The organism is Kineococcus esterisolvens (assembly GCF_050871405.1).
In the GTDB taxonomy this organism is placed as follows: Bacteria; Actinomycetota; Actinomycetes; order Actinomycetales; family Kineococcaceae; genus Kineococcus.
Map to the genome: position 1 here is coordinate 1 of NZ_JBJLRI010000013.1, position 56,552 is coordinate 56,552.

61 protein-coding genes and 1 pseudogene (1 of these 62 running past the window's edge) are annotated in these 56,552 nt (G+C 76.8%); 32 read left to right on the top strand and 30 right to left on the bottom strand.

Annotated elements, in window-relative coordinates; all coding sequences use genetic code 11:
- Positions 1-143: 143 nt before the first annotated feature.
- The 4 genes from ACRYR8_RS06565 to ACRYR8_RS06580 form a co-directional block, all read right to left on the bottom strand.
- A complete protein-coding gene (locus ACRYR8_RS06565; RefSeq protein WP_432483373.1) occupies positions 144-1,808 on the bottom strand; it encodes an MDR family MFS transporter in 1,665 nt (554 codons plus the stop codon).
- A 33-nt stretch (positions 1,809-1,841) separates the two neighbouring features.
- Positions 1,842-2,429 (bottom strand): TetR/AcrR family transcriptional regulator, encoded by a 588-nt coding sequence (locus ACRYR8_RS06570; RefSeq protein WP_432483375.1) that lies wholly within the window; start codon positions 2,427-2,429, stop codon positions 1,842-1,844.
- Between the two features lie 142 nt (positions 2,430-2,571).
- Positions 2,572-3,336, bottom strand: a complete 765-nt coding sequence (locus tag ACRYR8_RS06575) for an oxidoreductase (protein WP_432483510.1) — start codon at positions 3,334-3,336, stop codon at positions 2,572-2,574.
- Between the two features lie 96 nt (positions 3,337-3,432).
- A complete protein-coding gene (locus ACRYR8_RS06580) occupies positions 3,433-4,287 on the bottom strand; it encodes a MerR family transcriptional regulator (RefSeq protein ID WP_432483377.1) in 855 nt (284 codons plus the stop codon).
- Positions 4,288-4,365: 78 nt separating this feature from the next.
- Between ACRYR8_RS06580 and ACRYR8_RS06585 the strand changes: the two genes are divergently transcribed.
- The 9 genes from ACRYR8_RS06585 to ACRYR8_RS06625 all read left to right on the top strand — a co-directional run bounded on the left by ACRYR8_RS06585 (position 4,366) and on the right by ACRYR8_RS06625 (position 9,647).
- Positions 4,366-4,731: a nuclear transport factor 2-like protein gene (locus ACRYR8_RS06585; RefSeq protein ID WP_432483379.1), complete on the top strand. Its 366-nt coding sequence runs from the start codon at positions 4,366-4,368 to the stop codon at positions 4,729-4,731.
- 83 nt (positions 4,732-4,814) lie between these two features.
- Entirely contained in the window at positions 4,815-5,027 is a 213-nt protein-coding gene (locus ACRYR8_RS06590) for a hypothetical protein (RefSeq protein ID WP_432483381.1), read from the top strand.
- The gene (locus ACRYR8_RS06595; RefSeq protein WP_432483383.1) at positions 5,027-5,281 is read left to right on the top strand and encodes an alpha/beta fold hydrolase family protein; all 255 of its coding nucleotides are present in this window, start codon (positions 5,027-5,029) and stop codon (positions 5,279-5,281) included. The genes ACRYR8_RS06590 and ACRYR8_RS06595 overlap by 1 nt, the downstream gene beginning before the upstream one ends.
- A 70-nt stretch (positions 5,282-5,351) precedes the next feature.
- Entirely contained in the window at positions 5,352-6,284 is a 933-nt protein-coding gene (locus ACRYR8_RS06600) for an aldo/keto reductase (RefSeq protein WP_432483385.1), read from the top strand.
- Between the two features lie 117 nt (positions 6,285-6,401).
- Positions 6,402-7,271 carry a phosphatase PAP2 family protein gene (locus tag ACRYR8_RS06605; protein ID WP_432483387.1) on the top strand — a complete coding sequence of 290 codons (870 nt, stop codon included), beginning with the start codon at positions 6,402-6,404 and terminating at the stop codon, positions 7,269-7,271.
- Positions 7,272-7,278: 7 nt separating this feature from the next.
- Positions 7,279-7,905, top strand: coding sequence for a proteasome activator (locus ACRYR8_RS06610; RefSeq protein WP_432483389.1), 627 nt, complete (start codon positions 7,279-7,281; stop codon positions 7,903-7,905).
- A gap of 94 nt (positions 7,906-7,999) precedes the next feature.
- A complete protein-coding gene (locus ACRYR8_RS06615) occupies positions 8,000-8,326 on the top strand; it encodes a hypothetical protein (protein WP_432483391.1) in 327 nt (108 codons plus the stop codon).
- Positions 8,327-8,439: 113 nt separating this feature from the next.
- Entirely contained in the window at positions 8,440-9,414 is a 975-nt protein-coding gene (locus tag ACRYR8_RS06620) for a hypothetical protein (protein ID WP_432483393.1), read from the top strand.
- An 80-nt stretch (positions 9,415-9,494) separates the two neighbouring features.
- The gene (locus ACRYR8_RS06625) at positions 9,495-9,647 is read left to right on the top strand and encodes a hypothetical protein (protein ID WP_432483395.1); all 153 of its coding nucleotides are present in this window, start codon (positions 9,495-9,497) and stop codon (positions 9,645-9,647) included.
- Here the strand turns inward: ACRYR8_RS06625 and ACRYR8_RS06630 are convergent.
- The 5 genes from ACRYR8_RS06630 to serS all read right to left on the bottom strand — a co-directional run bounded on the left by ACRYR8_RS06630 (position 9,628) and on the right by serS (position 15,301).
- Positions 9,628-10,494 (bottom strand): HAD family hydrolase, encoded by an 867-nt coding sequence (locus ACRYR8_RS06630; RefSeq protein ID WP_432483397.1) that lies wholly within the window; start codon positions 10,492-10,494, stop codon positions 9,628-9,630. The two genes, ACRYR8_RS06625 and ACRYR8_RS06630, sit on opposite strands and share 20 nt — an antisense overlap.
- Entirely contained in the window at positions 10,491-11,816 is a 1,326-nt protein-coding gene (locus tag ACRYR8_RS06635) for a multidrug effflux MFS transporter (RefSeq protein WP_432483399.1), read from the bottom strand. The genes ACRYR8_RS06630 and ACRYR8_RS06635 overlap by 4 nt, the downstream gene beginning before the upstream one ends.
- Positions 11,817-12,121: 305 nt before the next feature.
- Positions 12,122-13,054, bottom strand: coding sequence for an oxygenase MpaB family protein (locus tag ACRYR8_RS06640; protein WP_432483401.1), 933 nt, complete (start codon positions 13,052-13,054; stop codon positions 12,122-12,124).
- 13 nt (positions 13,055-13,067) lie between these two features.
- A complete protein-coding gene (locus ACRYR8_RS06645) occupies positions 13,068-13,901 on the bottom strand; it encodes an HAD family hydrolase (RefSeq protein ID WP_432483403.1) in 834 nt (277 codons plus the stop codon).
- A gap of 128 nt (positions 13,902-14,029) precedes the next feature.
- On the bottom strand, positions 14,030-15,301 hold the full coding sequence (gene serS, locus ACRYR8_RS06650; RefSeq protein WP_432483405.1) for a serine--tRNA ligase: 1,272 nt from the start codon (positions 15,299-15,301) through the stop codon (positions 14,030-14,032).
- Between the two features lie 64 nt (positions 15,302-15,365).
- On the opposite strand from serS, the gene ACRYR8_RS06655 reads away from it, so the two are divergent.
- Entirely contained in the window at positions 15,366-16,457 is a 1,092-nt protein-coding gene (locus tag ACRYR8_RS06655; RefSeq protein ID WP_432483407.1) for a diacylglycerol/lipid kinase family protein, read from the top strand.
- A 389-nt stretch (positions 16,458-16,846) separates the two neighbouring features.
- A complete protein-coding gene (locus ACRYR8_RS06660; RefSeq protein ID WP_432483409.1) occupies positions 16,847-17,119 on the top strand; it encodes a hypothetical protein in 273 nt (90 codons plus the stop codon).
- Positions 17,120-17,141: 22 nt separating this feature from the next.
- On the opposite strand, the gene pheA is transcribed toward ACRYR8_RS06660, so the two are convergent.
- The 3 genes from pheA to ACRYR8_RS06675 form a co-directional block, all read right to left on the bottom strand.
- A complete protein-coding gene (pheA, locus tag ACRYR8_RS06665; RefSeq protein ID WP_432483411.1) occupies positions 17,142-18,077 on the bottom strand; it encodes a prephenate dehydratase in 936 nt (311 codons plus the stop codon).
- Between the two features lie 119 nt (positions 18,078-18,196).
- Positions 18,197-18,502 (bottom strand): WhiB family transcriptional regulator, encoded by a 306-nt coding sequence (locus tag ACRYR8_RS06670; RefSeq protein ID WP_432483413.1) that lies wholly within the window; start codon positions 18,500-18,502, stop codon positions 18,197-18,199.
- A gap of 84 nt (positions 18,503-18,586) precedes the next feature.
- On the bottom strand, positions 18,587-19,903 hold the full coding sequence (locus ACRYR8_RS06675) for a glycosyltransferase 87 family protein (protein ID WP_432483415.1): 1,317 nt from the start codon (positions 19,901-19,903) through the stop codon (positions 18,587-18,589).
- A 71-nt stretch (positions 19,904-19,974) separates the two neighbouring features.
- Between ACRYR8_RS06675 and ACRYR8_RS06680 the strand changes: the two genes are divergently transcribed.
- The 6 genes from ACRYR8_RS06680 to ACRYR8_RS06705 all read left to right on the top strand — a co-directional run bounded on the left by ACRYR8_RS06680 (position 19,975) and on the right by ACRYR8_RS06705 (position 26,527).
- The gene (locus ACRYR8_RS06680) at positions 19,975-22,239 is read left to right on the top strand and encodes a hypothetical protein (protein WP_432483417.1); all 2,265 of its coding nucleotides are present in this window, start codon (positions 19,975-19,977) and stop codon (positions 22,237-22,239) included.
- 157 nt (positions 22,240-22,396) lie between these two features.
- Positions 22,397-23,308 (top strand): metal ABC transporter solute-binding protein, Zn/Mn family, encoded by a 912-nt coding sequence (locus tag ACRYR8_RS06685; RefSeq protein WP_432483419.1) that lies wholly within the window; start codon positions 22,397-22,399, stop codon positions 23,306-23,308.
- A complete protein-coding gene (locus ACRYR8_RS06690; RefSeq protein WP_432483421.1) occupies positions 23,305-24,135 on the top strand; it encodes a metal ABC transporter ATP-binding protein in 831 nt (276 codons plus the stop codon). Before ACRYR8_RS06685 ends, ACRYR8_RS06690 begins: the two co-directional genes overlap by 4 nt.
- Positions 24,132-25,019, top strand: a complete 888-nt coding sequence (locus ACRYR8_RS06695) for a metal ABC transporter permease (RefSeq protein ID WP_432483423.1) — start codon at positions 24,132-24,134, stop codon at positions 25,017-25,019. The genes ACRYR8_RS06690 and ACRYR8_RS06695 overlap by 4 nt, the downstream gene beginning before the upstream one ends.
- Positions 25,020-25,081: 62 nt before the next feature.
- Positions 25,082-25,714 carry an FMN-dependent NADH-azoreductase gene (locus ACRYR8_RS06700; RefSeq protein ID WP_432483425.1) on the top strand — a complete coding sequence of 211 codons (633 nt, stop codon included), beginning with the start codon at positions 25,082-25,084 and terminating at the stop codon, positions 25,712-25,714.
- 153 nt (positions 25,715-25,867) lie between these two features.
- Positions 25,868-26,527: a hypothetical protein gene (locus tag ACRYR8_RS06705; RefSeq protein WP_432483427.1), complete on the top strand. Its 660-nt coding sequence runs from the start codon at positions 25,868-25,870 to the stop codon at positions 26,525-26,527.
- A 69-nt stretch (positions 26,528-26,596) separates the two neighbouring features.
- On the opposite strand, the gene rpmG is transcribed toward ACRYR8_RS06705, so the two are convergent.
- Positions 26,597-26,764 (bottom strand): 50S ribosomal protein L33, encoded by a 168-nt coding sequence (rpmG, locus tag ACRYR8_RS06710; RefSeq protein WP_432483429.1) that lies wholly within the window; start codon positions 26,762-26,764, stop codon positions 26,597-26,599.
- 98 nt (positions 26,765-26,862) lie between these two features.
- On the bottom strand, positions 26,863-27,657 hold the full coding sequence (locus ACRYR8_RS06715; RefSeq protein ID WP_432483431.1) for a hypothetical protein: 795 nt from the start codon (positions 27,655-27,657) through the stop codon (positions 26,863-26,865).
- A gap of 115 nt (positions 27,658-27,772) precedes the next feature.
- Here ACRYR8_RS06715 and ACRYR8_RS06720 point away from each other — a divergent pair, with 115 nt between their 5' ends.
- Positions 27,773-28,351, top strand: a complete 579-nt coding sequence (locus ACRYR8_RS06720; protein WP_432483433.1) for a GNAT family N-acetyltransferase — start codon at positions 27,773-27,775, stop codon at positions 28,349-28,351.
- 26 nt (positions 28,352-28,377) lie between these two features.
- Here ACRYR8_RS06720 and ACRYR8_RS06725 read toward each other — a convergent pair whose 3' ends face one another.
- On the bottom strand, positions 28,378-28,956 hold the full coding sequence (locus ACRYR8_RS06725; RefSeq protein ID WP_432483435.1) for a helix-turn-helix domain-containing protein: 579 nt from the start codon (positions 28,954-28,956) through the stop codon (positions 28,378-28,380).
- A 122-nt stretch (positions 28,957-29,078) separates the two neighbouring features.
- Between ACRYR8_RS06725 and ACRYR8_RS06730 the strand changes: the two genes are divergently transcribed.
- Both ACRYR8_RS06730 and ACRYR8_RS06735 read left to right on the top strand, forming a co-directional pair.
- On the top strand, positions 29,079-30,347 hold the full coding sequence (locus ACRYR8_RS06730; RefSeq protein WP_432483437.1) for a glycoside hydrolase family 15: 1,269 nt from the start codon (positions 29,079-29,081) through the stop codon (positions 30,345-30,347).
- A 245-nt stretch (positions 30,348-30,592) separates the two neighbouring features.
- Entirely contained in the window at positions 30,593-30,796 is a 204-nt protein-coding gene (locus ACRYR8_RS06735; protein ID WP_242127978.1) for a cold-shock protein, read from the top strand.
- Between the two features lie 86 nt (positions 30,797-30,882).
- Here the strand turns inward: ACRYR8_RS06735 and ACRYR8_RS06740 are convergent, their stop codons facing one another.
- From ACRYR8_RS06740 to ACRYR8_RS06775, 8 genes are all read right to left on the bottom strand, one after another.
- A complete protein-coding gene (locus ACRYR8_RS06740) occupies positions 30,883-31,629 on the bottom strand; it encodes an ABC transporter permease (RefSeq protein WP_432483439.1) in 747 nt (248 codons plus the stop codon).
- A complete protein-coding gene (locus ACRYR8_RS06745; RefSeq protein WP_432483441.1) occupies positions 31,626-33,218 on the bottom strand; it encodes a hypothetical protein in 1,593 nt (530 codons plus the stop codon). The genes ACRYR8_RS06740 and ACRYR8_RS06745 overlap by 4 nt, the downstream gene beginning before the upstream one ends.
- Positions 33,218-34,012, bottom strand: coding sequence for an ABC transporter ATP-binding protein (locus ACRYR8_RS06750; protein ID WP_432483443.1), 795 nt, complete (start codon positions 34,010-34,012; stop codon positions 33,218-33,220). Before ACRYR8_RS06750 ends, ACRYR8_RS06745 begins: the two co-directional genes overlap by 1 nt.
- A gap of 94 nt (positions 34,013-34,106) precedes the next feature.
- Positions 34,107-34,415 (bottom strand): transcriptional regulator, encoded by a 309-nt coding sequence (locus tag ACRYR8_RS06755; protein ID WP_432483445.1) that lies wholly within the window; start codon positions 34,413-34,415, stop codon positions 34,107-34,109.
- Positions 34,412-34,879 carry a hypothetical protein gene (locus tag ACRYR8_RS06760; protein ID WP_432483447.1) on the bottom strand — a complete coding sequence of 156 codons (468 nt, stop codon included), beginning with the start codon at positions 34,877-34,879 and terminating at the stop codon, positions 34,412-34,414. Before ACRYR8_RS06760 ends, ACRYR8_RS06755 begins: the two co-directional genes overlap by 4 nt.
- 89 nt (positions 34,880-34,968) lie before the next feature.
- Complete coding sequence (locus ACRYR8_RS06765) at positions 34,969-35,592, bottom strand: GNAT family N-acetyltransferase (RefSeq protein ID WP_432483449.1); 624 nt, start codon at positions 35,590-35,592, stop codon at positions 34,969-34,971.
- Positions 35,580-37,130, bottom strand: a complete 1,551-nt coding sequence (locus ACRYR8_RS06770) for a CYTH and CHAD domain-containing protein (RefSeq protein ID WP_432483512.1) — start codon at positions 37,128-37,130, stop codon at positions 35,580-35,582. The genes ACRYR8_RS06765 and ACRYR8_RS06770 overlap by 13 nt, the downstream gene beginning before the upstream one ends.
- An 87-nt stretch (positions 37,131-37,217) precedes the next feature.
- Positions 37,218-37,859 carry a class I SAM-dependent methyltransferase gene (locus tag ACRYR8_RS06775; RefSeq protein WP_432483451.1) on the bottom strand — a complete coding sequence of 214 codons (642 nt, stop codon included), beginning with the start codon at positions 37,857-37,859 and terminating at the stop codon, positions 37,218-37,220.
- Positions 37,860-37,987: 128 nt separating this feature from the next.
- On the opposite strand from ACRYR8_RS06775, the gene ACRYR8_RS06780 reads away from it, so the two are divergent.
- On the top strand, positions 37,988-38,821 hold the full coding sequence (locus tag ACRYR8_RS06780) for an alpha/beta fold hydrolase (RefSeq protein WP_432483453.1): 834 nt from the start codon (positions 37,988-37,990) through the stop codon (positions 38,819-38,821).
- Positions 38,822-38,826: 5 nt separating this feature from the next.
- Here ACRYR8_RS06780 and ACRYR8_RS06785 read toward each other — a convergent pair whose 3' ends face one another.
- The 4 genes and pseudogenes from ACRYR8_RS06785 to ACRYR8_RS06800 all read right to left on the bottom strand — a co-directional run bounded on the left by ACRYR8_RS06785 (position 38,827) and on the right by ACRYR8_RS06800 (position 42,987).
- On the bottom strand, positions 38,827-39,024 hold the full coding sequence (locus ACRYR8_RS06785; RefSeq protein WP_432483455.1) for a hypothetical protein: 198 nt from the start codon (positions 39,022-39,024) through the stop codon (positions 38,827-38,829).
- Positions 39,025-39,381: 357 nt separating this feature from the next.
- A pseudogene (locus tag ACRYR8_RS06790) lies at positions 39,382-41,012 on the bottom strand (phospholipase D family protein).
- A 56-nt stretch (positions 41,013-41,068) separates the two neighbouring features.
- A complete protein-coding gene (locus ACRYR8_RS06795; protein ID WP_432483457.1) occupies positions 41,069-42,652 on the bottom strand; it encodes an amidase in 1,584 nt (527 codons plus the stop codon).
- A complete protein-coding gene (locus ACRYR8_RS06800) occupies positions 42,649-42,987 on the bottom strand; it encodes a hypothetical protein (protein WP_432483459.1) in 339 nt (112 codons plus the stop codon). Before ACRYR8_RS06800 ends, ACRYR8_RS06795 begins: the two co-directional genes overlap by 4 nt.
- Positions 42,988-43,074: 87 nt before the next feature.
- Here ACRYR8_RS06800 and ACRYR8_RS06805 point away from each other — a divergent pair, with 87 nt between their 5' ends.
- On the top strand, positions 43,075-43,623 hold the full coding sequence (locus ACRYR8_RS06805) for a GNAT family N-acetyltransferase (RefSeq protein WP_432483461.1): 549 nt from the start codon (positions 43,075-43,077) through the stop codon (positions 43,621-43,623).
- 123 nt (positions 43,624-43,746) lie between these two features.
- Positions 43,747-44,583 (top strand): DNA polymerase beta superfamily protein, encoded by an 837-nt coding sequence (locus ACRYR8_RS06810; protein ID WP_432483463.1) that lies wholly within the window; start codon positions 43,747-43,749, stop codon positions 44,581-44,583.
- Between the two features lie 63 nt (positions 44,584-44,646).
- Here ACRYR8_RS06810 and ACRYR8_RS06815 read toward each other — a convergent pair whose 3' ends face one another.
- On the bottom strand, positions 44,647-45,288 hold the full coding sequence (locus ACRYR8_RS06815; RefSeq protein WP_432483465.1) for a hypothetical protein: 642 nt from the start codon (positions 45,286-45,288) through the stop codon (positions 44,647-44,649).
- Between the two features lie 190 nt (positions 45,289-45,478).
- The gene (locus ACRYR8_RS06820; RefSeq protein ID WP_432483467.1) at positions 45,479-46,897 is read right to left on the bottom strand and encodes an MFS transporter; all 1,419 of its coding nucleotides are present in this window, start codon (positions 46,895-46,897) and stop codon (positions 45,479-45,481) included.
- Between the two features lie 99 nt (positions 46,898-46,996).
- Here ACRYR8_RS06820 and ACRYR8_RS06825 point away from each other — a divergent pair, with 99 nt between their 5' ends.
- The 4 genes from ACRYR8_RS06825 to ACRYR8_RS06840 all read left to right on the top strand — a co-directional run bounded on the left by ACRYR8_RS06825 (position 46,997) and on the right by ACRYR8_RS06840 (position 49,482).
- Positions 46,997-47,572: a helix-turn-helix domain-containing protein gene (locus tag ACRYR8_RS06825; RefSeq protein WP_432483469.1), complete on the top strand. Its 576-nt coding sequence runs from the start codon at positions 46,997-46,999 to the stop codon at positions 47,570-47,572.
- Positions 47,573-47,852: 280 nt separating this feature from the next.
- A complete protein-coding gene (locus tag ACRYR8_RS06830; protein ID WP_432483470.1) occupies positions 47,853-48,293 on the top strand; it encodes a DUF6157 family protein in 441 nt (146 codons plus the stop codon).
- Between the two features lie 80 nt (positions 48,294-48,373).
- Positions 48,374-48,817 (top strand): grhN, encoded by a 444-nt coding sequence (locus ACRYR8_RS06835; protein WP_432483472.1) that lies wholly within the window; start codon positions 48,374-48,376, stop codon positions 48,815-48,817.
- Positions 48,818-49,296: 479 nt separating this feature from the next.
- Positions 49,297-49,482: a hypothetical protein gene (locus tag ACRYR8_RS06840; RefSeq protein WP_432483474.1), complete on the top strand. Its 186-nt coding sequence runs from the start codon at positions 49,297-49,299 to the stop codon at positions 49,480-49,482.
- Positions 49,483-49,636: 154 nt separating this feature from the next.
- Here the strand turns inward: ACRYR8_RS06840 and ACRYR8_RS06845 are convergent, their stop codons facing one another.
- A complete protein-coding gene (locus ACRYR8_RS06845; protein WP_432483476.1) occupies positions 49,637-50,665 on the bottom strand; it encodes a serine hydrolase domain-containing protein in 1,029 nt (342 codons plus the stop codon).
- 442 nt (positions 50,666-51,107) lie between these two features.
- Here ACRYR8_RS06845 and srmL point away from each other — a divergent pair, with 442 nt between their 5' ends.
- The 5 genes from srmL to ACRYR8_RS06870 form a co-directional block, all read left to right on the top strand.
- Positions 51,108-52,301 carry a PheS-related mystery ligase SrmL gene (gene srmL / locus ACRYR8_RS06850; RefSeq protein ID WP_432483478.1) on the top strand — a complete coding sequence of 398 codons (1,194 nt, stop codon included), beginning with the start codon at positions 51,108-51,110 and terminating at the stop codon, positions 52,299-52,301.
- Complete coding sequence (locus tag ACRYR8_RS06855) at positions 52,294-54,012, top strand: DEAD/DEAH box helicase (protein ID WP_432483480.1); 1,719 nt, start codon at positions 52,294-52,296, stop codon at positions 54,010-54,012. The genes srmL and ACRYR8_RS06855 overlap by 8 nt, the downstream gene beginning before the upstream one ends.
- Positions 54,013-54,280: 268 nt before the next feature.
- Positions 54,281-55,102, top strand: coding sequence for a hypothetical protein (locus ACRYR8_RS06860; protein WP_432483482.1), 822 nt, complete (start codon positions 54,281-54,283; stop codon positions 55,100-55,102).
- Between the two features lie 274 nt (positions 55,103-55,376).
- A complete protein-coding gene (locus ACRYR8_RS06865) occupies positions 55,377-56,066 on the top strand; it encodes a class I SAM-dependent methyltransferase (RefSeq protein ID WP_432483484.1) in 690 nt (229 codons plus the stop codon).
- A gap of 302 nt (positions 56,067-56,368) precedes the next feature.
- On the top strand, positions 56,369-56,552 hold the beginning of the coding sequence (locus ACRYR8_RS06870; protein ID WP_432483486.1) for a maleylpyruvate isomerase family mycothiol-dependent enzyme. The gene runs 476 nt beyond the window's last position; only the first 184 of its 660 coding nucleotides appear in the window; its start codon is at positions 56,369-56,371; the stop codon falls past the right edge of the window.

The window sequence follows — 56,552 nt, forward strand, 5'->3', positions numbered from 1 at the left end:
GGGCCGCGGCCCGCGCCCCCGCCGCCGCCCCCCCCCCCCCCCCCCCCCCCCCCCCCCCCCCCCCCCCCCCCCCCCCCCCCCCCCCCCCCCCCCCCCCCCCCCCCCCCCGCCGCGCCGCGGGGTGCCTGAGCGGCACCCCGCCCTCAGGGCCGGGACCCGGGGGTCACCTCGCCGTCGGCGTGCGCGGAACCCTGCGCGGGCACCTGCGCGGTGGCCGGGGCGCCCGCCGGGGCGGTCGAGGCCGCGGCGGCCTGCTCACCGAGGAGCTCGGCCTCGCCCTCGGCGACGGGGGTGGTGGAGGCCAGCGGGACCTCCGGGAGGAACAGCGCGATGACCGTGCCCAGCAGGAACATCGGCACGAGCCACAGGAAGATCGGCGTCAGCGAGGTGGCGTAGGCGTCCACCACGCCGTCGGCGACGGCGGGCGGCAGCGAGCGCACCAGTTCCGGGGTGAGCGAGGAGGTGCCGTGCGCGCCGGCGCCGGCACCGGCGGGGATCGTCTCGCCGAGGCGCTCGGTGAGCCGGCTGGTGAAGATCGTGCCGAGGACGGCGACGCCCACGGTGACGCCCAGCTCGCGGAACAGGTTGTTCGAGGAGGTGGCGGTGCCGATCTCGCGGGGGTGCACGGCGTTCTGCACGGCCAGCACGATGATCTGCATGAACAGGCCCAGGCCGGCGCCGAGGACGGCGACGTGCACGCACAGCAGCCACAGCGGGGTGGACAGGTCCATGGTGGACATGCCGAACATGCCCGCGGCGGCGATCAGGGTGCCGGCGACCGGCAGGGCCTTGTAGCGGCCGGTCCTCGAGACCACGACGCCGGAGCCGATGCTGGTGACCAGCAGCGCGGCCACCATGGGCAGCAGCAGCAGGCCGGACTCGGTGGCGTCCACGCCGTAGGCCATCTGCAGGTACGTGGGCAGGTAGGCCAGCGCGCCCATCATCCCGGCGCCGACGACGAGGCCGAGCAGCGTGGTGACGACGAACGTGCGGTTGCGGAACAGGCGCATGGGGATGACCGGCTCGGGGGCGCGCAGCTCGACGAGCACGAACGTCACGGCCAGCACGACGGTGGCGGCGCTCAGGCCGAGGATCGTCGCCGAGCCCCAGGCGTGCTCGGTGCCGCCCCAGCTCGCGACCAGCACCAGGCCGGTGAGGGCCAGCGCCAGGGTGACCATGCCGGCGTAGTCGATGCGGGCGGTGTTCCTCCGCTTGGGCAGGTGGATGGTCAGCGCGGCCACGGCGAGCGCGGCCACGCCCAGCGGCAGGTTGATCCAGAACACCCAGCGCCAGTCGACGGAGTCGGTGAGCCAGCCACCCACCAGCGGGCCGGCGACGGCGGAGACGCCGAAGACGGCACCCATGGGGGCCATGAACTTCGCGCGGTCCTTGGCGGGCACGACGTCGGCGATGATCGTCTGCGACATGATCATCAGGCCGGCGCCGCCGAGGCCCTGCAGGCCGCGGAACAGGACGAACTCGACCATGCCCTGCGCGAACCCGCACAGCGCGGAGCCCAGCAGGAACAGGGCGATGGCCAGCAGGAACAGGTTCTTGCGGCCGACGAGGTCGCCGAGCTTGCCGTAGACCGGCATGGCGACGGTCAGCGCGAGCGTGTAGGCGGTGATCGTCCAGCTCATGTGCTCCAGGCCGTCGAGCTCGCCGACGATCGTGGGCAGCGCGGTGCCGACGATCGTCTGGTCGAGGGAGGCCAGCAGCATGACGAGCATGAGGGAGGCGAAGATCCACCCGACGTGGGGGGCGCGTTCGCCCCCCTGCCGGGCGGGCGGCGCGGCGGCGGTGGGCACGGGTTGCTCCTGGGGTTCCGGTGGGGCTCTGGGTCAGCTGGTGATGCCGCGCAGGGCGGCGAAGGCGGCGCGCACGGTGGCGACCGGGTCGGCGACCGGGTCGTCCATCCAGCACTGCGCGGAGAGGCGCGACAGGGTCGTGACGCAGGCGGCCAGCACGCGGGCGCGCACGTCGTCGCCGTCGGGTTCGCGCCGGCGCACGGCCTCGACCAGCTCCTCCTCGGCGGCGGCGATGCGCCCCAGGACGACCGGCAGCAGGACGGGGTTGTCGTGCACGACGCCGAACAGGCGGCGGCTGTCCTCGCGGTGGGCGACGGAGCGCTCGGTCTGGGTGACGAGCACCTCTTCCAGGGCGTCCAGGGCCGGTCCGGAGCCGGTGCGGAACGCCGCCAGCAGGTCCGGTTCCCAGCCGGGCGCGAAGTGCAGCAGCGCCTCGTCCTTGGACGGGAAGTAGTTGAAGAACGTGCGGCGCGAGATGCCCGAGCGGGCGGCGACGTCGTCGACGGTCACCTCGGCCCAGGGGCGCTCGCAGGCCAGGTCGAGCGCGGCGCGGGCGACGGCGGCCGTGGTCTCGGCGCGGCGGCGCTCGCGCAGCGGTGCGAGGGGGGGCGAGGTGGGCACCCCCCGAATTTGCACTGAGTGCAGAGTGCGCGTCAAGTGCATTTCAGGCACGGCGCGCAAGGCCGCGGCGGGACCACCCGTCCGCAGCAGTGCGGCACCTCCCGACCGCCGCGCGGGTGCCGCCCCGGCCGGGGTCAGCGCGTCAGACGGTGGGCACGGTCCCGCCGTCGACGGTGATCTCCGCCCCGGTGATCGACGCGGCGGCGTCGGAGACCAGGAAGCCGACCACCTCGGCGATCTCGCGCACCGGCGCGAGACGCCCCTGGGGGACGCCCCCGAGGGACTCCATGAGCAGGCCCATGCCCTCCTGCTCGCTCAGGCCGCGAGCAGCGGCGATGCGGCGGGCGAGCCCGTCCGCGCCCGGACCCGCGATGCCGCCCGGGGAGACGGTGTTGACACGCACACCGGCCGGAGCGAGCTCGTTGGCCAGGCCCTTGCTGTAGGCGCGCAGCGCCGCCTTGGCGGCGGCGTAGGCGAGGGTGCCGTCCCACAACGGCATCCTGGCCTGGATGGAACCCACGTGGACGACGGCACCGGCGCCGCTGCTCCTCAGCAGCGGCGAGAGGGCGCGGTCGACGCGCACCGCGCCCAGCAGGTTCCACGCCAGCTCGTGCTGCCAGTGCTCCTCGGTCAGGGCCGAGTGCCCACCTCCGGGTGAGCTGGACCCGCCCGCGACGTGGACGAGGACGTCGACGCCCCCCGACCCGCGCACGGCCGCGGCGACCTCGTCACCGGCCCGGGGCTGCACCACGTCCGCGGTGACGACCTGGTGGGCGCGGCTGGCGGCCGGTGCGGTGCGCCCCACGGCGATCACGTGCGCACCCGCCGCGAGCAGCCGGTCCACCACCGCCTCGCCCAGACCCCTGGTCCCGCCGACGACCACGGCGCGGCGCCCGGTCAGCGACAGCGCCGGCGGGTGGGCGGGTGCGGAGTCCTGGAGAGCCGCACGAACCTCTGCCTCGTTCTTCACGCCCCCACGCTCGGCCCTCCCCCGGCGGGAGGGTCAAGCGCTTCCGGCGCCTCCTCCGGGCGCCGCCGCGCCGGCCGTCACCGGGAAGACCGGCCAGCCGATCTCGGTGCGCCAGGCGGCCGCGTCCGGCGTGTCGCGCGGACCGACCAGGTAGTTCTCGCGCACCGGACCCGACACGGCCAGGGTGTGCCGCACCACCCAGTCGCCGAGCCGGCCGTAGGTGACGTCGATGTCGTCGTGCTCACCGGCGTGGGTCGTCACCGCCAGTTCCACGGCCGGCAGCACCACCGGCTGCACCCGTCCCACGCGCGGCACCGGCGACGCCTCGGGCACCGGCCGGTGCACCAGCACGCCCCCGCGCCCGTCCTCGAAGAGGGAGTTCTCGTACACCCCACCGGGTGCGCCGCCGCCCGCGGGGAGCACCGCGTCCAGCTCGGCCATCGCGCCGGCGTACCAGGGCAGCACCTGCTCCAGCGCCACCTCGCCCCGGACGGCGGCGACCCGGGTGGCCGGCACCCGGCGCAGCTGCACGTCCAGCCCGGCCGGCTGCGGGTGCAGCAGCCGGTGCAGCGAGACCACCGCGGCACGGGTGCGTTCCAGCTGGGCCTCCAGGCGCTGCAGGTGCTCCGCGACCAGGGCCGCGCGGGCGGCCGGGTCGGGCGAGGCCACGATGCGCTGCACGTCGGCCAGCGGGACGTCCAGCTCGCGCAGCCGGTGGATCACCTGGGCGGTGGGGATCTGCTCCGCGCCGTAGTAGCGGTACCCGCTGTCGGGGTCCACCCGCGCGGGTTCGAGCAGGCCCGCCTCGTGGTAGCGGCGCAGCGTGCGCACGCTCAGGTGCGTCAGCCGGGAGAACTCGCCGATCGGGAGCGCTCGAGCACGGGGCACCCGTGCACTGTGCCCCCTCCCCCGGGGAGAGGGTCAAGCTCTTGAGCCCGCCGCCGGGGCAGGGGCCAACCTGCGGACGTGAGCACTCCCGACACCGACCCCACCAGCGTCCGGATCGACCACCTGCCGGCCACGGTCCGCGCCTTCCTCGCCGCGCACGACGCCCGCGAGGCCGGCGCCGCCCTGCGCACCCTCGCACCCGGCGCCGTGGTCGTCGACGACGGACGCACCCACCGCGGTCCGGAGCAGGTCCTGCAGTTCCTGCGCGACGCCGGGACGCGGTTCACGTACACCTCCGAGCTCGTCGGCGCCCAGCGCGTCGACGACGCGCACTGGGTGACGAGCCACCACCTGGTGGGCGACTTCCCGGGCGGCACCGCGGACCTGCGGTACCGCTTCGCGCTGGAGGACGACCTCATCACGGAACTGGTGATCGCCCCCTGACCACGCGCCGGCCGATCGGGCGGCCGCGCCCCGCGCGACAGGACCGGGCGGTCGCACCGCCCGCGACAGGAGAGGGACCAGCCATGACCACCAGCACCACCACCACGACTCCCCTCGACGCCGCGAAGCCCACGGTCGTGCTCGCCGGCCACTCCTACGTCGGCACCGTGATGAGCGAGGCCGCCGACGGCGACCCCCGCGTGAAGGCGCTGGTGTACGTCGCCAGCTTCCTGCTCGAGGCGGGCGAGAGCACCGGCGAACCCGCCGCGAAGTTCCCGAGGACGTCGCCGACCTGATGGCCGTCACCCAGCGGCCCATCACCACCGACGCGCTGGAGGACCGGGCCACGCGGGCGGCCTGGAGGACCACCCCCTCGTGGACGCTGGTCACCCTGCAGGACCTCGCCGTCCCCGCCGAGTCCATGCGGTTCACGGCCGAGCGCGCGGGCTCGCGGACCGTCGAGGTCGACGCCTCCCACGCCGTCACGGTCTCCCGGCCGGAGACCGTCGCCCGGGTCGTCGACGAGGCCGCCCGCTCCACGGCCGGCTGAACGGCCGGCCGGGGGCGCCCGGCGCGGGCACCCGCGTGCGCCCCGCCGGTGCGGGTGCTGGGGTGGGCCCATGACCCGCATCGGCACCTCCGACCTCGACGTCCGCCCCCTGTGCCTGGGCGGCAACACCTTCGGCTGGACCTCCGACGAGGCCGAGTCGCACCGCGTGCTCGACGCCTTCGTCGACGGCGGCGGCGACTTCATCGACACCGCCGACGTCTACTCCGCCTGGAGCGAGGGCGGCGCCGGCGTCTCCGAGACGATCCTGGGCAGCTGGTTCGCCAGGTCCGGCAAGCGCGACGCGGTCGTGCTGGCCACCAAGGTCGGCAAGGCCCCCGGCCTGGAGGGCCTGGCCGCCGACACGATCCGCAAGGCCGTCGACGCCTCCCTGCAGCGCCTGGGCACCGACCGCATCGACCTGTACTGGGCCCACGCCGACGACGAGGGCACGCCGGTGGAGGAGACCCTCGGCGCCTTCGACGAGCTCGTCACCACCGGCAAGGTCCGCGCCCTCGGCGCCTCCAACTTCACCGCCCCCCGCCTGGAACAGGCGCTGGAGACGTCCCGGCGCGAGGGCTTCACCGCCTACGCCGCCCTGCAGAACGAGTACAACCTCGTGCGCCGCGAGGACTACGAGTCCGGCCCCGCCGACGTCGTGGCCGCCAACGGCCTGGCGATGGTGCCGTACTTCTCCCTCGCCTCCGGGTTCCTGTCCGGCAAATACCGCCCCGGGCAGAGCCCCGACAGCGCCCGCAGCGCCAAGGCCTCCGCCCACCTGGACTCCCCCCGCGGCCAGCGGGTCCTGGGCGCCCTCGACGAGGTCGCCGCCGCGCACGGCGCCGAGGTCGCCTCCGTCGCCCTCGCCTGGCTGCGGCACCAGCCCACGGTCGTGGCGCCCCTGGCCAGCGCCCGCACCGTCGAGCAGGTCGGCCCGCTGCTGGCCTCGATCGACCTGGAGCTGACCGGGGAGGAGCTGGCCGCGCTGGAGCGCGCCTCCCGCTGACCCGGCACCCCGCCGACCCGCGCTCCCCCGCACTCCCCCGCACTCCCCCGCACGACGCGCGCGGGCTCTGCACGCTCCGGCGACGCACCCCGCGCGCACGTGCCGCACAGTGGGACGGTGAGCTCCAGCACCGCCTCCACCGCCCGGGCGCCACGCCTGCGCGACGCCGGCCCGCGCGGCCTCGGCGGCTACGCCGCGACCGCCCTGCTGCACACCGCGGCCCTGGCCGTCCTGTACGTGGTGTGCGTGCGCACCGCTCGCGGGCAGGCCGCCGAGGACGCCGTGCACCGCCTCGCCCTCGCCTCCCCCGACGCGGGGCTGCCCGCTGCGGGCGAGCGGCTGCTCGACCTCGCCGGGCGCCTGGAGCCGCACCACCTCCTCGCCGGCGCCGGCGCCGTGGCCCTGGCCGGGCTGCTGCGCCGCGCCCCCGGCCGCGCCGCCCTCGGCCTGGCCGTGGCCACCCTCACCCTCGGCCTCACCGAGCTGCTCAAGCTCGTCCTGCTGGACCGCCCCGACCTGGTCAGCGCCTACTCCGGCGGCGGCAACAGCCTGCCCAGCGGCCACACCGCCGGCGTGCTCGGCGTCTGCCTCGGCCTGCTCGTGGCGGCCCCGCCGCGCTGGCGGTGGGTCCTGGCGCCGCTGGGGGCGCTGGCCTCCGGCGCGATGGGCGCCATGGTCGTCGCCGACGGCTGGCACCGCGTCAGCGACCCGCTGGCCTCCGCGCTCGTCGGCGCCGCCGTCGTCGCCGGCGCCCACGCCCTGCCGTGGGGACGGCGCGGACGGTGGGTGCGCGGGCGGCCCTCCCCCGGGCGGGTGGCGCTGCTGGCCGCCGGTGCACCCGTCGCGTGCGCGCTCGCCCTCGTCGCCGCGTACGCGGCGCCCGGCGCCGGCCTGGCCACCGCCGTGGCCGCGCCCGGCCTCGCCGTGGCCGCCACCGTCCTGCTGGTCGCGCTCGCCCTGCCGCGGGAGGTGCGCGCGCAGCGCTGACGGCAGGATGGGGGCCATGTCGCAGCAGCACTCCCCGCAGCCCCCGGAAGACCCCACGCCGCCGGACGTGCGGCGCGAGAACCCCGAGGGCGCCGACCCCCGCGTGGTCGTCGTCACCCCGCAGGGCATGGGCATCGCCGAGCCGCCCGAGGAGGGCGAACCCGGACCGGCGGACCTGGTGAGCCAGCCGGCGAAGGTCATGCGCATCGGCAGCATGGTCAAGCAGCTGCTGGAGGAGGTGCGCTCCGCGCCGCTGGACGAGGCCGGCAGGCACCGCCTCGCCGAGATCCACGAGCGTTCCCTGACGGAGCTGGAGGGCGGCCTGGCCCCCGACCTCGTCGAGGAGCTGCGCCGCATCGCGCTGCCCTTCGCCGAGGGCGCCGCCCCCTCCGAGAGCGAGCTGCGCATCGCCCAGGCCCAGCTCGTCGGCTGGCTGGAGGGCCTCTTCCACGGCATCCAGACCGCCCTGGTCGCCCAGCAGATGGCCGCGCAGGCCCAGCTGCAGGAGATGCGGCGCGCCCTGCCGGGCGCGGGCCTCGGCCCCGCGGCCGGTGCCCCCGGCGCCGGCGCGCCCGGGCAGCCGCGCGGCGGCGTGCCGCGCGTGCAGCCCGGCGGCACCGGCCAGTACCTGTGAGGGCCGGGCGCTGAAGCTCGCGTTCTGGCGCCGCACCCCCGACCCGCTGGGCCGGGGGGTGTGGGCGCGCGCCGGGCACTCCGTGGACCGGGCGGTGCGCCGCGTCGAGCAGGTCGTCGACGGCTGCCCGCCCGGCCCGGAGCGCACCGCGCTGCAGGAGTACCTGCCGCGGGTGGACCTCGTGGCCCGCGCCGCCCGCGCCAGCGCCGTGCGGGCGCAGGCCGAGGCCCCCTCCGACGGCTTCACCGTCCCCGCCGGGCCCGAGGGCCACCACCCGGAGGTGCACCGGCGCCTCACCCGCACCGCCACCGCCTGCGCGCAGGTCGCCGAGGCCGCCGCCATGGTGCGCGTCGGCGGCGGTTCCCTGGCCGCCGTCGAGCGGGCCGTGGTGCGCGCGGAGGAGCTCGCCGGGTTGCGCTGAGCCGCACCACCGGGCGACCGGGCCCCCGCACCGCTCGACCTCACCGTCTGTCGGCGACCCCTGTCAGAGTGTGCTCGTCAGACCACGGACGGCTCACCAGGGGGGACCCAGCGGTGCACATCGACAACGCTCGCGAGCTCAAGGCCCGGCTGCGGGCCCGGAGCGTCGCGCTGACCCCGCTGGCCGCGCCGCAGGGCGTCGCCAGCGTCGGGGTCAGCGTCCTCGGCCACGGCGCCGACGGCCCCCGCTACGGCCTGGCCGTGCGCTACTCCGGCGAGCGCGGCGACGCCCTCCTCGGCCACGCCCGCGAGCTCGCCGGCACGGCCGCGGCCGCCGAGCTCGACGTGCGCGACGTCGGGCGCGTGCGGGCCCTCACCGCCCCCGCCGAGGGCCGCACCTGGACCTCGGCCGAGATGCGCCGCCGGGTGCGCCCGCTGCACCCCGGCCTGTCCCTCGCCCACCGCGACGTCACCGCCGGCACCCTCGGCGCGTTCGTCACCGTGACCGGCTCCGACGGCGTGTACGCGCTGTCCAACAACCACGTCCTGGCCGACTCCGACCAGGCCGCCCTGGACGACCCCGTCCTGCAGCCCGGCCCCGCCGACGGCGGGCGCGAGCGCGACCGGGTCGGCAGCCTGGCCCGCGCCGTGCCGCTGGACGCCGGCGGCGGCAACGCCGTCGACGCCGCCCTGACCCTGCTGGACGACGGCGAGGGCCACGACCCCACCTACCCCGTGGGGCGCCTGCGCGGCTGGGCCGACGCCGACGACGAGGTGCAGGTCGAGAAGGTGGGCCGCACCACCGGGCGCACCCGGGGCCGCATCAGCGCCATCGAGCTGGACGACGTGGCCGTGGAGTACCCCGTCGGGGTGGTCGTGTTCGACGGGCAGGTGGAGGTCACCGGCGCCGCCGGCGCGTTCTCCGCCGGCGGGGACTCCGGTTCGCTGGTGTACCGCCCCGACACCCGCGAGGCCGTCGGGCTGCTCTTCGCGGGCAGCGAGCGCGGGGGCGAGAACGGCACCGGGCTCACGTTCTGCAACCCGATCGGCCTTGTGCTCGACGCCCTCGGTGCGACACTGGTCGTGTGAGTCGATCAGCGGGAGGCGGGGTCGGTGCCGCGCGCGCCGCCAAGGCGCACGTCCGTCAACTGGTGGGCGGTGACTCGCGCGTGAACGGCGTCGGCCTCACCAAGCTGGACGCGGCGTGGGCGGTGAAGGTCAACGTCGCCGACGACGCCGACCGGCCCGACCTGCCCGAGGCCGTGGACGGCGTGCCCGTCCTCGTGCACGGCGTGGGGCGCATCACCCCGCGCGCCGGCTGAGCAGCCGCTCCAGCACCCGCGCCACCCCGTCGTCCCCGCACGCCTCGGCCACGCCGTCCGCCGCGGCCACCGCGTCCGGGTGGCCGTCGGCCACCGCGTAGGAACGCCCGGCCCAGCGCAGCATCTCCAGGTCGTTCGGCATGTCCCCGAAGGCCACCACGCCCTCCGGCCCGACGCCGCGGTCGCGCGCCACCTCCGCGAGCGTGCTCGCCTTGCTGACGCCGAGCGCCATCACCTCGACGAGCGAGTCCACGGCGTTGGAGTGCGTCACGCCCACCAGGTCCCCCACCTCGCGGCGGGCCACCCGCAGCATCTCGTCGCTGGAGACCCCCGGGCACTTCGCCAGGACCTTCACCACCGGCGGGCTGCCCGCCAGGAGCTCCTCCAGGGGGCCCACGCGCTGCTCCATGCCCGTGTCGAAGCGGGTCGCGTAGGAGTCCTCGCGGCGGAAGCCGGTCACGGCCTCCAGGGCGAAGCCGATGCCGGGCAGCACCGGGCGCAGGCGCCGGGTCACCTCGAGCACCACGTCGGCGGCGATCGGGTGCTGGCGCACGACCTCACCGGCGTCCAGGTCGAACACGACGGCGCCGTTGGCGCACACCACCCGTCCCCCCAGGCCCGCCTCCTCCGCCAGCGGCGACACCCACCGCGGCGGGCGGCCCGTCACCGGGACCACCGGGATGCCGACGGCCGCGCACGCGGCGAAGGCGTCCAGGGTGCGCCGGGACACCGGGCGGTCGCGCGGCACGATCGTGCCGTCCAGGTCGGTGGCCACCAGGCGCCACGCGGCGGCGAAGGCACCCTCCCCCGCGTCGTCGACGGTGGTGGGGGGCGCCTCGGTGCTCACCGCCCCATCGTGCCAGCCGCCGCACGGGCGCGCCGCGAGCGCGTCGCCACCAGCAGCGAGCAGCACGCGGCCAGCGCCGCGCCGACCATCACCACCGCCATGGCGCGCTCGTCCCCGCCCAGCGCACCGGCCACGGTGCCCACCGCACCGCCGAGGCCGAACTGCGCCGCCGTCACCAGCGCGGCGGCCGACCCGGCGGTGCGGCCGTGCTCGGCGAGCGCGCAGGTGACGGCGTTCGGCGAGACCAGCCCCCCGCTGCCCAGCAGGAACCACAGCACCACCAGCAGACCGGCGAACCCGCCGGCGCCGGTGAGGACCACGCCGAGCAGGACGAGGGCGAGCGCCGCGGTCACGGGCACGCCGACGCGCAGCAGCCCCAGCGGCGTGAACCTGCCCACGAGCGCCGCGTTGAGCTGGGTGCCGCCGACGAGGGCGATGCCGTTGAGGGCGAACAGCAGGGAGAACTGCGTGGTGGACAGCCCGTGGACCTCCTGGAACACGAACGGCGAGACGGAGACGTAGCAGACGATCACCGACATCGCCAGGCCCGGCAGCAGGGCGAACCCGACGAACCGGCGGTCGCGCACCAGGCGGGCGTAGGTCCGCAGCGCCTGCCCGAGGGTGTCGCGCGCTCCCCGCCCGGCGCCGGTGCCGCCGCCCGGTCGCGTCTCGGGCAGCCGCCGCCGCACGGTCAGCAGCAGGACCACGCCGGCCAGCGCCAGCACGACGAACACCGCGCGCCACCCGGCGACGCCGGCCAGCGCCCCGCCGAGGGTGGGCGCGAACAGCGGCGCCACCCCGATGACCAGCACCAGCCGCGACATCAGCCGCGCGGCGGCGGGCCCGGTGAACAGGTCGCGCACCACGGCCATGCCCGTCACCGCCCCCGCCGAGACGCCCAGGCCCTGCAGGAAGCGCAGCCCCACGAGCACCGGCAGGCTCGGCGCCACCGCGCACAGCAGCGACGCCGCCGCGAAGAGGGCGAACCCGGCCACCACCGGCGGGCGGCGGCCGTAGCGGTCGCTGAGGGGACCGACGACGAGCTGGCCCAGCGCCATCCCGACGAGGACGACGGTGATGGTCAGCTGGGCGGCGGAGTCGGTGGACCCGAGGTCGGAGGCCACCTGCGGCAGCGACGGCAGGTACAGGTCGGTGTTGATCGCGCCCAGCGCAGCCATCGACCCCAGCAGCACCACCAGGCCGAACGTGCGGGGCGGGGCGGGGCGCTGCTCGCCGAGCGCCTCCGGGGCCGCCGGTCCCGCGGCGGAGGGGGCGACGTCCGCGGCGGCGGCGTCGGCCACCGCGGTGGAGGGGTCGGGCACCTCGTCGGCCCGGGGGCGGGGGGCGCCGGGCGCTCCGGCGCGCCGGGGTGGTGGGCAGGCCCTCACCTCCCGGTCCGCGGCGGTGGGATCGGGGGGCGGTGGACTGCCGGGCACGTGGGATCTCCAGGGCGAGGGGGTGGGCCGGTCGCGCGCCGGGGCTCCGCGACGGCTCCACGTCGGCCCGCGCAGCTGCGCGCCGGCCGTCGCCCCGACGTACGAGGGGGTGCCCCCGAACCGGTTCGGTGAAACGTGCCACGCCCCTGCGACCACCGCGGGGCGCGGAAGGGGGGCAGCTCGGAGCCGGGTCAGAGCCAGTCGGGGCGCGGGCCCGTGCCGGTGCGGTACCGGCCGGCCTGCTCCCACGGCTCCCGGCCGGTGACCGCGCGCAGCGCCCGCAGCTGGGTGCGGGTGGCCGCCAGCCGCAACCGCTCCCCCGGGCCCCGGGCCGCGCGCCCGGGGGCACCGGCCGACGGCGCCAGCACCGGCGACAGCAGCAGCTCCGCCGCCGCCGTCAGCCCCGCGTAGAACGGCGCCTCCGCCCGGGTCAGGCCCGGCGGGGCGAGCAGGAAGCGGCGCAGGTCGGCCGGGACGGGCTCCAGCACCGGCGCGAACCCGGCCAGCGCCTCGGCCAGCTCCGCCTCGCTCGCGGGCAGGTCGGTGGCGCCCAGCGCCTGCGCCGTGCGGGCCCAGTCGCGCACGTACGCGTCCGCCCAGCGCGGACCGAACCGGCCCGACAGGTCCGCACCCAGCTCGCGGTGCGCGGCCAGGAAGGCGTCGGTGAACGCCAGGTGCACCCAGCGCAGCAGGTCCGCGTCCCGTGCGGAGTACGCCCGGCCGTCGTCGGTGCGCCCGCGCACCCGCCGGTGCATCCCGCGCACGCGGGCGCAGTCCCGCTCGGCCAGCTCGGCGGACCCGAACGTGCACACGACCAGCCAGCGGGCGGTCCCGGCCAGGCGCGCCCACGGGTCCTCGCGGTAGTCCGAGTGCCCCTGCACCCCCGCCAGCGCCAGCGGGTGCGCCGCCTGCCCCAGCAGCGCGACGAGACCGCCGACGAGGGTGCTCAGGCCGCCGTGCACCGCCCACACCACCCCGTGCGGGTCGAACCAGCCGTCGCGGCCGCCCACGAGCGCGACGTCGCGCACCCAGCGCGGCGCACCCGTGGGGTCGCCCGCCACGCGGGCGCGGAAGGTGCGCCGCACCCGCTCCAGCGGACCGCGCGGGGTGAGCGGGGCGGGCACGGGCGGCGGGGGGTCAGGAGGCGGCGCGGGTGTCGGCCCGGGCGTCCAGCAGGCCCTCCAGGACCTCGGCGAGGCCGTCGTCGTCCACGTGCCCGGTCACCTCGTCGGCGACCGCGCGCACCTCCTCGGGCGCGTTGCCCATCGCGACCCCGCGCGCGGCCCACTGCAGCATCTCCACGTCGTTGCGCCCGTCGCCGACCGCGACGGTCGCGGCGCGCGGCACGCCCAGCCTCGAGCGCACGTCCTCCAGGGCGCTGGCCTTGGTGACCCCGTCGGGGGCCAGGTCCAGCCACGCCGTCCAGCCCACCGAGTACGCCACCCCGTGCAGCCCGATGCGCTCGACCAGCTCGCCGAACTCGGCCGAGGTGTGCTCGGGGCTGCGCACCACCACGCGCATCACCGGCTCGTCGAACATCTCGTCGAAGGGGACGACCTCGACCTCGCCGGTCAGCTCGCCGTCCGGGAACGGGGCGGTGACCTTGAACCCGCGGCCCAGCACCTCCACCGCGAACAACCCGGTGGGGATGCTCCCGCGCAGCGCCTGCGCGGCCCGGGAGGCGTCGAAGGTGTGCAGGGACACCACCCGGTACCCCTCCGGTTCCGAGCGGTCCAGCTCCGCGGTGACGGCCCCGTTGCTGCACACCAGGAACCCGGTGTGCAGGTCCAGCCGCTGCAGCACCGGCAGCACCCCGTGCAGGGAGCGGCCCGTGGCCACCACCACGTGCGCCCCCGACGCCGCCACCCGCTGCACGGCCACCCGCACCCGGTCCGACAGCGCCTCGTCGTGGTCGACGATCGTGCCGTCGACGTCCAGCGCGACCAGCGCGCCCCGCATCCCCCCGTTCACCCGGCCGACCCTAGTTCCCGGCGCGACGGGCGGCCCGGTGAGGGTCCGGGCACCACCCGTCCGGGCGACGCGCCCGGACGGGGGTCGGGCGGGGGTCGGACGGGGGTCGGACGGGGGTCAGGCGGGGGTCAGGCGGGGGTCAGGACGTCCAGGCCCAGGAACGGGCGCAGCGCCCCGGGCACGCGCACCGAGCCGTCGGGGAGCTGGTGGTTCTCCAGGATCGCCACGATCCACCGGGTGGTGGCCAGGGTGCCGTTCAGGGTCGCCACCGGGCGGGTGCCGCCCTCGCCCTCGGCGCGCTCGCGCACGCCCAGGCGGCGCGCCTGGAACGTCGTGCAGTTCGAGGTGGACGTCAGCTCCCGGTAGGCGCCCTGCGAGGGGACCCACGCCTCGCAGTCGAACTTGCGGGCCGCGGAGCTGCCCAGGTCGCCGGCGGCGGTGTCGATGACCCGGTAGGGCACCTCCACCGCGGCGAGCATCGCCTCCTCCAGCGCCAGCAGCCGCTCGTGCTCGGCGGCGGCGTCCTCGGGGCGGCAGAAGGAGAACATCTCCACCTTGTGGAACTGGTGCACGCGGACGATGCCGCGGGTGTCCTTGCCGTGCGAGCCGGCCTCGCGCCGGTAGCAGGCCGACCAGCCGGCGTACCGCTTCGGGCCGGTGGACAGGTCGAGGATCTCGTCGGCGTGGTAGCCGGCCAGCGCCACCTCGGAGGTCCCGGTGAGGTAGAGGTCGTCCTCGGCCAGCCGGTACACCTCCGCGGCGTGCGCACCGAGGAACCCGGTGCCCGCCATGACCTCCGGCTTGACCAGCGTCGGGGTGATCATCGGGGTGAACCCGGCCTCGAGGGCGTGGGCGACGGCCATGTTCAGCAGCGCCAGCTCCAGGCGCGCGCCGACGCCGGTGAGGAAGTAGAACCGCGAGCCGGCCACCTTCGCGCCGCGCGCGGTGTCGATGGCGCCCAGCAGCTCGCCCAGCTCCAGGTGGTCGCGCCAGGCGTCCAGGCCCTCGGGCAGCTGCGGCTGCTCACCGACCTCGCGCAGCACGACGTAGTCGTCCTCGCCGCCGGGCGGCACACCGTCGGCGACGACGTTGGGGATGGAGCGCATCGCGGCGTCGAACTCCTGCGCGGCGGCGTCGGCCGCGGCCTGGGCGGCCTTGACCTGCTCGGCGAGCTCCTTCACCGCGGCCAGCAGGGCCTGCTTCTCCTCGCCCTTCGCCCTGGCGACGTCCTTGCCGCGGGACTTCTGCTCGGCCCGCAGCCGCTCGAACTCGGAGATCGCGCCGCGACGGCGCACGTCCGCGGCGAGCGCGCGGTCCACGGCCGCCTCGTCCTCGCCGCGGGCGCGCTGGCTGGCCTTGACGGCGTCGGGGTCGTCCCGGAGCAGGCGCAGGTCGATCACCCCGCCGACCCTAACGGGTCTCCCGCCGCGCCGACCCGCGCGCGGCGACCGGTAGCGTGCCCGGGTGGCGGGGGACCTGTGGGGCGCGGGCGCGCTCGCCGTCCTGCTGGCCGCGCTGCTCCTGGTCGTCTCGCTGCTGCTGGTGCGCGAGCGGCGCACCGGCCGGCGGCTGAGGGCCCTGGTGGCCGAGGCGCCCGACCCGGCGGTGGCGGCGCGCCCGCGGGCGGCGATCGTCGTGAACCCCTCGAAGTTCTCCCACCTGGACGAGCAGGCGCTGCGCCGCCGGCAGGCGTACACGGCGGCGGTGTTCCGCTCCCACGGCTGGCAGGACCCGCTGTGGCTGGAGACGACCCCCGCCGAGCGGGGCGCCGAGCAGGCCCGCGAGGCGCTCGCGCACGGTGTGGACATCGTGCTGGCCGCCGGCGGCGACGGCACCGTGCGGGCCGTCGCGGAGGCGATGACGGGCACGGGCGTGCCGATGGGCCTGTTGCCGGCCGGGACGGGCAACCTGCTGGCCCGCAACCTCGACGTCCCGCACACCGACCTCGCCGCGGCCCTGGACCTGGTGTTCTCCGCCCCCGACGCGGCCGTGGACGTGGGCTGGCTGACGGTGGACCGCACCGGCTCCGACGCCGACCCCGACCGGCACCTGTTCCTCGTCATGGCCGGGCTCGGGTTCGACGCGGCGGTGATGGCCGGCGTCGAGGACCGCCTGAAGCGGCACCTGGGCTACGGCGCGTACGTGGTCTCGGGGGCGCGGGCGCTGTGGGGGCCGCAGGCGCGGGTGAAGGTGCGCGTGGACGACGGCGACGCCGTGGGCGTGCGCACCCGCGCCGTCATCGTCGGCAACTGCGGGCGGCTGACGAAGAACCTGGTCCTGATGCCGGACGCGCGCGTCGACGACGGCTTCCTCGACGCGGTCGTGCTGTCCCCGCGCGGCGGCATCGCCTGGGGCGAGGTGGCGTGGGCGATCGTCACGCGCGACCGGCGCGGGCAGCGGCGGGTGCAGCACCTGCGCGGCCGCCGCATCGAGGTGACCTGCGCGGAGCCGCAGGAGGTGGAGCTGGACGGCGACCCGATCGGCACCGCGCTGCGGATCCGGGTCGAGGTGGAGGCCGGCGTGCTGCTGGTGCGCTGCCCCCCGCTGCGGGGCTGACGCACCGGCCGCCCCGCCCGCGCGTCCGCCCGTCCGGGTGAACCCGGCACCCGACGGGGGAGAGCGCCTCCCCCGCGGCGCGCGGCCCGGCACAGTCGTCCGGTGGCCCCCCGACCCCGCACCCCGCGCGGCGCCCCGGCACCCCCGCGCGCGGTGGCGGTGGCCCTGGCGCTGGCGGCGGCCGCAGCGGTGCTGGAGCGCAGCGGCGCGGTCGACGTCGTCCCCGCCACCGCCGCCGGGGTGCGGCACGCCCCCACCCCGGGGCGCGAGTCGGCCGGGGCTCCGCTGGGACCCGTGCCGGCCGGTGCACCACGTGGTGGCCCCCTCGGGGGTGCCGCCGGGCGGCGAGGAGGCGCTGGCCGCGGCGGTCGAGCGGGTGGAGCGGGCCGGTGGTGGCGCGCACGTCCTCGGGCCCGGCCGTCGTCGTCTCCGGGACGGCGGGGCTGACGACGAGCGCGACGCGCGGCTTCGAGGACCCGGGGGTGCGCCGCAGGGCGGAGGCGGTGTGGCTGCACGAGCTGGGGCACCTGGTGGGCCCGGCGCACGTGGAGGACCCCGGGCAGGTGGTGAACGCGGCGTTCGCGGGGGTGCTGGACCACGGCGCCGGCGACCTGACGGGCCTGGCCGCCCTGGGCACCGGCCCGTGCCTGGACGAGGTCTGAGGACGGCGGCCCCTCCCCGCGCTCAGGCGCCGCCGGCGCGCAGGTGGTCCAGCCAGTCCTGGGCCTCGGCGAACGCGGCGTCGGTGGGCCCGGAGCCGAGGACGGCGGTGCCGCCGTCGGCGCGCGGGTAGCTGCCGACGAACCGCACCCGCTCGCACACCCGGTGCAGGCCCATGAGGGCCTCGCCCACGCGGGCGTCGGCGAGGTGGCCGTCGCAGTCGATGGAGAAGCAGTACCGGCCCAGGGCGTCGCCGGCCGGGCGCGACTCGATGCGGGTGAGGTTGATGCCGCGGGTGACGAACTGCTCCAGCGCCTCCACGAGGGCACCGGGGCGCTCCTCGCGCAGGAACAGCACCAGGGACGTCTTGTCGTTCCCGGTGCGCTGGGGCACGGCGCCGGGGCGCGACAGCAGCACGAAGCGGGTCTGGGCGCCGTCGCGGTCCTCGATGCGCTCGGCGAGCACGTCCAGCCCGAAGCGGCGGGCGGCGAACGGGGCGCAGACTGCCCCCTCGAACCCGGCGGCGGGCCCGCCGTCGGCCTCGGCGGCCAGCGCCGCCGCGGAGGCGGCGGTGGAGGTGGCGGGCACGTAGGCGACCTCGGGCAGCATCCGGTGCAGGCGGTGGCGCACCTGGGCGTAGGCGTGCGAGTGGGTGCTGACGCGGCGCACGTCGGACAGGGCCGTCCCGGGGCGGGCGGCCAGGACGAAGGAGACGGGCAGGACCACCTCGGCGACCACGACGAGGGGGTCGCCGACGGCGAGGCCGTCGAGGGTGGCGGGGACCCCGCCCTCGACGGAGTTCTCGATGGGCACGCAGCCGACGTCGGCCGCGCCGGTGCGCACGGCCTCGATGGTGGCGTCGACGCTGGCCATGGCCTCGGCGGGCGCGTCGGGCACGACGGCGCGCAGCGCCGCCTCGGAGAAGGTGCCGACGGGGCCGAAGAACGCGTAGCGGGGCACGGGAGGGAACCGTAGCCCCCTCCCGCGCCGGGTCCCCCCGTGCGCCCACCCGCGCGCTGCGCCGGCCGGCGCGCGGGGCCCGTGCCCGGACCGCGCGCCCCGGTCGGGGCAGCGAGCGCTCAGCCGGCCTGCCGCAGGCGGCGCCGCTCGGAGCGGGCGGCCCAGATCTGCTCGCGCTGGTCCTCGGTGAGCCCGCCCCACACCCCGTAGACCTCGCGGTGGCTGAGGACGTGCTCGCGGCACTGGCGCAGCACGGGGCACTCGGCGCACACGGCCAGCGCTGCGGCGTCGCGGTGCTGGCGGGCGGCTCCCCGTTCGAGCTCGGGGTGGAAGAACAGCTCGGGGTCGGCGTCGCGGCACGAGCCCCGCAACTGCCACTCCCAGGCGTCCACGGTGGGACGAAGGCTGTGCGTCGTCTGGCTCACGGTTCCCCCCTCGGGTGCACGGTCGGTCCTGCTGAGCCGTGTTGCCCCCCGACGGACGGACCTAAACTCTCAGCTACCCCTCAATCACTTACGGTGATCGAGGGGGAGCTCGGCACGGCCCTCGCGCCCGCCCCCCGGGCCGTCCACCAGCCGCGCCAGCGCCACCAGCGACAGGCACGCCCACCACAGGTCACCGCTCTGCACCGCGCGCGCCAGCGGCACCGGCACACCACCCCCCGCGAGCAGGTTCGCCCCCCACCACGGCCACGCCACGGACAGCAGCGCGAAACCCACCAGCGCCACCACCACCCGCCGGCGCTCGCGACCGGCGCCCAGCACGGCGCCCAGCACCACCAGCCCCCACACGAAGTGGTGCAGCCACGACACCGGCGAGACCAGCAGCGCCACCACCCCGCACGCCGCGACCTCCCCCACCGGCGACCCGCGCCGGTGCAGCCGGCGCGCCACCGCGAAGCCCAGCACCGCCGCCGCCGCGGCCGCCAGCGCCCACACCAGCGTCGTCACCGCCTCCGGCAGGTACAGGCGCAGCAGGAAACCGCGGATCGACTGGTTGGAGGAGCCCGCGTTCGGGCCCAGCCGCTCCGGGTCCAGCAGCGCGGCGGTCCAGAACTCCAGCGACGCCTCCGGCGCCAGCAGGAACGTCGCCACCGTCACCCCGGCCGCCGCCAGCACCGCGTTGCGCAGCTCACGCCACTGCCGGGTCACGGCGAAGTGGACCAGGAACACCCCGGGCGTCAGCTTGATCGCCACCGCCAGCCCGACCAGGGCACCGCGCGGCCAGCGCACCCGGTAGCGCCCCGCACGCACCCCGTCCGCACCGCGCACCAGGTCCAGCAGGCACAGCGAGACGAGGACGAGGTTCACCTGCCCGAAGCGCACGTTCTCCCCCACGGGGGAGACCCACACGCACGCGGCCGCCACCACGCCCTGCGCCAGCGGCGCCCACCGCCCGGCGCGCGCCAGCAGCGGCCGGAACGCCAGGCCCACCACCAGCCACAGCAGCGACAGCTGCACGCCCGTCCACACCCACCCCGCGGCGCCCCACGGCAGCAGCGCCAGCGGGACGGCCAGCACCGCCGAGAAGGTGGGGTACGTGAACGGCAGCAGCTGCGGGGACTCGGTGAGGACCTCGTACACCGGCCGGCCCAGCAGCAGGCTGCGACCCGCCTCCCGGTACACCTCCAGGTCCACCTGCCACTGGTCGTCCGGGTACGCCACGAGGTAGCGGTGCACCACCGGCGCCGCGGCGGCCAGCAGCGCCAGCACGCCCAGCAGCACCGGCAGCACCGCGGGCCGCGCCGGCGGCCGGGCCCCGGCCCGCCCCCGCGCTCCCGACGCCCCGGGCGCACCCGGCGCCCCCGCCCCTCCGTCCACGACCACCCGCCGATCCTCCCCCAGACCCCCACCCGCTCCGTCACGTGCGGTGCACGGGCGCCACCTAGCCTTGTCCGGTGCCGCCCCGCCCCCGCACCGCCCGACCCGACGCGAACCCCACGGGGCCGGCCCGCGCGGCGCTGACCGCGCTGGCCGTCCTCGCCCTGCTGCTGGTGACCGCCCCCGCACCGGCCCGGGCCGCGGCGCCCGCCCCGGCCGGGAGCACCTCCCCCCTCGTGCTCGTCGGCTTCAGCGGCGTGCGCTGGTCGGACGTGTCCGAGGAGGCCACGCCCGCGCTGGCCGCCATGAGCAGCGGCGCCCTCGGCACGGTCGCCGTGCGCAGCGTCTTCACCGCCGCCTGCCCCGGCGACGGCTGGCTGGCGCTGTCCGCCGGCCGGCGCGCCACCGACTTCGACGGCACCTCCGCCGGGCACGTCGACGCCCCCTGCGCACCGGTCGCCGAGGTCACCGGCGGCGTCCAGCCGGACTTCGCGCGGTACCGCGAGATCGCCGCCGCCGGCTCCTTCGGCGCGCAGCCGGGCCTGCTGGGCGACGCGCTGGCCGAGGCGGGCACCCGCGCCGTGGCGGTCGGGCCCGGCGCGGGCGTGGCGCTGGCCACCTCCGCCGGCGAGGTCCCCGCGTACGTCAGCCGCGCCGAGGCCGGCACCCCCGCCGCCGTCGGCGGGCACGTCCAGGACGCGCTGGAGTCCGGCGCGGAGGTCGTCGTCGTCGACGCCGGCGCGGTGCGCGACCCGGCGGACCTGCCCGGGCGGGAGGAGGCCCCGGCCGCCTCGCACGCCGAGCAGGTCGCCGCCGTGGACGCCGTCGTCGCCGCCGTGCAGGAAGCCGTGGCGGCCTCCACCGGTGCCGGTGCCACGACCCTGTTCACCGCCTCGATCGCCGACGCCGGCAGGACGGCGCACCTTCAGTTCGCCGCCGCCACCGGCCCGCAGCCCGGCGGCGGGGACTACGAGGGCCTGCTCGTCAGCCGCTCCACCCGCCAGGTCGGCATCGTGCAGACCACCGACGTCACCCCCACCGTCCTGGCCCTGGCGCTCGGCGGCGACCACGGCACCACCGGGCTCGTGGGAGCTCCGGTCACCTCCACGCGGGCCGGCGCGAGCGTCGGCGAGCGGGTGGAGAAGGTGCGCGACCTGGACCTGGCCGCCCAGGCCGTGCAGCCGCTGGTGGCGCCGTTCTTCACCGCCTGGGGCGCCTCCCAGATCGTCCTGTACGCGGTGGCGACGCTCGCCCTGCGGCGGGCGTGGGGCGGTGCGCGCGGGCGCCGTCGGGTGCTGTCGTGGCTGCGGACCCTGGCGGTCGTGTACGGGGCCGTGTGCGCCTCGACGTTCCTGGCGAACACGCTGCCGTGGTGGCGCCACGGCGACTCGACCGGCGACCACCTCCTGGCCGTGACGGGCGCGGTCGCCCTGTACGTGGCGGCGATCACCGCGGTGGCGCTGCTGGGGCCGTGGCGGCGGCACCCGCTGGGCCCGCTGGGCGTCGTCGGCGCCATCACCGCGGGGGTGCTGGCGGTGGACGCGGCGACCGGCTCGCGCCTGATCGCCTCCAGCCTCAACGGCCTGCAGCCGGTGGTCGCGGGACGCTTCTACGGGCTGGGCAACCAGCAGTTCGCGCTGTTCGCGACCGGGGCGCTGCTGTTCACGGTCGCGGTGGCCGACCGGCTGGTGCTGTCCGGGCGCCGGCGCGCGGCCGCGCTGGCCGTGGCGGGCCTGGGGCTGCTGGCCGTCTACGTGGACGGCGTGCTGGGCAGCGACTTCGGCGGGCCGCCGGCGATCGTGCCGGCGTTCGGGCTGTTCGCGCTGCTGGTGGCGGGCGTGCGGGTGACGTGGCGGCGGGTGCTGCTGCTGCTGGCCGGCACCCTGCTGCTGCTGGCGGCGATCTCCCTGGCGGACTGGCTGCGGCCGGTGGACGAGCAGACGCACCTGGGGCGGTTCGTGCAGACGGTGCTGGACGGCGGGGCGTGGCAGGTGGTGGAGCGCAAGCTCGCCCAGAACCTGCGGATCCTGGTGAGCAACTGGATCCTCAGCGCGGTGCTGGCGCTGGCGGCGGCGTTCATCGCGTTCGTGCTGGTGCGCCCGCGCGTGCTGGGGGTCCCGGTGCTGCAGCGCACCTACGACCGGCACCCGGTGCTGCGGCCGGGCTGCATCGCGCTGCTGGTGCTGCTGGGCATCGGGTTCGCCGTCAACGACTCCGGGGCCGCGGTCCCGGCGGTCGGCGCGATGCTGGCGGTGCCGCTGCTCATCGCCACCTGCACCCGGACGATGGAGTCGCTGGGGGACGCCGCCCGCCCGCCCGAGCGCACCCCCGCCACCCGCTGACCCCCACCCCACCCCCACCCCGCGGTGAGCGAGGAGACCGCGACTCCCCCGCTCACCGCGGGGTGGGGGTGGGCGGGACGGGGGAACGGCGGGACGGGACGGCGCGGTCGCGGGGTTACAGTTCCCGACAACCGTTCCCATCGTCAGGAAGTCGCTGATGCGCCGCGCCGCCCTCACCCTCGCCGTCCTCACCACCACTCTCGGCCTCGCCGCGTGCGGGGGCGGCGACAGCACCGCGGACGGCACCGGCGCCTCCGCCGACAGCACCCCCACCGTCGTCGCCTCCACGGACGTCTACGGCTCCATCGCCGCCGCGGTCGCCGGCGACGCCGCCACCGTCACCTCGATCATCGACGAGCCCTCCGCCGACCCGCACTCCTACGAGGCGGACACCCGCACCCAGCTGGCGCTGTCCCGCGCCGACGTGGTCGTCGAGAACGGCGGCGGGTACGACGACTTCGTCGGCACCATGCTCGACGCCGCCGACGGCGCCGACCCCGTCGTCGTGAACGCCGTGGAGCTGTCCGGGAAGGACGCGGGCGGGGAGTTCAACGAGCACGTCTGGTACGACGTGCCGACCGTGCGCAAGGTCGCCGCCGCCGTCGAGGCCGCCCTCGCCGAGGCATCCCCCGGTGACGCCGCGACCTTCCAGGCCAACGCCGACGCCCTCGACGCGCAGCTGGCGGAGCTGGAGCAGCGCATCGCCGACGCCGCCGCCACCACGAGCGGGACGCCGGTGGCGGTCACCGAGCCCGTGCCCGGGTACCTGCTCGACGCCCTCGGCGCCGAGGACCGCACGCCCGGGGAGTTCGCCGAGGCGATCGAGGAGGAGACCGACGTCCCGGCCGACGTCCTGCAGGAGACGCTCGCGCTGTTCCCCGGCGGGCAGGTGCGCGCCCTGGTGCACAACGAGCAGACCACCGGCCCGCAGACCGAGCGGGTGCTCGAGGCCGCGCAGGCCGCGGACGTGCCCGTGGTGCCGGTGACCGAGACGCTGCCCGAGGGCGAGGACTACGTGTCGTGGATGAGCGCGAACGTGGACGCCGTCGTGTCGGCCCTCACCGCGTGAGCGTCCCCGCCCCGACGCCCGCCCCGACGCCCGCGCTGCGGCTGCGCGGCGCGGCGCTCGCCCACGGCGCGCACCGGCTGTGGACGGGCCTGGACCTGGACGTCGCCCCCGGCGAGTTCGTCGCGGTGCTCGGCGCCAACGGCGCCGGCAAGTCCAGCCTCCTGAAGGTCGTGCTCGGCCAGCACGCGCTGAACGCGGGCACCGTGGAGGTCGCCGGCCGCCCCGCGCGCCGCGGTGACCGCCGCATCGGCTACGTGCCGCAGCAGAAGGGGCTCGACGCCGACACGCCGCTGCGCGCGCGCGACTTCGTGCGCCTGGGCCTGGACGGGCACCGCTGGGGCCCGCTGCTGCCCTCGCGCCGCGCGGGCCGCCGCGTGGACGAGGCACTGGCGGCCGTGGGCGCCACCGGCTACGCCGACGTGCCCGTGGGGCGCCTGTCCGGCGGGGAGCAGCAGCGGCTGCGGGTCGCGCAGAGCGTCGTCGGCGACCCGCTGCTGCTGCTGGCCGACGAGCCGCTGCTGTCGCTGGACCCGCACCACGCGGCGGCGGTGACCGCGCTGGTGGACCGGTGCCGCCACCGCACCGGGGCGGCGGTCCTGTTCGTCACGCACGACGTGAACCCGGTGCTGCCGTACGCCGACCGGGTGCTGTACCTGGCGGGGGGCCGGTTCCGCGTCGGCACCCCCGACGAGGTGATGACGTCGCGGACGCTGTCGTCGCTGTACGGCTCGCCGGTGGAGGTGCTGCGCTCGGGCGGGCGCGTGCTGGTCGCCGGCGCCGCCGCCCCCGCCGAGCACCCGCACGCCCACGAGGAGGTCCCCCGGTGAGCGCGGTGACGTGGTCGGACGTGTTCGACTTCAGCGACTACGGCGCCCTGCTCGCCCTGGTGCAGAACTCCCTGTGGGCCGGTGCGCTGCTCGGCCTGGTCGGCGGGCTCGTCGGGGTGGTCGTGGTGGCGCGGGACCTGCCGTTCGCCGTGCACGGGACCGCGGAGCTGAGCTTCGCCGGCGGCGCCGGGGCGCTGCTGCTGGGCGTGGACGTCGTCCTGGGCTCCGTCGTGGGGTCCGTGCTCGCGGCGGTGCTGTTCGGGGTGCTGGGCAACCGCGCCCGCGACCGCAACTCCGCGATCGGCGTGCTCATGCCGTTCGGCCTGGGGCTGGGCGTGCTGTTCCTGGCCCTGTACGAGGGTCGGGCGGCGAACAAGTTCGGCCTCCTCACGGGGCAGATCGTCGCCGTGGACGACCCGCAGCTGGTCTCGCTGGCCGTCATCGCCGCCGTCGTGCTGGTGGCGATGGCGGTGCTGTGGCGGCCGCTGCTGTTCGCCTCGCTGGACCCGGAGGTCGCCCAGGCGCGCGGGGTGCCGGTGCGCCTGCTGTCGCCGGTGTTCATGCTGCTGCTGGGGCTGTCGGTGGCGATGAGCGTGCAGGTCGTCGGGGCGCTGCTGGTGCTGGCGCTGCTGGTGACGCCGGCCGCGGCGGCGCTGCGGGTGAGCGCCTCGCCGTACCTGGTGCCGCTGCTGTCGGTGGTGTTCGCCGTCGTCGCAGTGGTGGGCGGCACGCTGCTGGCGCTGGGCTCCAGCGTGCCGATCAGCCCGTACGTGACGACGGTGTCGTTCACGACCTACCTGCTGTGCCGGGTGGTGGCGCGGCTGCGCCGCCCGCCCGCCCGCCCCGGCACCACGCAGCCCCCGGTGGCGGCCGGGACCGCGTGAGGCGGGCGGACGCGGGCCGGTGGGGCCCGCTGCGTCCCGCGACGGCTCAGTAGGTTGTCCGGATGCCTCACCTGCTGCACCTGGACTCCTCCGCCGACCTGACCCGTTCCCGGTCCCGCGCGATCACCGCGGCGTTCGCGGCGGCCTGGCGCGCCCGGGGGCCGGAGTTCACGGTCACCCACCGCGACCTGCACCGCGACCCGCTGCCGCACCTGCCCGACCCGGAGCTGCACTGGCCCGACGCGGCCCGCCGCCCGGACGCGAACCCGCCCGCGGCGGAGGACGCGCTGCAGCGGGAGGTCCTGGCCGAGCTGCTCGCCGCGGACGTCCTGCTGGTGGGGGCGCCGCTGTACAACTACACGGTCCCCTCGACGCTGAAGGTGTGGATCGACAACGTCCACGTGCCGGGGATCACCACCGGCGAGGGCGTGCAGCCGCTGGCCGGGCGCCCGGCGGTCGTCGTGAGCAGCCGCGGTGGCGTCTACGACGCGGGGACCCCCACCGAGACGTGGGACCACGGCGTGCCGGTGCTGCGGATCGTGCTGGGGAACGCGCTGGGCATGGACGTGCGCGTGGTGCAGACCAGCGCCACCCTCGCCGACAGGCTGCCGGAACTGGCGGGCCTGCGTGAGCGCGCCGACGCGGAGTTCGCCGCGGCCGTGCGCGCCGCCGAGGAGCTCGCCGCCGGCCTGTGAGGGCCGGCCCGGGCCGCGCGCGGGACCGGCCGCGCGCGACCCGGGCGGACATGACGGTCTCGTGACATCGGGCCCCGCGGGGGTTGCGCGCTTCCCGGCGGCGGGTAGCGGGTGGGCAGGAGCACGATCCGCTCACCAGCAGGAGGTACCGACGTGTCCGCACCCCACGAGACCGGGTCCCACGCGGCCGAGGAGGAGAGCGGCAGTCGCAAGTGGCTGTGGCTCCTGCTCGCCGCGATCGCGGCCGCGCTGATCCTCTGGGCGATCCTCGCCCTCACCGGTGACGACGAGGACGACGTCGACGCGGTGGACCCGCAGACCACCGCGAGCGCTCCGGTCACCCCCACGGACGATGAGAGCACCCCCTCGGCGACCCCCTCCACGAGCGCCACCGCGGGCGGCGACCCGACGGCGACCGCCACCGCGACGAGCGACCCCGCCGCCACGGCGGTGGCCGGCGCCGTGCTGGTCGGCGGTACCGACGTCCTCACCTCCGGCACCGACCTGACCACCCTGGTGGGGCAGCAGGTCCAGGCCACCGAGGTGGAGGTCACCGAGGTCGTGGCCGACGAGGCGTTCCACGTCGGCCCGCAGGCCGGTCAGACGGTCCTGGTGCGCCTGCCGCAGTTCGCCGGCGCGGACGCCGCCGAGTCGCCGTTCACCGTCGAGCAGGGCGACGTGGTGAGCTTCACCGGGTCCCTGGCCGAGGTGGACGACGCGCTGCTGTCGGAGCTGCGCAACTACAACCCGGCCCCCGACCTGCAGGTCGGCTCGGTGTACGTGCAGGCCGAGGAGATCTCCGGCGTGAGCTGACGCCGCAGCACGAAGGGGCGGGGGGACGGTGCTGCCGTCGTCCCCGCCCCGTCGCGTTCGCCGCGGGGGTCAGCGCTCCTCGCGGAAGTCGACGTGCCCGCGCGCGACCGGGTCGTACTTGCGCACGACGAGGCGGTCGGGGTCGTTGCGGCGGTTCTTGCGGGTCACGTAGGTGTACCCGGTACCGGCGGTGGACCGGAGCTCCACGACCGGGCGGACGTCGGCGTGCTTGGCCATTCTGGTGCGCTCCCCTCGAGCTCGGACCGCCGGTGCGGCACCGGCGTCCACCTGCTCCAACTGGACGAGAACGACAACCATTCCTGCTGAACCCGGGGTCACGGGTGGGGTTCGACGGCCACCGCGGAGGCGGGGACGTCCCCGCACGTGGTGCCGTGCGCGCCGGTGACCGCGGGGTGGTCCGCGCCGACACCGCTCACCACCGTCTCCACCTCGCCGTTGCGGGCGTGCACGCGGTTCGCGTCGACGACGACCTCCGTGCGCGTCACCGACCACGAACCGCCGTCCTCGTCGGCGTCCACGCCGTACAGGTGCAGCCCGTCGCCGGCCCGCTCGCACGTCAGGCCGGTGCCGTACGGGGTGAACCCGAGGCTGAAGGAGTACTGCTCACCGTCCTGACCGGGCACGGGCAGCAGGGCGGCGTCCTCCTGCCGGTAGACGTACAGCTGCACGGAGCGACCGGTGTTCAGGAACACCGTGGGCGCACCGGTGGCGAGCACGGCCGCGGACGCCGTCGCGGTCTGCGGGGCGGCGCTGGTGAACGCCACCGAGGTGGTGCCGTGCGAGGTCGTGACCACTCCGAGGCGGCGCTCGCCGTCCACGTCCGCCAGCCACAGGGTGTCGGGCGCCCCGTCGCCGTCGAGGTCGACGGTCCGCGCCGTCCCCGCCCCCTCGGGCACCCCGTCAGCGGGGGCGGGAGCAGCGGTCACCGCCGCCGGCGAGGTCGTCGCCGGGGCGGGGTCGGTGGTGTGCGCCGGGGTGGTGGTGCTCGCGGAGGCGGGGGCTGAGGCGGCCGGCGCGGTGACACCGGGGTCACCGGAGCAGGCGGTCAGCGCGGACGCCGCCGCGAGGACGACGACTGCGGTGCGGTGGCGCGCGGTGCTGGTGCTCACGGGTTCCTCGTTCCTGGAGGAGTTCGTACGGGCAACCTCTCGGACGCGCCGGGCGGGGCCCGCGTTGCACCCGGACCGGCGCGCGACCCGCCGCACCGCGCGCGACGATGGGCGCGTGGCCCCCGACGACCCCGTGGACGTCCCCGCGCGCACCGCCCGCCTCGTGCTGGCGCCGCCGCGCCACGAGGACCTGGAGGACGTCTTCGCCCTCTACTCCGACCCCGCCGTCTGGGAGCACCTGCCGTCGGGCCGGCACACCGACCGCACCCGCACGGCGCTGCTGCTGCAGCGGATCCGCGACAGCTGGGACGCGATCGGGCTGGGCAGCTGGGTGGCGCGCCTGGCGGAGGGGCCCGACGCGGGCCGGCTCGTCGGCACCGGCGGGTGCGACCTGCGGATGGGCGTGACGTGGAACCTGAGCTACCGGCTGCACCGGCGCGACTGGGGGCACGGGTACGCCGGGGAGCTGGCCGCGGCGGCGACGGCGGCGGCGCACCGGGTGCGCCCCGACATCCCCGTCACGGCGTACCTGCTGGAGCACAACACCCGCTCGGCCGCGGCCGCCGAGCGCGCCGGGCTGCACCTGACCTGGCGCGGCTCCGACGCCGGCAACCCGGACCCGGGCGCCGTGCGGCTGCTGTACGCCGACCGGCCCCTGTCGCGCATCGTGGTGGAGGTGCTCACCGCCAGCTGAACCCCGCCGCGCGGGAGCGCGGGCGCTCAGCGCCCCCGCGGCCGGGCCCGAACGTGCATCCGCTCCCCCTGGGGGCCGAACAGCACCAGCAGCTCCACCGGCGAGGAGCCCGGGTTGCTCGTGGCGTGCGGGACGTGGGTGTCGAACTCCGCGGCCTCCCCCGGCGGCAGCCGCAGGTCCGCCTCGCCCAGCCGCAGCCGCAGCGTGCCGGACAGCACGTACAGCCACTCGTACCCCTCGTGGGTCTGCGGTTCCTGCTGCTCCCCCGCGCCCGGGGCGAGGACCGCCTTGTAGGCGCGCAGCCCCCCGGGCGCACGCGTCAGCGGGATCGACGTGACGCCCCGGTGGGTGCGGGCCGAGCGCCGCCGCGCCGGGGCGGGCGGGGCGACGAGCTCGTCGAGGCTCACCTCGTAGTGCCCCACGAGCGGCAGCAGCAGCTCCAGCGTCGCGCGGCGCCCGCCGGACTCCAGCCGCGAGAGGGTGCTGGCGGAGATCCCGGTGGCCGCCGCCACCTCGGCGAGGGTGTGCCCGCGTGCGGTGCGCAGCCGGCGCAGCCGCGGCCCGACGGCGTCCAGGACGGTGGCGAGGTCCCCCGCTGCGCTCACGCGCCCATCGAACACGACGGGGCGCCGCCCGGTCGTCGCGGACCCGCTGACCGCTCAGGTCCGCACCCGTTACGGTCGACGGGCCCCGGAGGGCGGGCGATGGCGCGGGAGGGGGTGGGACGGTGGCGCGGCGAGCTGCGGCGGGCCTGGCGCTGACGCTGGTGCTGGTGGCCGGCGCCACCCTGACCGCGCTGCCGGAGCGCTCGGAGGCCGTGCCGGCGCCGGTGCTGCTGACCGACGCGTCGTGGCGCGAAGCGCTGGACGTCGCCCCCACCACGGCGCAGGAGGACGCCGCCTGGCTCGCCGCGGGCACGGTGCCGGGCACCGGCGGGCCGTGGGAGGCGGTGGTCCGCCAGTCGCTGCTGGACCTGCGGTCCCTGACGGCGGACAGCGGAGCTGTCGCCGCGGGACCGGCGCCGCGGTGGGCGTACGCGTGGCCGCGGGACTCCGCCTTCGCCGCCGCGGCGCTGTCGGCGACCGGGCACCGCGACGAGGCCCTGCGGGTCCTGGGCTTCCTGGCGCGCGTGCAGCTCGACGACGGCGGGTTCGAGGCCCGCTACCTCCTGGACGGCACCGGCACCCCCGACGGGCGCGGCCGGCAGGCGGACGGGGCCGGCTGGGCGCTGTGGGCGCTGGGCGAGGTGCTGGCCGACGCACCCACGCGGGCGCAGGCGCTGCGGGAGCTGCGGGAGCTGCGGGGCCTGCTGGACGGCGCCACCGGCTTCGCGATGGAGGTCACCGACGGCGGCCGCGAGCTGCCGGAGCCGTCCTCGGACTACTGGGAGCGCCGCGAGGCGGAACTGACCCTCGGCACGGTCGCGCCGCTGCTGGCGGGCCTGCGCGCGAGCGCCCGGCTGCAGCCGCTGCTGGGCGAGCACGCCGCCGGCCGGCGGCTGGCGGCGGCCGCCGGGTCCCTGGAGGAGCTCCTGCACGAGGAGTTCGGGCCCACCGGCTACCTGCGCTACGCCGACCCGGACGTGGAGACCGGTGGCGTGGACGCGGCCGTGGCGTTCCTGCTGCCGCCGTTCGCGCCCGGGGTGCCGGGCGAGCCGGTGCTGGCGGCCTTCGACGCCTACCAGGTCCGCGCGCTGCGCCCGGCCGGTGGGCTGGCCCCGGGCGCCGGCTGGAAGTCCGACGGCGTCTCGTGGACGCCTGAGGTGGCGCTGGTGGCGCTGGCCGCGGCCTCCTCGGGGCGCACCGGGCAGGCCGCGCACTGGCTGGACTGGCTGGCCGCGCACCCGGCGCCGTGGGGCAGCCTGCCGGAGAAGGTGGCGGCCGACGGCTCCCCGGCGGGCCCGGCGCCGCTGGGCTGGACGGCCGCGAGCGTCGTCCTGGCGATGGCCGCGCTCGAGGCGCGCGAGCGCGGCGACCACGGTGACCACGGCGGGTGAGCGGGGGGCGCGAGCCGAGTGGTCCAGCGGGATCGGTGTGGAGGTCTTGCGCAGGGTCACCGGTGTCGTGTTAGCTTCCGAGCGGCTGCAGCTAGCGCAGCTCCTCGATCGTCTCGAACGCCCGCGGAGTGTGTTGCGGGCGTCGCTCAGGTCCGGCCCCGGCCGAGTCCCGAGTGGCGTTCCCACTCAGCCCGGGACCCGCACACGCGCGGGTCTCGCACCGACTGGAACGTGTTGGAGTAGGAATGGCCCAGGGCACCGTCAAGTGGTTCAACGCTGAGAAGGGTTACGGCTTCATCGAGCAGGACGGCGGCGGTCCCGACGTCTTCGTCCACTACTCGGCGATCAGCGGCAACGGCTACCGCTCGCTGGAGGAGAACCAGCGCGTGGAGTTCGAGGTGACCCAGGGCCAGAAGGGCCCGCAGGCGGACGACGTCCGCGCTCTCTGAGCCACCCCGCCTCACCACGCAGGGCCCTCGTCCACGACGGACGGGGGCCCTGCGTCGTCCCCGGGCTCCCCGCCCCGGTGGGGCCGTCAGCGCGGCGGCCTGGTCCGCACCCGGGCGGCGAGGACGCGGGTGATGACCACGACCGCGACGGTCTCGGCGGCGATCAGCCCCACGAGGACGAGCAGCTGCACGCGCGCCGCCTCCAGGGGGGAGGCGCCGCCGAGGAGGAGCCCGACGAAGGCGCCGGGCAGCGTGACCAGGCCGACGTTGCGGGTCTGGTCCAGGGCCGGGGCCAGTGCGCGGGCGGCGGCGGTGCGGCCGAGGTCGGCGACGGCTCGCGCGGGGGTGGCGCCCAGGGCGAGCCAGCCCTCGACGAGGTCCCAGCGCTCGGCGACGTCGTCGAGCAGGCGGCGGCCGGCGAGCGTGGTGGCCCCCATGGCGCCGCCGATGAGCTGGGCGGTGAAGGGCACCACCTGCAGGGGCTGCAGCGGCAGGGCCCCGGTGGCGACGACGACGGCGCCGGCCAGGGCGGCGCCCGCGCCGACGGCGAACGCCGTGCCGGGCCAGGTGCGCAGCGATCCGAGGCGCCGGGCGGAGGTCCACGAGGCCACCGCCAGGGCGAGGGCGAGGTAGAGCGGCGCGAGGACGGGGGTGCGCAGGACGGCGCCGAGGACGAGGCCGATGGCGGCGATCTGCACGACGGCGCGCACGCACACCACGGCGACCTCACGGCCGTGGCGCAGCCCGCCCAGGCGCCCGGCGCCCACGGCGAGGGCGGCGAGCAGGACGACGGCGGCGGCCAGGCCGGTCGTCGTCCCGCCGGGTGCGCTCACGAGCGCCCGGCGACGGCCAGGACCTCGGGGGCTCGGCGGTCGAGCAGGGCGCCGCCGCGGGCGATGCCCAGCCGCAGCCACAGCACGCCCAGCCCGGCACCGGCGACCAGGCCGATCCAGCCGACCCGGGGTTCCCGCAGCAGCGCCACGACCAGCGCGGCGAGGGCGGGCAGGGCGAGGACGGTGACGGCGAGGGTGGTGACGAACTGGGCGAGCAGGGTGGCGGTGGCCGCGCCGCGAGGGCTGGAGAAGGGGTTCCCGCCGGGCGGGGCCACCGGGTAGGGGGCCAGGGCGCTGGCGACGCTGGAGACGCCGTACCCGGCGCCGAGCAGGGCGGCGGACGCCCCGGCGAGCGCGGGCAGGAGGTCGGCGCGCCCGGCGACGAGGGCCCCGGCGACGGTGAGGACGAGCACGAGGGGCACCTGCCAGAGCGCGGCGGCGAGGACGCGGCCGGTGCGGTCGTCGCGCCCGCGCACGCCCGCGGTGACGTGCAGGGCGAACGCGGAGTGGTCGTAGGCGACGTCGTCGTGCAGGGACCAGCCGGTGACGAAGGCGACGAGCGGGCCGACGGCGAGGAACCAGCGGCCGCTGTCGTCGCCGGCGGACAGCGGCAGCACGAGCAGCAGCAGCGGCACGATCGCGACGGAGGCGGCCGAGACGAGGTAGCGGGGGTCGCGGCGCCAGTACAGGAGGCAGCGGCGGGCCACGGCACCGGCGGGCGTGTCGGGCAGCCGGTCCAGCAGGCCGCCGCCGCGGGTGGCGGTGCGGGTGGACCCGCTGCCGGCGCCCGCGGCGGGCCCGGTGCCGGAGCGGCCCAGCGCGAGCGCCCACGCGCCCAGCACGGCGGCGAGCACGAGCAGGGCGAGCACCAGGCGCAGCAGGGCGGTGCCCCACCGGCCGGCGGCGGCGTCGGCGGCCGCGGCCCAGGCGAAGCCGGGCGGGGTCCAGCCGGCGACGGCGGCGGCGTCGCGGCCCAGGCCGGCGAGGTCGCCGAGGCCGTCCTCGACGCGCTGGGCGAGCAGGTTGACGCCCGGGGCGAGGAGGACGATGAGGACACCGCCGACGAGGACGGCGACGTCGCGGGTGCGGCGGGCGCGCAGCAGCGCGGCGGCGGCGGTGGTGGTGGCGCGGGAGGCGGCCACGGCGGTGAGGGTGCCGACGAGGGCGGCCACGACGGCCAGCGCGGTGGCGGCGGCGGAGCGGGACAGTGCGGCGGCGCCGGCCAGCGACAGCAGCAGGGTGACGGCGCCGGGCAGGCCGGCGAGGCCGGCGAGCAGCAGGCCGGGCACGAGCTGCGTGCGGGGCACGGCGAAGGTGGCGAAGCGGGAGGGGTCGACGGTCTCGTCGACGCCGAAGGCGACGAGCGGGATCAGCGCCCAGCCGAGCACGGCGAGGGTCCCGGTGCCGACGACGACGGGGCCGGCGACGTCCAGGTCGGCGAAGCGCAGGGCGACCAGCGCACCACCGACGGTGGCGACGAGGAACAGCGCGTAGAGGACGCCGAGGACGAACGCCACGACCTGCCAGGGACTGCGCCGCAGCCCGTTGCGCAGCAGGGTGAGCTTGAGGCGGACGAGGGTAGCGACCATCAGCGCAGCCAGTCCAGGGATCCGGTGAGGTCGCGGCCGCCGCCGACGAGGTCCACGAAGCGCTCCTCCAGGGTGCCGGAGCCGCGCACGGCGTCGAGGGCACCGGTGGCCAGGACGCGGCCGGCGGAGATGACGGCGACGTGGTCGCACATCCGCTCGACGAGGTCCATGACGTGGCTGGAGAGGACGACGGTGCCGCCGCCGGCCACGTAGGAGGTGAGCAGGGTGCGGATGGTGGCGCCGCTGACGGGGTCGACGGCCTCGAACGGCTCGTCGAGCACGAGCAGGCGGGGGGCGTGCACGAGCGCGCAGGCGAGCGCGACCTTCTTCGTCATGCCGGCGGAGTAGTCGACGACGAGGGTGGAGCCGGCGTCGGCGAGGCCGAGGGCGTCGAGGAGCTCGCTGGCGCGCTGCTCGACGACGTCGCGGGGCATCCCGCGCAGCAGGCCGGCGTAGCGGACGAGCTCGAGGCCGGTGAGCCGGTCGAACAGGCGCACCCCGTCGGGCAGGACCCCGAGGCGGCGCTTACCGGCGATCGGGTCGGCCCACAGGTCGGCGCCGAGGACGAACGCGCGCCCGGCGTCGGGGCGCAGCAGCCCGGTGGCCATGGACAGGGTGGTGGTCTTGCCGGCGCCGTTGGGGCCGACGACCCCGAAGAAGGAACCGGCGGGCACGTCGAGGTCGAGGGCGTCGACGGCGACCTTGCCGCCGAACCGCTTCGTCAGCCCGCGCAGGGCGAGGGCGGGCTCGGGGCCCGTGCCGGGTGTCGCGGGTGGCTGGGCCTGGTGCTGCACGGTTCTCCCCCTGCGTTCGTCCACGGTCCGGCATCCTCCCAGCCGGTGCCGGGCGGGGGGTCATCCCCTCGGAGGGGTCCGGGCAGCCGGGGGGTCACACCTGCGCGGCGGCGATGACGCGTTGCAGCTCGGCGACGTGGGCGGCGAAAGCGGCACGCCCGGCGGGGGTCAGGCGGGCCCGGGTGCGGACCTTGGAGGCGAGGGGGCGCTTGGTGAGCTCGACGTACCCGGCCTCCTCGAGGACCTTCAGGTGCTTGCTGAGCACGGAGTCGCTGACGCCGAGCCCCTCGCGCAGCACGGCGAAGTCGACGTCGCTCACGGGGGCGAGCATCGCGCACAGCTGCAGCCTGTTGGGTGCGTGGATGACGGCGTCGAAAGCCGGGCCGGCGGCGGTTGCGCTCACAGCCCGCTCCGCATCTCGGCGGCGTAGACGCGCGACCAGACGACACCGTAGGCGGTGCCGACGACCACGGCGACCAGGCCGCCGGCCACGTACACCGCACCGCTGTCCAGCGCGGAGGCGGTGACGACCGTGCCCAGGGCGAGCGCGATGACGAGGACGAGGGTGCTCCAGGCGAGGGGGCGGGTGCGCCCACGGCGGAAGCCGTCGACGTCGCCGCCGAGCGCGCGGGAGTACAGGGCGCCGACGAGGGTGAGGCAGGGGACGATGGCGAGGACGGTGATGATGCGGACGGTGCCGTCGGAGAGCGCCTGGGAGGCGAGGAGGCCGCCCAGCGGGAGGGCGGCGAGCGCGTGGTACCACCACGGGATGGACGCCACCCGGGCGGCGGCGCTCTCGCGGCCGGCGCGGACGGCGGCGAGCGCGTCCTGGGGGCTGAGGCTGTCGGTGGTGCCCTGCTCGTCCACGGCGGGTCCTCCTGGGTGCGGTGCTCGACCGGCGAAGCAGTTGCCTTGCCGTGATGGAAAGTCAACCATGGACTTTCCATCACGGCAAGTCAGACGCCGCGCCGGTCGAGGCGCCCGCGCAGGCCGCTGCGCACCGCGGGCCACTCGGACCCGGTGATCGAGAACACGACCGTGTCGCGGTAGCTCCCGTCGTGCCAGAGCACGTGGTTGCGCAGCACCCCGTCCTGCTTGGCGCCCAGCCGCGCGATCGCCGCGCGCGACTGCTGGTTGTGCCAGTGCGTGCGGAACTCGACCGCGGCGCAGCCCAGCTCCTCGAACGCGCGGGTCAGGAGCAGGAGCTTCGCCTCGGCGTTGACGCCCGTGCCCTGCGCGGACACCGCCAGGAACGTCGAGCCGATCTCCAGCCGCCGGTTCACCGGGTCGAGGTTCAGGTACGTCGTCGTCCCGCACACCTCACCGGTGTCGAGGCGCCGCAGCGTCCACGCCGCGACCAGGCCCGCGCGCTGCTTCGCCAGGCGCTGCCCGACGTCCGCGGCGACGGCGTCGGGGGCGGGGACGTGCGTGTACCAGGTGCGGTGCAGGTCGCCCTCGGCGACGACCCGCCGCAACCCCTCGACGTGACCGGAGGAGGGTTCGGCGGACAGGGGCTCGAGCGCGACGAGGGCGCCGGCCAGCGGCACCGGGTCGCAGAACCGGGCGGTCAGCTCATCCACTTGCGCAGCTTCTTCCGGTTCGCGGCGTCCCACGCCTCCTCCAGGTCGTGCCGGGCCACCGCCGAGCGCACCTCCTCCAGGGCGTGCAGGCGGCCCAGCACGAACGCGCCCTCGCCGGCCGTGGGCACCAGCTCCTCCAGGACGGCGCGGGCGGCGACGGTCTCCTCGTGCTCGACGAGGACGTCGGCGAGCGCCTTGAGCGCGTCGGCGTACTCCTCCACGTCGTCGCCGCGCAGCGGCACCACCGCGGCGGCCGCCGCGCGCGCGTCGTCGGCGGCCCGCCGCAGCCGCACCAGCGGGTCGGCGGACGGGTCGCCGGCGGGCACGTCGGCGTCCTCGCCGTCGGGGTCGACGTCGCGGTGCGCGTTCTTCACGGCGCGGTGCGCGTCGGCGACCAGCGGCAGCAGCGCCTTGCGCGCCGAGCGGTGCGCATCGCGGGTCAGCGGCGGGTCGGCGACGAACGCCTCGAGCGCGGCGACCAGCGCCCGGTAGCGCTCGGAGTCCAGCGCGGCGGCGACCTCCGCCTGCGCGGCGGCGTGCCGCTCGCCCAGCAGCGCGCGCAGCCGCTCCGCCACGGCGGCGGGGTCGCCGACGCCGGAACCGGCCACGTGCCCGGTGGCCTCCTCGTCGAGGTCGGCCAGGAGCCGCTCGGACAGGGCCTCGGCGTCGCGCGCGGCGGACAGCACGCCGGTGAGCCAGTCCAGCTCGGCCAGCAGCGCCTCGCGGGGCTCGCCGGTGAACAGGGGACCGAAGGAGCGCAGCACCCCGCCGAGGCGGCGGGCGGCGCCGCGCAGGGCGCGCACGGCGCCGGGGGCGTCGATGCGGGCCAGCGGGTCCTGCGCGAGCAGGCGGCTGACGTCGTGGGCGAGCTGGCCGACCGCGACGGCACCGGCGGAGTCGCCACCCACCCCCTCGGCGACGGGGTCGGTCTCCTCGGGGCCGTCCAGCACGGCGCGCAGCTGCTCGGTGCGGTCGGACTCCTCCGCGCCGGAGCGCTCCCACGCGGCGGTGACGGCGTCCAGCAGGTCGCGGCGGCCGTCGACGACCTCCACCTGCCACTCGGCCCACTCCTGCGCCAGGGAGTCCTCCGGCACCAGCGCGCGCGCCCGCACCCGGCGCGTGGTGAGGCGCGCGACGACGGCCCCCTCGGCGTCCAGCAGGTCGCGCTGGGTGGCGTCGGCGGTCAGCGCCAGCACCGGCCCGAGGGTGCGCCCGCGCGCCGCGGCCCACGTGAGGCGCTGCAGCGCAGCGGGAGCCGTGCGCACGGCGCGGCCGAGGGCGTGGCGCACCTCGTGGGTGCGCGGGCCCCGGCCGGGCAGCTCCAGCACCCAGCCGCGGGGGGCGTCGCCCGTCTGGCGGCGCACGGAGGCACCCGAGGCGGCCAGCGCCAGGTCGGCGGTGTCGTAGTGCGTCTCCTCGCTGCGGACCTCGCGCGGCGCGCTCACGTCGGCGACACCGGGCAGCTCGCCGCCGCCGGGCGCCTCGTCGGCCGAGGGCGCGAGGTAGGTGCGGGTCAGGGCCAGGCGGGGGGACGGCATGGTCAAGAGAAGTACCACGAAGCGGTGACGCCGCGGTCGTCCCCGGCCGGACCGGCACGGTCCCGCCGCGGGACGCCCACCGCGCCGTCAGGGGTTCGGGCGCCTCAGGTGCAGCACGCCGTCGTCCAGGTGGGCGCGCTGCCCGTCCGGGCCGGTGACCTCGCGCGGCACCCGTTCCTCGCGCAGCACCTCCCAGCCGTCGGTGGCGCCCGCGAGCGCGTCGAGCACCTCGCGCGGGGTCGGCAGGTGGACGTGGTGGTGCGAGGCGTCGCTCCACGGCGGGGTCCCGAGGTGCCCGATCACGAGGAGGGTGCCGCCGGGGGCGACGGCGGCCGCCGCGCGGCGCAGCACGCCCTCGCGGTCCAGGTGCGCGACGGAGTGCAGGAAGGACGCGGCGACGAGGTCGAACCGCCCCTCGGGCAGCGAGGCGCCGAGGTCGTGCTCCTCCAGCCGCACGCGCTCGGCGACGCCCGCGTCGGCGGCGTGGCGGGCGGCGCGGGCGAGCGCCGTGGGCGAGACGTCGGCGCCGGTGACCCTCCAGCCGCGCGAGGCCAGCCACACGACGTCGCCGCCCTCGCCGCAGCCGAGGTCGAGGGCGGTGCCGGGGGTCAGGTGCTCGACGGCGCGCACGAGGAGGGCGTTGGGCCGCCCGCTCCAGCGCTCGCCGGCGGTGTACATGCCCTCCCACAGCTCGCGGGCGTCGGGGGCGTCGGGGTCGAAGAGGGTCACGGGCGCATCGTGCGCGGCGCCGCGCCCGGCGTCGAGCCCTCGTGCCGGTCCGGCAAACCCTCCCCCACCCCGGCGGTGGGCGGGAGGGCCGGCTTCCCCGGCCAGCGGGGGAGGAGGAGGGTGGGGGCGTGGAGAGCTACCACCGGGACGGGCTCGTGTTCGACGTGCGCGACCACGCGCCCGGGGGGACCGCGCAGGGCGTCGTGGTGTGCCTGCACGGGTTCCCCCAGGACGCGCACGCGTGGGACGCGGTGGCGCCGCGGCTGACGGCCGCCGGCTTGCGGGTGCTGGCCCCCGACCAGCGCGGGTACTCCCCCGGCGCGCGACCGGGCGGGCGCGCGGCGTACGTGCTGCCCGAGCTGGTGGCCGACGTGCTGGCGCTGGCCGACGCGGCGGGCGCGGGCACCTTCCACGTCGTGGGTCACGACTGGGGCGGCGTGGTGGCCTGGGCGCTGGCCGCCGGGCACCCGGAGCGGGTCGCCTCGGCGACGGTCCTGTCCACGCCGCACCCGGCGGCGATGCGGGCGGCGGCGCTGCGCGGCACCCAGGCGCTGCGCTCGGCGTACGCGGTGGGTTTCCAGCTGCCCGCGCTGCCGGAGCGGGTGCTGCTGGCACGCTCGGGCGCCGTGCTGCGGGCGCTGCTGGTGCGCGGCGGGCTGCCGGACGCCCTCGCCGCGGGGTACGCGCGGCGGATGGCGGAACCGGGCGCGCTGAGCGCCGCGCTCGGCTGGTACCGGGCGCTGCCGCTGCGCCGGGGCGGCACCGGTCCGGCGCGGGTGCCGGTGACGTTCCTGCACGGGCGCCACGACCCGTTCTTCGCCCCGGCGGCCGTGCGCGCCACGGCCTCGCACGTGCGGGGGGAGTTCTCCGGCGCCGGGCTGCCGGCCGGCCACTGGCTCCCGGAGCGGGAGCCGGTGGCGGTCGCGGACGCCGTGCTGGAGAGGGTTCGGCGCGCCGCCTGAGGTCCTCAGGCGACGCGGCGGGCGGGGCGCAGCAGTTCCAGGAAGCGGCGGCGCGACCCGGCAGCGGGTTCGTCCACGACGGCGGTGGCGGACGTGGCCAGGGGCGCCGGTGCGGCGGGACGGGGCGCGGGTCCGCGGGTGCCGAGGTAGGCCTCGGCGGCGAGGACGGAGGCGATGCTGACGCGGGGGCCGTAGGGCGACACGGGGGTTCTCCTCTCCGCCGCGGGGCCTGTCCTCCGCGGCGCTGCAGGACGTCTCGGCCTGCGGCGGGTGGTCTCCGGAGCCTCGGGGCGCGAACCCACCCGAACGGCCCCGCGGCCTGCGCAGCACGCCCGGCACGCCGCGTGGCGGCACCTCACCCGGCCGCCGCGCCGCGGCCGCGCCGCACGGGTGAGCGCCCGTCACGGCTCGACCGGCGCGCGACCCCGCACGCACGGGGGCACGGCGCGGGACGGTGAAACGTGCGGTGCTGCCGTCCGGGCCACCGGGCCGGGAGCGCAGCAGCCGGCAGGTGCTCTGAACCGGGCACGGGTCGCCGACGGGCGGGGCCCGCGCCCGGGTCAGCGGTGGCGGGCCGCCGACGGGTCGAGGACGAGCCGGTGGACGGGTGCCGCGAGGAACCGCTGCCAGCGCGGGAGGACCGGGTCGCGGTGGACGCGCAGCCTCCCGGGAGGGCGAGGGCCCCGGCGGCCGCCGTCGTACCAGGCGTCGAGCGCCGCGGCGCTGCGGCGCAGCGCGTCCACTGCGCTGTCGGGGTCGAGGAGGTCGGCGTCCCCGGAGTCGCCACCGCCGGGGTTCCCCTGTCGAGGTGCTCGCGCACCAGTTGCAGGCGCAGCTCGCGCGCGAAGCGGCGCGCCCCGTCCCCCAGCCCGGCGGGATCGACCGGTTCGCGCCGGTCGCGCACCTCGTCCAGGACGGCGACGGACAGCTCGGAGTCGTGCGTCCAGGACCGGCGGTTGAGGTTGTCGCTGCGCACGCAGGCCCACACGTCGTCGACGACGGTGACCTTGGAGTGCACGTACACCGGTTCGCCGTCGTGGTTCTCCAGGTCGAAGACGTGGACCCGGTCCCCGCCGGCCGCCCGCAGCAACCGCAGGGCGTGCACCTGACCGAGCACCAGCGGCGGCGCCGCGATCCCGCCGCGCTTCGGTTCCCGCGGCAGGAGCACGACCAGCTGCAGCCCCGGCGCGGCGCGCAACGCGTCGGCGAACACCTGCACGACCTGCCGCGACCAGAGGAACTGCTCCTCCACGTGGACCAGTCGCCGGGCGCGGCGCAGCGCCTTGGCGTGGCCGGCGGCGATGCTGAACTCCCCCTCGGGGGCGAAGGGGTAGCGGGGACGGCGCGGCGGGTAGGTCCGCAGCAGCTGCACCGCGCAGGAACCGCCCGTGCCCGCCACCGGGGCGGGCAGCGGCGGGGGCAGCGGCACGGGCCGGTGCAGCAGGCGGCGCACCGCGCGGCGCAGCAGATCACCGAACACCTGCCACGGCAGCAGGGACAGCGGTGCGCGGTCCTCCCACCGCTCGCGGAACACGGTCTCGACGTCCGCCACGGCCGGCCCGCGGACCTCCGCGTGGACGTCGTGCCAGGAGGGGTGACTGCCGTACGCCTTCCCGAAGGCCAGCGGCTGCGGGTCGCCGAGGTGGGCGGAGTCGTCACGACGGCTGTGCGCTGGGTCCAGGCTGCCGACGAAGGCGACGTCGTCGTCAGGTCGACCGGCGTGGCGGATCACGATGAACTTCTGGTGGTGGCTGCCGGAGTTTCGCACCCGCTGGTCCAGGACGACCTGCGCACCGCCCCGCACGCGCTGGGCGAGGTGGCGGCGGCGCGTGGGCACCAGGCGCTGCCACTCCCGCGGCGAGCGCCACACCAGCCCCTTCACCACGGCCCCGCGGCGTGCGGCGGCGGTGAGGGCTTCGGCGATCGTGGGGCCGCGCTCGGTGAGCCGCTGGTCCGGGTCCCCCTGCCAGTCGGCGAAGAGGACGAGGTCGCCGGGGCCGGTGGCGTCCAGCGCCGCCGCCAGCGCCGGGAAGTACGTCGCGCCGTCGACGAGGGGACGCACCCGGTTTCCCCGGCTCCACGCCGGCAGGCGCGTGGCGTCGTTGCCGCGTTCGGCGCCGGTGAGGAACCAGCGCTGGAGGAGCTCGTCGTCGCGCACGGGGCCATCCTGCCCGGGTGGACGGGCACGCACCCGGGCACGGCCCCGCCGCCCTGCGCGTCGGGCAGGGCGGCGGGGCCGGCCCGCTGCTACTGGGCGGTGGCCGCCACCTGCTGGGCGTCCAGCCGCAGCGCCGGGGCGCTGAGCAGCTGGACGCCGCTCGGCGGGTCGGCGGGACGCCGCAGGTGGAACTCGGTGATCGCCTGGTGGGCGGCGGCCACCTCCAGCAGCCGGTCCTCCTCGTACGGCTGCCCGCCGAGGATCACCCCCGTGGGTGCCGCCGGGCCGCCCTCGTAGGCGGGTGCGTCACCGACGGGGAAGGCGATCTCCGGGAGCCCCAGGATGTCGAACGGCACCGGGGAGGTCTGCAGCACGACGTCGCAGCTCTCGAACAGCCCCGCGTACAGCTCCTGCAGCAGCCACGTCTTGGCGCGCTGGCCGGTGATCCACTCGTCGCCGGACAGCATCAGTCCCTGCAGCCAGCTGAGGGAGCTCACGCCGAACAGCGTCAGGTCCTTCCGCAGCCAGTGCCGGAACGGCTCGGTGCGCTCGGACAGCCGGACGGCGTTGAACGCCCCGGTGAGCAGTTCCCAGTCGGCGGGGTACGTGACGTCGACGATCGTGACGCCGCGCAGGGCACCCATCCGGTCCAGGAACCCCTGCCGCGCCGCGGCGACCTCCGGGCCCACGCCCTCGAACCAGTCCGCCGGGACGCCGATGCGGGTGTCCCGGCGAACCCGGACGCCGCGACCGTCGCGCACGGGCGTCGCCGCCGTCACCAGGTCGGGGACGTCGGGCAGGCCCAGGGTCCGCGGGTCCGCGGGGTCCGGCCCGGCCATGACGGACGTCAGGATCGCGGCGTCCATCGCGTCGCGGGCCAGCGGGCCGGAGTGGTCGCGCGTGAACGTCAGCGGGATGATCCCCGCGATGGACGTGCGGCCCATGGTGGGTTTGAGGCCGGTGAGGTTCTGCTGCAGCGACGGGTTCGTGATGCTGCCGCCGGTCTGGGTGCCAATGGAGGACGCCGCCATCCGCGCGGCGACGGCCGTGGCGGGACCGGTCGACGAACCACCCGGGTCCACGGACGGGTCGCCCGGCGTCCACGCGTTGACGGTGGTGACCTCGCCCGCCGGGGTGGTGGCGCGCGTCGTCGCCAGCGGACCCATCTGCCCCTTGCCCAGGACGATGCCGCCGGCGGCGGTGAGGCGGGTCACCGCGGTGGCGTCGGAGTCCGGCACGAAGTCCGCGAAGACGGTGGAGTTCGCCGTGGTGGGCACCCCGGCGGTCCAGTAGTTGTCCTTGATGCACAGGGGGATGCCCGACAGGGCCCGCCGCACGTCCCGGCGGGCGTCCACCTCGGCGGCGGCCGCCAGCGCCGAACCGGCGGTGACGGTGTTGTACGCCTTGTAGACGCCGTCGAAGCGCTCGATGCGGTCCAGGTGCGCCTGCACGAGGTCGGTGGCGCTGAGCTTGCCGCGGCGCAGCAGGGTCAGGGCCTCGGCGACCGTCGCCTCCGTGGGGTCGTCCGCGGCGGCCGAGCGCACCTCGACGTCGGGGGCCGCGGCGGCCGCCGAGCGCACCGAGGTGGCGGCCGAGTACGCGACGGCACCCGTCCCCGCCGCGGCGGCGAGGAACGTGCGGCGGTTGAGGGCGCGGTCCGCGGCCGCGCTCACAGCGCCTCCTCCCAGCCCGGCGCCCACGCCGTGGCGACGGAGGGGTACTCCAGCGGCGCGGCGGTCTGCTGGGCGGCGGCGGCCTGGGCGGTGGTCACGTCGCCGCCGGTGGACCGCGGCTGCCAGCGGTTGATCGCCTCGACGGTCCCGCCGGTGCGGACGCCGTCCACGAGGGGGCCTGCGAGGAACGTGCGCAGGGACTCCATCGCGGCCTCGCGCGTGGGGACCCCGGTGGCCGGGTCGGCCACCTCGGGCAACTGGTCCAGGTCGACGCCGGCGAGCGACAGCCGGGTCGTGATGAAGGCGTCGAGAGCCTCGTCGGGCAGGTTCGCCACGGGTCCTCCGGGAACTGGTGGGGCGGTGTGGACGAACTCAACCACCCTCGTGTTTCCTCCGTGTGACGTGAGCGGCGGGGTTCCCCGGTGGGTAGGCTCACCACCGTGGCGGGGGTGCGCATCCGGGCGACGACCGAGGACGACTGGCAGCGCGTGCGCGAACTGCGGCTGGAGATGCTGCGGGACACCCCGCACGCCTACCTGGAGACGCTGGAGAGCGCCCTGGGCCACGACGAGCCGGAGTGGCGGGCACGGGCGAGGCGGGGCCGCTCGGCCACGGGCACGGTGCTCGTCGCCGTCGACGGGGGCGGGCGCTGGGTGGGCACCATGGGCGGGTGGCTCCCCGGCCCCTCCACCGCTCCCCTGCTGGTCGGCGTCTACGTCGCCCCCTCCCACCGCGGCCCCGGCGCCGGGGTCGCCGACGCGCTGCTGGACGGGATCGAGGCCTGGGCCGCCGGGCACGGGCCGGTGCTGCGGCTGATGGTCCACGAGGACAACCAGCGGGCGCAGGCCTTCTACGCCCGGCGCGGTTTCCGGCTCACGGGGAACTCCGGTCCGTACCCCCTCGACCCGCGGCAGCGGGAGGTCGAGATGGCGCGGGAGCTGCCGCCCGCCGCGGGACGCGCGGAACCCTGAGGCTCGCGGGCTGCACCGGCGCGCCCGCTCGCCCCCACCTCACCCACCGCACCCACCGCCGCACCGCGAGGGGGACCCGCGAACCCGTCGCCTCCCGGCAGGCCGACCTCCTACCGTGGGGGTGTGACCACCCACCCCCACGCCGGCGAGGAGGCCCGTCGCATCACCGAGGCCGGGACGGTCCTGCGAACCCGGGTGGGCAGCGGCGTCCACGGCACCGCGCTGGCCGGGCAGGACGACCGCGACGAGGTGGGCTTGTGCCTGGAACCCCGCCGGTTCGCCACCGGAGCCGCGCGCGTCCGAACCCCCACCGGCCGGCTCGTCCCGTTCGAGCAGTACGAGTTCCACACCGCGTGGGAGCGCCCGCGCGGGCTGCGGGAACCCTCCGGCCCCGGCGACCTCGACGTCGTCGTGTACGGGGCGCGGAAGTGGGCCCGGCTGGCACTCGCCGGGAACCCCGCGGTCCTGCTGCCGCTGTGGGTCCCGGGGACCGAGGTGGTGCGGGTGACGGAGGCCGGGGAGGGACTGCGCCGCGAGTCCTGGCGGTTCGCCAGCCGCGCGGCGGGCCGGAGGTTCCTGGGCCACCTGCGCGCGCAGCGGCAGGCCCTCACGGGTGAGCGGCGGCCCGGCGCGGCGCGGCGGGCGCGCAGCGCCTCCCCCACCGACCACGCCCCGAAACCCGCCACCCACGCGCTGCGGCTGGGCCTGCAGGGGCTGGAACTGCTGCGCACCGGCCGGGTCACGCTGCCCGTCCCGGAACCGGACCTGACGGAACTGCGCGCCGTGCGGCGCGGGGAAAGGTCCCTGGCGCAGGTGCTGGCGCGGCTGGACGACCTCGAGGCCGACCTCGAGCGGGAGTCGCGCACCGCAGACCTGCCGCAGGACGCCGACCGGGCCTGGCTGGACGGCTGGCTGCACCGTTCCCACGAGGAGTTCTGGGCGCGCACGGACGCGGCCTGATGCTGCTCCCCCCGCCGCCCGGCCCTCAGAGGGCCGGACGGCGGGGTGGTCCCGGGTGTGCGCTCAGGCGGCGGTGCCGCTGCTGGTGGCGGTGTCGCTGGTGGCGGTGTCGTCCCCGGTGCCGGGGCGCCCCCCACCGCGGCCGCCGCGGAACTCCCCGTCGACCGCCGCGGCGACCTCGTCGGGCAGTTCCGCGATCCGCTCGTCGGCCTGCTCCCGGGTCAGCCGACCGTCGGTGACGGCCTGCTGCAGCCGCTCCGTCCCCGCCGCGACGAGGGCGTCCACGAGCACCTGCTCCTCCACCCCCTCGTCCGCGGCCACGCTCGCGAGCGTGGCGCCGTCGGCCCGCAGCGCCGTGCGCAGCTCGTCGGCGCTCATGCCCACCGCCTCCGCGGCGGCGTCCAGGTCCAGCGCACGCCCCCCGCCCGACCCGCCGCGACCGCCGTGGCCGCGCAGCGCGTCGGAGGAGTTCAGCGCGCCGGCGACCGCGTCGGCCTGCGCCTGTGTGATGGTGCCGTCGCCGACCAGCCCGGACAGCGCGTCCTTGACGGCCTGGAGCCGGTCACCGACCCCGATGCTCGAGCTCGTGGACGAGTCGGTCGTGGCCGCCGACGCGATCGGGGCGCCGAGCAGCACCAGCCCGATCCCGCCCGCGGCGACGGCGCCCGCGGTGCCTGCGGCGACGGCCCTCTTGGTGATCCTCATGGTGTTCCTCATTCCGGTGGCACCGGGTCCCTCCCGGCTCCCTCCTGTGTCGGGCGGCCCCCTGTGGTGGGCCTGTGCACCGCCCCGCCGGGGCCTGGGAGTGCGGAGATCGACGCCGAGCCGCCGTGCTGCCCACCCGCTGCGGGCCGCACCGGGGATTCGCCGCGACGGCCGCGGGGTCACCCGGTGGTCACCGGACGACCGGGTCCCGGCGGCGGGCCGCTGCCGCCGCGGCGAGCAGGAGCACCCCGCAGCCCACGACCAGCCACCACCCTCCGCGCACCGCCGTCGACACGGAGGTCGACACGGTGCGCTCCCCGGCCACGACCCCTCCTGCCAGGGCGATCCCGACGGCGGACCCGACCTGGCGCGCGGTCGAGGCGATCCCGGCGGCGACACCGGACCGCGCGGGCGGCAGCCCGCTCACGGCGGTGTTCGTGATGGGGGCGTTGCCGAAACCCAGCCCGACGCCGATCAGGAGGTGGCCGAGCAGCAGGACGGGAACGCGCGTCCCGTCCGCCTGCGTCGCCGACCAGGCGAGCACGCCGCCCGTCGCCGTGCTGAGGGCCGCCACCAGGAGCGGTGGCCGCGGGCCGAACCGCGCCACCAGCGCACCGGACGGCGGACCGCAGACGAGCGCCCCGAGCGCCAGCGGCAACAGGGCCGTCCCCGCGGTCAGGGCGTCCCAGCCGAGCCCGACCTGCAGGTGGTACGTCGTGAACAGCAGCGTCGCCGACAGCGCCGTGAAGAGCGCCACGGCCCCCAGCACAGCCGCCGTGAACGACCAGCGGAGGAAGAGCGACGGGTCGACGAGCGGCTGGGGGACGCGGCGCTCGCAGGCGACGAACGCCGCCCCTCCGGCCAGGAGGACGGCGCCGAGACCGATCGTGGCCGGCGACGTCCAGCCCAGGTGCGGAGCCTCGATGAGCAGCCCGACGCCGAGGGCGAGCACCCCCGCCAGCAGCAGCTGACCCCACGGGTCGAGGGGGCGTGGCCGCGGCGCGCGGGACTCCGGCACGACCGCGAGGACGAGGACGACGGCTGCGGCCGCGACGGGGACGTTGAGCCAGAACACCCCCCGCCAGCCTGCCGTCGTCGTGAGCAGGGCACCGCCGACCAGGGGCCCCACCGCGGTGCTGAGCCCGAACACCGACGACCAGACCCCGATGGCCCGGGCTCGCTCGCGCGGGTCGGGCATCGCGGTGACCACGATCGCCAGCGCCACCGGCGTCAGCATCGAGGCCCCGACCCCCTGCAGGGCCCGGGCCGCGACGAGCGAGCCGGCACCCGTCGCCAGAGCGCAGGCCGCGGAGGCGACGGCGAACACCACCATCCCGGTGAGCAGCGTCCTGCGCCGACCGAACCTGTCGGCGAGCGCCCCGGACGTGATCAGCAGGCTGGCGAAGACGATCGTGTAGGCGTCGACGATCCACTGCAGGGCGAGCGCTCCGGCACCGAGGTCGGCCGCGATGGACGGGAGAGCGGCGTTGACGACGGTGGTGTCCAGTCCCACGAGGAAGAGGCTGGAGGCGCAGACGGCCAGGATCGTCCACCGGCGTCGTGGACCCAGGGCGGTGGACGGTGAGCTCGGGTCGAGCGTGGTGGTCATGACACTCCTGTCGGGAACGATTCGCAACAGCATCCGCGAAACCGGCCGCCGGGCCCAGCGATCTTGCAGTCTCCGCAAGGAGCGGGTCAGACTCGGCCGGTGGAGAGCACCCGGGAGGGCGCCGAGGACCTCGAACAGGTGCTGGGGCGGATCGGGCCGCGGCTGCGGGCGTTGCGCACGGCCAGGGGGCTGACCCTCGATCGACTGGCGGCGGAGTCGGGCATCTCGGCGAGCACGCTGTCGCGGCTGGAGACCGGCGCGCGCCGGCCGACGCTGGACGTGCTCATCCCGCTCGCACGGGTGCACCGGGTCGCGCTCGACGACCTCGTGCAGGCGCGGACCGGCGATCCGCGGACGCACCTCACGCCGCAGCGGTCGACGGGCGGCGGCGTCGTCGTCCCGCTCACCCGCTACCCCAGCCGGATCCGGGTGTTCAAGCACGTGCTCGGTCAGCGCGAGGTCCGCCTGCGGTCGCACGCGGGCTTCGTCCGGCTCCACGTCCTCGCGGGAACCGCTCGCGTGCTCGTCGCGGACCGCGAGCTGTCGTTGGCGCCCGGCGAGGCGACCGAGTTCGACACCACGACACCGCACTGGTTCGGCCCCGCCGGGACGGGGACGGTGGAACTCCTGCACCTGTTCGGTCCCGGAGGTGACCAGGCCGTCGTGCACACGTGAGGAACGCGCCCAGGGGGCCACCCGGGACCGCGCCCGCCGGGCGGCGGTCGCAACCGTCGATGACCGTCTGGTCCGGGCGAACCCGCACAGGCGTGACCCGGGGAGCGGCGGACCAGCCGGGCGGGCCCGGGGGTCGGCGCCGTGTCACGCCGTCGGGCGCGGTCCTGGTCGCCTCGTGCGATCGCCGGGCGGCCGCACCGCTCCCCCGCCGGGGCACGACGTCGCGGTCGTGTCGATGTCCGACCTGTCGCGGTGTCGGCGCAGCGCGGTAGGAAGGGGCATGGGCTACCGCGACACCTTCATCTCCGTGGCCGAGGACTGCCGGGCACCCACCGGCGAAGCACCGCCGGCACGGGCGAAGCCCACGGTGGCCGGTGTGCAGCACGCGATGCTCACCGCACGTCCCGGGCACTACACGCAGGAAGAGGTGCTGCTGGCCTCCTCGCCCGAGGTGCGCGCCCGCGAAGCCGTCGACGGCCGGCCCGCGGGCCTGGAGCAGCTACCGGCCGAGGAGCTGCAGCAACTGCTCGAGGAGCACTTCGCCTCTCCCCGCGCGTGTCTGCGGGCCTCCCCGCTGCCCAAGACGTACGGCTGGGGCCTGCACTTCGACGAGGCCGGCCGCATCACCGCCCACGCGGTGGACTCCCCCGGGTACGCCCGCCTGAGCACCGACCCCTCCTTGACCCAGCTGAAGGCGATGCGCTCGCGCCGCGCCGGGTGAGCTCACCGCGACACCAGCGCCCGACCCACCAGTCGATCCACCGCCACCGCCGCCGGCGCCGGCGCCGACCAGGAGCACCCGTGAACCCCACCACCCTGCAGGACCGACGCCCACCCCAGTGGCTCATCGACCGCATCGCCAACCCCGTGGTGCGCCGGCTGGCTCCCGGCCCGCTGGGCCGGCACCTGCCGGTGGCGGTGCTCACGGTCACCGGCCGGCGCAGCGGACGCCGCTTCGACGTGCCCGTGGGCGTGCACGAGGTCGCCGGTCAGCGCCTGGTCTTCACCAGCGCGCCGTGGCGGATCAACTTCCGCGGGGGCGCGAGCGCCGAGCTGCTCAGCGCCGGGCAGCGCAGCACGGTGCACGGGGAGCTGGTGGAGGAGCCCGAGCAGGTGGGTGCCCTCTTCCGCGGCGCGTTCGCCGCGGGCACCACCCCGGCGCAGATCGCGCTGCGCATCCCCGCCGGCCACGAACCCGGCGACGAGGAGCTCGCCGCGCACCGCAACGTCCTGCTGCTGCGCTGAGGCGCGCCGCTTCCGCCGTCGCAGCCCTGCGCGGTCGTGGCGCCGTGCGCGCGGCTCGTGAACCCCACGCGCAGGACGGGTACCGGAGCGGGGGCGCGCCCAGCACGGGCGGTCCCGGTCGGCGGGTCCGGCCGCTCTCGCACGAGTGCGCCGAGGGGCGCGCCGGCCCTCCGAGGAGCTCGAGGTGGTCCGCCGGGGAGCGGGTGCGCCGGCGCCCTCCTGGTGACGTGGCGCTACCGCTGGGCCTGGCCGCGGTGGCGTGCACCGCAGCGGGTGCCCGTGCCCACCACCCGCCTCGTGGCCCGGCGCCGGCAGCGCCACCGAAGCACGCGGCGACGGACAGGCGTCGCTCACCTGCCGTGGAGGGGGTGCCAGAGGCGACCGCGGCACCGGGAGGGGCCCGCGCTGTTCGAGCCGGCCCGGCCCGGTCGATGCGGTCCTCGCCCGTCGACCGAGACGATCGAGGAGGAGCTGGACCCGTGAGGAAGGTCTCCGTCATCACCATGCCCCTCGCGGGGTTCCTGGTCGTGCTGACCGGCGCGCACCGGATCACCTCGAACGGCGAGGACGTCCACGGCACCTTCCTCGTCCTGGGAGGACTCATGCTCGCCACCGCTGCCCTGGTGACGGCCGGGGAGCGCTGGCACGGCGACTCCGACAGCTGAGACCCGCTCGTGCGCGCGAGGCCGCTGCGCTGTGGCGCAAGGCGCACGTGCACGGTCACGGCGTACCCGCTGCACGGTCGGGGGATCCGTTGAGCCCCCGTCAGCGGCGACTGGTGGACGACCACGGACGAGGCCCGGTGCACCGGGTCCGGCATCAGGGGGTGGCGGCTCCGTGCACGAGCTCTTCCAGCAGGCCCATCCCCGCCCGGTCCACGGAACGCGCGGTGTTGCTCAGGACGACGACCCCCGCTCCCGTCTCGGGCTGGAACCCGGCGAAGGAGGAGAACCCGCCGGTGCCGCCGTTGTGCCACAGCACCGAACGCCCGGACCGCCTCAGCGGGGTGAGCATCCAGCCCAGGCACAGCCGCATCCACCGGTTCGCCCGGAACCGCGGCTGCTGCACCAGTCGCAGCGCGTCGGGCACCTCGCTGCCCCCGGGCTCCAGGTGCGCGCCGAGGAAGAGCAGGACGTCGTGCGCGCTCGACCACAGGCCACCGGCCGGCGCGACCGCGCCCAGGTCCCAGTCCGGCACCGGCCGGCGGCGGGCCGAGTGCCCCGTGGCCCGCCGGTCCTGCTGGTCGGGGCGCACGTGCGGCACCGTGTCCCGCAACCCCAGGGGGCCGGTGACCTCGGCGGCGACGAGCCGGTCCCAGGAGGTCCCCGCGTGTCGTGCGAGAGCTTCCCCGAGCAGGGCGACGCCGAAGTTGGAGTACCGGAAGCGTCGTCCGGGGCGCGCTCTGGACCGGGCCCTGCTGTAGCCGGTGACGAGGTCGTCGGGGCCGAACCCGCGGTAGGGGTCCGAACGCTGCCGGAGACCGCGCAGCAGCACTCCGGGCGGTAGGCGCGGCAACCCGGAGGAATGCGCAGCCAGGTGACCCAGCGTGATCGGCGGATCCGCTGTCGGCGAAGGCATGCCGAGGAGGTCGTCCACGGGGGTGTCGATCGTGATTTCACGCCGTGTCACCGCCGCCGCGAGGGCCAGGGTGGTGAACACCTTGGTGACGGACCCGATCTGGAACAGGGTGTCCCCGTCCGGAGTGGACCCCGTGCCCCCGGTGCTGCCCGTACCGTGCACCGCGGACCGCTCACCCCGCAGCGCGGCGACCACGAGTCCCTCGTGGCGGTTCGCCTGCGCTTCCGCAGCGCGCCGCACGAGGTCCGCCAGGTCACCGCGGGAGGTCATCCGCCGATCCCAGCACGGCGCGCGGGGCCAGGACCTCCGCCGTTCGGTGCGTGCAGCGTCCTCCCACCGTCGGCGGGGCTCACACGCGTACCCGCAGCGGTCGACGACCGAGCAGTCCCGGTCCGCCACGGCGCCGTCGGGACGGCCCGAGGCACCTCGCCGTAGTTCTCCCGGCCACGAGGTGGTGGTGCGGTACCGCCCTGCGCCCCCTCGGCCTGAGCGCGGGGCGCGGGGGCCGCGCCCGGCCCGCGCAGCCGACGGCGGCGACCGTGGACGGTGGAGACCGTGCGCGTTACCGTGGGCGCGTGCTCCGGATCGTGACCCCGTTTACCCGCCCCCGGCTGCTGAGCAGCCGTGCGGGCGCCGAGGTCTGCCGGTAGCCCGTCACGGGGCCGTCGGCCGGGGGTGTCGCCCACCGGACCGACGACGCGAAGGACCACCCGTGAGAACGACCGCCTCCCTCCTGCCCGCACGTGATCTGCTCCGCGCGCTCCAGCTGCGCGACCTCACCGATCCCGCCCAGGGCCCGCACGCGGTGCAACTGCTGCTCGACGACGTGCTGGCCGCCCTCACCGACGAGTGGGGTTGCGACCTCGACGTGCGACGTCGCCACCCGCTGGTCGCCGTGGAGGACAACTACGACCGCCTGGGTTACGCACCCGGCGACGTCACCCGGGACGCTCGCTACAGCCGCTACGTCGCCGAGACCGTCATGCTGCGCAGCCACACCAGCGCCGGCATCCCCCCGGTGCTGCGCGACCTCGCCGCCGCGGGCCCGCGCCCCGGGCTCGACGTGCTCCTGGCGCTGCCCGGGGTGGTCCACCGCCGCGACAGCATCGACCGCCTCCACGTCGGCACCCCTCACCAGGTGGACCTGTGGCGCGTCGTCGTCGCCGGGGCGGACGACCCCTCGCCCCTGCCCGGCCGGGACGACCTGCAGCAGATGATCGCCCTGCTCGTGCAGGCGGTGCTGCCCGGAGCCGACTGGCGCACCGTTCCGGCGGTGCACCCGTACACGCGCGACGGGGCGCAGGTGGACGTGCGAACCCCTGCCGGGTGGGTCGAACTCGCCGAGTGCGGACTGATCGCCGACCACGTCCTGACCGGCGCCGGCCTGGACCCCGCCCGCACCGGTGGCCTGGCCCTGGGGATGGGTCTGGACCGTGCCCTGATGCTGCGAAAAGGCATCGACGACATCCGCACCCTGCGCTCGAACGACCCCCGCGTCGCGGCGCAACTGCTCGACCTGTCGCCGTGGCGACCGGTGTCCTCGCATCCACCGGTGCGCCGGGACCTGTCCATCGTCACCGACGCCGGCGTCGACGCCGAACTGCTCGGCGACGACGTCCGCACCGCCCTCGGCGCCGACGCCGAGGACCTCGAGTCCGTCGCCGTGCTGGCGACCACCCCGCACGAGGACCTGCCACCGGCTGCGCAGCACCGGCTGGGCACCCGGCCGGGGCAGGTCAACGTGCTGCTGAGGCTGGTGCTGCGTCCCCTGGGCGGCACCTTGACCGACGAGCAGGCCAACCGGCTGCGCGACCGCGTCTACGCCGCTGTCCACCGCGGACCGCACGTGGAGTGGGCCGGCGGCGCGGTGCAGCGGGTGCAGTGGGCACACTCGCAGCATGAGTGAACCCGACGGCTCCGCCCCCGCCGAGCAGACCTCGAACGGCCAGACCTTCGCCGACCTGGCCCTGCGCGAGGAGCTGCTGCGCCCGCTGACCGCGCTCGGCTACGAGGAACCCACGCCCATCCAGCAGGAGGCCGTGCCACCGCTGCTGGCCGGGCGCGACGTCCTCGGGGTCGCCGCCACCGGCACCGGCAAGACCGCGGCCTACGCGCTGCCCCTGCTGCAGGTCCTCGCGCCGCTGCCCGAGCGACCCGGCACCCCCACTGCCGTGGTGCTGACCCCCACCCGGGAGCTGGCCGTGCAGGTCTCGGAGGCGATGTACAAGTACGGCCGCGAGCTCGGCGCCCGTGTGCTGCCGGTGTACGGCGGCACTCCCGTCGGCCAGCAGCTGCGCTCCCTGGCGCGGGGTGTGGACGTCGTCGTGGCCACCCCCGGCCGGGCCCTGGACCTGCTGGGGCGCGGCTCGCTGAGCTTCGAGGCGCTGCGCACCGTGGTGCTCGACGAGGCCGACGAGATGCTCGACATGGGCTTCAGCGAGGACATCGAGGCGCTGCTGTCCGCCGCGCCGGAACAGCGCCAGACGGTGCTGTTCTCCGCGACCATGCCCGCTCGCACGGCGGCGCTGGCCCGCCGGCACCTGCGCGACCCGGTGCGGGTGCGCATCGAGCGCGCCCCGGTCGCCGACGGGCAGGTGCCCAAGGTCCGCCAGAGCGCCTACCTGGTGCCGCGCGCGCACAAGACCGCCGCGCTGGGCCGGGTGCTGGACGTGGAGGCGCCCAGCGCCGCCCTGGTCTTCTGCCGCACCCGCGAGCAGGTGGACACCGTCACCGAGAGCCTGAACGGGCGCGGGTACCGGGCCGAGGCCCTGCACGGCGGCATGAGCCAGGACCAGCGCGAGAAGGTGCTGGGCCGCCTGCGGGCGCAGAGCGCGGACCTGCTGGTGGCCACCGACGTCGCCGCCCGCGGCCTGGACGTGGAGCACCTGAGCCACGTCGTGAACTACGACGTGCCCAGCGCGCCGGAGTCGTACGTGCACCGCATCGGCCGTGTCGGGCGCGCCGGGCGCGAGGGCGTGGCCATCACCCTGGCCGACTCCCGCGAGCACCGGATGCTGAAGACGATCGAGCGGGTGACCGGCCAGCGCATCGCCGTCGAGGCGCTGCCCACGGTCGCCGACCTGCACGCCCGGCGCCTGGAGCTGACCCGCGCGGCGCTGCGCGAGAGCCTGCTGACCGACGAGCTGGACCGCTTCCGCCCGGTCGTGGAAGCCCTCGGCGACGAGTTCGACGTCCTGCAGATCGCCCTGGCCGCGGTCAAGCTCGCCCACGAGGCCACCGGCGGGCGCGACGACGACGACGTCGACATCCCGCAGGAACGCCCGGCGAGCACCGCAGCCGGCGGGCGCGGCACCGGGTCCGAGCGTGGCCGGGGTCGCTCCTCGGCGCGCCGCGAGGGCGCGGGGCCGATGACGCGCCTGTACGTCGGGGCGGGGCGCACCGCCGGCATCCGGCCGCAGGACCTCGTGGGAGCGATCGCCGGGGAGTCCTCCCTGACCGGCCGGGACGTGGGAGCCATCGAGATCACCGAGCGGTTCTCGCTGGTGGAGGTGCCCGCCGACAAGGCCGAGGAGGTCATCCGGGGTTTGCGCGGGGCCACGCTGCGCGGCAAGCGCACCACGGTGCGCCGCGAGCGCGACTCCGGTCGCACCAGGTGACCCCTCCTCCCGCTGCCCTGCTCCCGCGCGCGAACGGCGAGACCCCCAGCGCCTCCGACCGCCGGCGTGCACGGCGGGCTCCCGGTCGCCGCCCGGCCCTGCGGAGCGGTGATCTCCGGGCACTGCGGTGGAGCAGGGCGCTCCTGGAACGCCTCGGCAGCTCTGCCGGCAGCGGTGAACCGCCAGACGACCCGCGCTGCCACCGCGGGGGCGGAGGCCAGCAGGGCGACAGCGAGCAGCGTCACGATCGGGGCAGGACGATGACCTGGTGAGCACGGGAGAACTGCACGCGGTGCTCGACCCCTCGGTCGGCGACTGGATCGCCCCGCGCCTGCGCGGCGGCTTCGGCGCGGTGTGCCGCACGGTGCCGAGCGGCTACGCCACCTACGCGCGCGTGCTGCACCCCGTCGACCCGCGACCGGCGGCCGAGCCGACCACCTGGGCAGGTGTGTGCGAACGCACCGGGCGCACCGCGCACGCGCTCATGCAGTGGGAAGCCATCACCACCCCCGCCGCTGGCGCGGAGTTGCCCACCTCCCGCGAGGGCCGCTGGGGCGAGGTCCGGGTCGAGCGGGGCTCGCTGCACCCGAGGGTCCTGGAAGCGCTGCTGGACGTGCTGGCCCCCTTCACCGGCGACCGCACCGGGCAGCAGGAGTGCTACCAGGCCCTGTGGGAGGGCTGGGGCTGGCTCACCGGCGCCAGCGCCCTGGTCCTGGCCTTCTCCGAAGGCCCGGGGCCGCACGCGCCGGAACCGGTGCCGGCCACACCGCCCGACGTGCTCGAGGAGGCGTTGAACGCCCCGCGCCTGCCCCTGCCCGGCCGCGACCACGTGCTCCTCACCGGCCCGCTGCACGCCGCCCTGGCCACGGGCCACCAGGTCACCGACGACTGGTTCTCCCCGCAGTCACCGAACCTGCTGTGGCCGGCGGACCGCTCCTGGTGCCTGGCCAGTGAGATCGACTTCGACTCCACCCTCATCGGTGGACCGGCTCAGCTCATCGACGCGATCCTGGCGGCACCCGCCGTGGAGGCGTGGGCGGTGGGCGAGGACGACGACCTCTCCTCCTTCGGCGACCACCTCAACACCTGACTGCCCACCGTTCGGGCGCGGGAACGGCCCTGCTGAACACCGTCCTGGACCTGCACGAGGCAGCTGCCCTGCGGGTCGCGGACCCCGACCCTCGCGCCCAGGCGTCCTGCCGCGAGCACGGTTCCGCGCCCGCCGGGCACAGCAGGACGCGGACGGACGTGCTCGACGTGCGGGTGACCGGGGGCGACGTCCCGAGCCCAGCCGGTCTTGCCGCACCGGCCCAGGACTGCTTGGCTCCACCGACGCGACGTGCGGACGGGGGTTCGAGACGACCGTGGCGGCAGTCGGCCGACGGGCACTGAACTGGTGCGACGAGTGGAACCAGCAGCACCCGTGGGACCACAACGCTCACTACCACCGGTGGATCGAGCGGCACCTGCCCGAACGCGTCGGCACCGTCCTCGACGTCGGCTGCGGCACCGGTGACCTGGTGCGCCGACTCGCCCCTCGCGCGCGGCACGTCACAGGGCTGGACGCCGACCCGGCGAGCATCGACACCGCCCGGCGCCTGTCGACCCGTGGGGGGAACGTCGAACTGCGCTGCGAGGACCTGCTGACCGCTGACCTGCCCGGCGGGTACGACGTCATCACCGCACTGGCCGTCCTGCACCACGTCCCCTTCGGGCCGGCCCTGAGCCGGTTGCGGGACCTGCTGGCGCCGGGGGGCACGTTGCTCGTCCTCGGCCTCTACCGCGCGCAGACCCCCACCGACCACGTCCTCAGCGCCCTGGCCGTCCCGGCCAACGTCGTCGTGGGAGGCGTCACGAGCTTGCAACGGCGATCCAGCCGGCGCCCGATCGCCGTGACGGCACCTGTCGCCCCCGCCACCACGACCCTCCGAGAGATCCGGGACGTCGCACGCCGGTTGACTCCCGGAGCAGTGGTGCGTCGGCACCTCTTCTGGCGCTACTCGCTCCTCCACAGCGCGCCCTCGGCGTGCGCCCGGTCATCACCACGCCGCTGACCGGCGGCTCGCCGGCGCCTGGCGAGCCTCTCTGCAACGGTGGCGACGCGTACTGGCGTGGGCGCCCACCAGGGCCACCCGGGCCGGGGACCGGCCGTGCGGTGCTGGCGGCGGTGAACGACAGCGGGCGATGCGGTCCGGCGCCGACCGCGTCATCATCACCCTCGAACGGCGGATCTCCGACGAGCAGGAGTCGTCCGGGTCGACGAACCCGTTCCGTCGGGGTGACGAGCGGGGTGCGGCAGCCACGTCGCGGCCATGACGCACCGATGAGTCCCGCACACCCGATCAGTCCAACGATCATGAGCGTTGTGCCACCGCCGCTGACCCTGTCCGACACCACCGCTGCTGTCGCCGACGAACGACGCCGCCTCGCCGACCGGGCAGCGACCCTGACCGAGGAGCAGTGGCGAACGCCCTCGCTGTGCCCTGCGTGGAGCGTGCGCGACGTCATCGCCCACCTGACCACCACCACCCGCCTGAGCG

Coding starts and splice junctions, on each gene's coding strand:
- ACRYR8_RS06700 (WP_432483425.1), top strand. CDS start 25,082: ATGCCTCACCTGCTGCACCTGGACTCCTCCGCCGACCTGACCCGTTCC.
- ACRYR8_RS06735 (WP_242127978.1), top strand. CDS start 30,593: ATGGCCCAGGGCACCGTCAAGTGGTTCAACGCTGAGAAGGGTTACGGC.
- ACRYR8_RS06600 (WP_432483385.1), top strand. CDS start 5,352: ATGACCCGCATCGGCACCTCCGACCTCGACGTCCGCCCCCTGTGCCTG.
- ACRYR8_RS06845 (WP_432483476.1), bottom strand. CDS start 50,665: ATGACCTCCCGCGGTGACCTGGCGGACCTCGTGCGGCGCGCTGCGGAA.
- ACRYR8_RS06745 (WP_432483441.1), bottom strand. CDS start 33,218: ATGGTCGCTACCCTCGTCCGCCTCAAGCTCACCCTGCTGCGCAACGGG.
- ACRYR8_RS06610 (WP_432483389.1), top strand. CDS start 7,279: ATGGGGGCCATGTCGCAGCAGCACTCCCCGCAGCCCCCGGAAGACCCC.
- ACRYR8_RS06685 (WP_432483419.1), top strand. CDS start 22,397: ATGCGCCGCGCCGCCCTCACCCTCGCCGTCCTCACCACCACTCTCGGC.
- rpmG (WP_432483429.1), bottom strand. CDS start 26,764: ATGGCCAAGCACGCCGACGTCCGCCCGGTCGTGGAGCTCCGGTCCACC.
- ACRYR8_RS06830 (WP_432483470.1), top strand. CDS start 47,853: ATGGGCTACCGCGACACCTTCATCTCCGTGGCCGAGGACTGCCGGGCA.
- ACRYR8_RS06855 (WP_432483480.1), top strand. CDS start 52,294: ATGAGTGAACCCGACGGCTCCGCCCCCGCCGAGCAGACCTCGAACGGC.
- ACRYR8_RS06815 (WP_432483465.1), bottom strand. CDS start 45,288: ATGAGGATCACCAAGAGGGCCGTCGCCGCAGGCACCGCGGGCGCCGTC.
- ACRYR8_RS06595 (WP_432483383.1), top strand. CDS start 5,027: ATGGCCGTCACCCAGCGGCCCATCACCACCGACGCGCTGGAGGACCGG.
- ACRYR8_RS06770 (WP_432483512.1), bottom strand. CDS start 37,130: ATGCCGTCCCCCCGCCTGGCCCTGACCCGCACCTACCTCGCGCCCTCG.
- ACRYR8_RS06590 (WP_432483381.1), top strand. CDS start 4,815: ATGACCACCAGCACCACCACCACGACTCCCCTCGACGCCGCGAAGCCC.
- ACRYR8_RS06820 (WP_432483467.1), bottom strand. CDS start 46,897: ATGACCACCACGCTCGACCCGAGCTCACCGTCCACCGCCCTGGGTCCA.